Source organism: Hymenobacter yonginensis, assembly GCF_027625995.1.
Taxonomy (GTDB): domain Bacteria; phylum Bacteroidota; class Bacteroidia; order Cytophagales; family Hymenobacteraceae; genus Hymenobacter; species Hymenobacter yonginensis.
The window spans coordinates 2,911,572-2,967,837 of sequence record NZ_CP115396.1; the positions used below are offsets into that span (position 1 = coordinate 2,911,572).

A 56,266-nucleotide genomic window follows, 5' to 3' on the forward strand; every position below is an offset into this window, starting at 1 on the left:
CGCCTCTTTGCTCAGGAAGCCATTCACCTTCGTCAGCGTCGAGTCAACGGTGCCCAGCACCGGCAGGGCCTTGGCCTGGAAGGCGTCAGTGATGCTGGCCACGGTGTAGGATTTCAGCTCTTCGCCGCCGTCGTACACCTTGGAGTTGCGGCCCAGAAACAGGGTAATGGTTTTCGAGCCCAGCAGCGAACCACTCAGGCTGGCCACCGTCGAGTCGCCGACCACCACATCCTTCTGCAGCTCCACGGCCACTTTCACCTTGTTGCCTTCTTCCGGCAGCAGGCGCATTTCCTTCACCTGGCCCACTTTCACGCCGTTCAGAATCACGGGGTTGCCTACTGTGAGGCCGTCCACGTTGTCGTAGCGGGCATAGTAGGTGTGGTCTGAGGAAAGCAGATTGCTGCCCTTCAGGAAATTAAAGCCCAGGTACAGTGCTACCAGGGCCACGATGCCCAACAGGGCTACTTTGATTTCTTTCGACACGGTGGTCAAGGGTTAGTGAGAGGCGAGAGAAGGCCGCGGCAACGCGCGGTCTGGCGGGCTATTCCCCATTCATGGCCTCCAACTCGTTCTTATAGTCGCGGAAGGCCCGGAAGATACCCGAGGCCATATACGACTGATTGGTCTTATCGTTCAGGTAGGCTTCTTCCTGGCGGTTGGTCAGGAAGCCGGATTCAATGAGTACCGACGGCATGGTGGATTTCCAGAGCACCAGAAAACCGGCCTGCTTCACCCCGCGCGAGGTGCGTTTCACAGTCGTGCGGAACTGCTTATCCACTTTTTGGGCAAACCGAATGCTGTTCACGATGTGGGCACTCTGGTAGAGCGAAAACAGAATATGGCTCTGCGGCGAAGTCGGGTCGAAGCCGTTGTAGCGTTCCTTATAATTGTCTTCCTGCAGAATTACGGCGTTTTCGCGCTTGGCCACCGACAGGTTGGCGTCGGTCTTGTGCGGGCCCATGGTCCAGACTTCAGTGCCATAGGCGCCGGGGGCTGCAGCGTTGCAGTGCACCGAGATGAAAAGGTCGGCATTGTGCTTATTGGCAATGCCGGCGCGGTCGGCCAGCTCCACGAACACGTCGGTTTTGCGGGTGTAGACAACCTTTACGCCCGGCATCGAATCCTCTATCTGCCGGCCCAGGGCCAGAATAATTTTCAGGGCCACGTCGGCTTCGCGGGCTTTCACGCCCGCGCAGCCCCGGTCTTTGCCGCCGTGGCCGGCATCGAGCACTACGGTCCGCAGGTGGTAGCCCTGCGGCTTAGTCGAAAGAACAGGACGTGGGGCCGGGCCTTCCGGCGCTACCGCCGCCGGAGCACCAGAAAAACAGAGCAACCCCAGCAAACACAACGTGACAATATTCCGCACAGACTTCGTTAGTGAAGAGCAGCGACGCGCTACCTTTGCAAACCGCCACAAAATAAACGAATAAAACTACGTGGCCGTACCCGAGCCCTTGCCGACCGATACGATTATTTTTATGCGCGGATTTATTCTGCGGGGCCTGCGGGCTACCGGGCCAGCTGTGTTGTGCCTGCTGGCGGCACTCGGACTATTGAATTTCACGGCCCAGGCGCAGGCCCCTACCCCGCGCCGGCAGCAGGCCACCTCGGTGCCCGCCGACGTGCGCCGCCCCGCCCAGATTCTGCGCGCCGACACAACCCGCTCGGGGCTGCAGCGCCCCCGCTCCGGCACCGCCGCCGACACCAGCGGCTTGGTGCGCCGCGGCACCTCCCCCGACTCGCTGAACGTGGCCGCCGGCGCCCGCAGAGGCGGCGTGGAAACCACCGTGAAGTACGCCGCCAAAGATTCCATCCGGTTTGTGGTAGGCGAGAAAAAGGCCATTCTGTATGATGCAGCCAGCGTGAACTACGGCGAGATGGACCTGAAGGCCAACCGCATTACCGTCGACTACAGCAACAACCTGCTCACGGCCGAAGGCACCCAGGACTCCACCGGCAAAACCCGCGGCCGTCCCGTGTTCAAGAACGGCGCCGAAACCTACCAGGCCGGCCGCATCAACTACAACTTCAAGAGCAAGAAAGGCAAGATTGCCGACGCCGTAACCCAGCAGGGCGAAGGATTCGTGCACGCCGAAGTCATCAAGAAAAACCAGTTCAACGAAATCTACGGCCGCAACGGGCGCTACACCACATGCAACCTCGAGCACCCGCACTTCTACATCAACGCCAGCAAGATGAAGGTGATTCCGGGCCAGAAAGTGGTAACCGGCCCCTTCAACCTGGTGATTGGCGGCATCCCCACGCCACTGGGGCTGCCGTTCGGCTATTTCCCCTCGCCCAGTTCCACCCGCGCCTCGGGCCTGATTATCCCTACGTTCGGGCAATCCACGGACCGGGGCTTTTTCCTGCGTAATGGCGGCTACTATTGGGCCGCCAACGACAATATCGGCGTGCGTTTCACCGGCGACGTCTACTCGGGTGCGGGCCAGCAGTTCGGTGGTTGGCGCGGCCAGGCCGAGATGCAGTACATCAAGCGCTACCGCTACAATGGCCTGCTGAGCTTCGAATTTTCGTCGAGGCCCGCCGAGCGGCTGCTGCAGGAAGACGGCGTGACGGCCTCGGGCGCGGTGTTTCGGCAGCCCCGAAGCCCCAAAACACTATGGCTGCGCTGGAGCCACTCGCCTACCCCGCGTCCCGGCGGCGGCCGGTTCTCGGCCAGCGTGAATGCTGGCAGCTCCGACTACAACCAGCAGAACTCGTTTGAGCCGCGCCGCTTCCTGACGCCGGCTTTCTCCTCTACCATCAGCTACAGCAAGCAGCTGCGCAACGCGCCCATCAACTACTCGCTGAACCTGAGCCAGACCCAGAACACGCAAACCGGCGAAATGAGCTTCGTGCTGCCCGACGCCACGGTGCAGGTGGCGCGGCAGTACCCGTACCAGTGGCTGGGCATTTCGCCGAGCGGCAAATTCTACGAGCAGTTGTCCTTCTCCTACTCGCTCACGGGCCAGAACAAGGTCACGAACACCCAGGCGGCGCGGCAGCTCACGGGCGTGCCGCTGCTGGGCGGCACCAACGCCGGTAGCGTCATCCCGATTAAGCTCGAAAATATTGCGACTCTGCTGCGCAACTCCCAGACCGGCCTGCGCCACGACTTCCAGATCCAGCTGGGCAGCTACAACGTGCTCAAACACATCAACGTCAGCCCAGCCATCAGCTACAACGAAGTCTGGTATTTCAAGCGACTGGATTACAGCTATAACCCCGTTGCTCAGGCAATCCGGGTAGATACCACCACCAGCTTCAACCGCCTCTACACGGTATCGGGCGGCGTGAACCTGGGTACCAACTTCTATGGCACACTAAACCGCAAGGGCACGCGCAAAATCCAGGCAATCCGCCACAAGGTTACGCCCAACATCAGCTACCAGTACGCGCCCAACGCCAACCCCGACTACCGCCAGAGCCTCAACCTGCCGCTGGGCACCAGCCTCGATGGGCAGGGCCGCTTGGTGGATTCGCGCATTTTCTCGCGCTACGAAGGATTCCTGTACGGCACGCCCGCCGGGCAGCGCCAGAGCCAGGTGAGCTTCTCGCTGCAGAACGCCGTGGAAATGAAGGTGCGCAACAAGAACGACACCACCGGCACCACGCCGTTCAACAAAGTCAGTTTGATTGACGGACTCGACTTCAGCGCCGGCTACAACTTCCTGGCCGTGGGCCCAAAACTGAGCCCGCTCAGCGCCACGTTCCGCACGCAGATAGCCAAAAAGCTCAGCGTCAACATCACCTCGTCGTTTGACTTCTACCAGCGCGACACCTCGGGCGTGACCATCGACAAGTTCCTGTTCGACCAGGATAACCGCCGCCTGACGCGCCTCACGTCGGCTTCGCTGCAGCTGAACTACCAGTTCAACCCGGCGCAGAACCCGAACAAGAAAAGCAACATACCGCGCGCTGTGGCCCCCGTAAATGACCCCACGCTCGGCAACCCCAACCCTATCAACCCCTACGAGGACTACGTGGACTTCGAGCTGCCCTGGGAAATGACCACCGGCTTCTCCATTCTCTACGTCGATCCGGGCGTGCGGCCTTCGCGCGGCACCTACGTGCGTACCCGTGCCTTTACCACGGCCGCCCTCAACCTGAGCGGCTCCGTGAAGCTGACCAGCAACACCCGTGTCGGCTACACCACCAACTACGACTTCATCAACAAAAACCCGGCTTTCACTTCGCTGGACATCTTCCGCGACCTGCACTGCTGGCAGATTACGGCCAACTGGCGCCCGTTCAGCGGCTACGGCCAGGGCTACTTCGTGACCATTGCCGCCAAGTCGGCGCTGCTGCAGGATCTGAAGCTGAACCGCAACCGCACGTTCCTGAACTATTAGATTCGGAGAGTAGCGCGAACTACCAGGTTCGCGCTACTGCTGTGCCAGCTCTGTGCGTGCGTAGCGGCTGCGTTTGGCCGGCTTATTTCTGAAAAATCCGCAGCTTTGACCTGCGGCTTCAGCCGGCATTTTTCTGTTTGCACCTCCCCACGCTCCTAATACCCTCACCACCATGTCTCAGCACAAAGAAGTCAAGCTCGTGACCACCCATCAGCTGCTGGCTATGAAGCAGCGCGGGGAGAAGATTTCCATGCTCACGGCCTACGATTTCTCCATGGCCACCATTCTCGACGGTGCCGGCATCGATGTGCTGCTCGTCGGCGACTCGGCCTCCAACGTCATGGCCGGCCACGAAACCACGCTGCCCATCACCCTCGACCAGATGATCTACCACGCCCAAAGCGTGGTGCGCGCTGTGAAGCGTGCCTTTGTGGTGGTGGATATGCCGTTTGGCTCCTACCAGGGCAATTCGTCGGTAGCGCTGCAGTCGGCCATTCGCATCATGAAGGAGTCGGGCGGGCACGGCATCAAGCTGGAAGGCGGCGCCGAAATCAAGGACAGCATCACCCGCATCCTCACGGCCGGCATCCCGGTGATGGGCCATCTGGGCCTCACTCCCCAAAGTATTTATAAATTTGGCACCTACACCGTGCGGGCCAAAGAGGAAGCCGAGGCGCAGAAGCTCATCGAAGATGCCCTGCTGCTGGAAGAAATCGGCTGCTTTGCCCTAGTGCTGGAGAAAATCCCTTCCTCACTAGCCAAGCAGGTAGCCGAGAAGCTCACCATTCCGGTTATCGGCATCGGCGCCGGCCCTGATGTGGACGGGCAGGTACTGGTAGTGCATGACATGCTGGGCATCACCAAGGAGTTCAAGCCGCGCTTCCTGCGCCGCTACGCCGACCTGGGCGACATCATGCACGAAGCCGTGCAGCGCTACATCCAGGACGTAAAAAGCCGTGACTTCCCGACCCAGGAAGAAGCATATTAAATCAATTATCCTGTCTGTCATTCCGAGCGAAGCGAGGAATCTGAAGTAGCCTGTTTGCTATAGGAGCCAGATTCCTCGCTCTGCTCGGAATGACAGCCTTACTTTTTCCTCAGAGTGAATCGTCCGAATCTGTGGTCGGAACAGAAGGAAATTCTGTTCGAAGACAACCATCTGCTCGTTATCAACAAGCCCGCCGGCCTGCTTGTGCAGGGCGACGCCACCGGCGACGAGCCCCTTTCGGCCAAGGCCGAGGAATACCTACGCTTCAAGTACAAGAAGCCCGGCGCCGCCTTCGTGGGCGTGGCGCACCGCATCGACAGGCCCGTGAGCGGCATTGTGGTGCTGGCCAAAACCAGCAAAGCCCTGAGCCGCCTCAACGAAATGTTCCGCGACAACAAGATGCACAAGACCTACTGGGCCCTCACCGGTATGTGCCCCAACCCGCTCAGCGGCCACCTCACACACTGGCTGGTCAAGGACCCCATCCGCAACACCACCAAAGCCTACCCCGAGCGCCACGGCCAGGGCTTGAAATCGGAGCTTGACTATCAGGTGCTGGGGCAGGCCGGCAACCGCTGGCTGCTGCAGGTGAACCCCATTACGGGCCGCCCGCACCAGATCCGGGTGCAGCTGAGCACCGGCCTGGGCACGCCCATCGTCGGCGACGTGAAGTACGGCTTTATTGCCCCGCTGCCCGACGTGAGCATCGCCCTGCACGCCCGCCAGCTGGAGTTGCAGCACCCTGTCACGAAGGAAAACATGGTGCTGGTAGCGCCCCTGCCGGATATGCCGCACTGGGAAGCGGCCCAGGCCTACTACTAACGGCCGGAGAGTACAATCAGGAAGAGGTGAGATTTTCGTTGCGGCAGCCCCAGTAAGCTACCACAACGAAAGCCTCACCTCTTCTTCCTTCTGCCCCACGCTCATAATCCAACAACATTTTGGCCTTTTATATAGCAAAATTGCGCTACCGCCGAGTGTGGCCGTAGTTTTGTAAAACGGCTTCTGAACTAAACCGTGTCTTTCGGGCTTTTGCGCTCTGACACCGCAGCCGTTCCTGCACTGTTTCTAATCCATTTTGGCCCATGGCAATTCTCGTTTTCTTCATTGCCCATTACTACCTGTCGCTGTTCACGCAGACATTTTTCCTGCACCGCTACGCGGCGCACAAGATGTTTACGATGAACAAGTTCTGGGAGCGTTTCTTCTTCCTGTTCACCTACATCTGCCAGGGCTCTTCGTTCCTGTCGCCGCGGGCGTACGCGCTGCTGCACCGCATGCACCACGCCTACTCCGACACCGAGATGGACCCCCACTCGCCCCACTTCTCCTCGAATGCTTTTTCGATGATGTGGAAGACCAAGGTGATTTACAGCGAAGTAGTGCTCGACAAGCACGACGCAGCCAAGCGCTTTGAAGGCGACACGCCCGAGTGGAGCTGGCTCGACAAGTTCGGCGGCACCGTGTATTCCCGCTTGGGCTGGGGCACGGTCTACGTGCTGTTCTACATCAACTTCGCCACGGCCTGGTGGCAGTACCTGCTGCTGCCGGTGCACTTTCTGATGGGCCCGATTCACGGCGCTATCGTGAACTGGGGCGGCCACAAATACGGCTACCAGAACTTCGACAACCACGACAAGTCGCGCAACACGCTGCCCTTCGACTTCCTGGCTTTCGGCGAGCTGTTCCAGAACAATCACCACAAGCTGCCGATGCGCGTCAACTTCGGCGTGAAGAAATGGGAGCTGGATCCCACCTACTCGGTTATCTGGCTGCTCGATAAGGCCCGCATCGTGAAGGTGAAGCGCAAGTGGCAGGAATCGGTGCCGATGGCCGCTTAACTCCAGATATTTTGTTTGCCCTGAAAAGGCTGTTGCTGACCGGCAACAGCCTTTTCTGTTGCTAGGCAAGGCTGCCCGGGGCGGGCAGGCACTGGTTGAATCTGCGTAATCCTTTCAATCTGCAAAATCTGTGATTACCTTTGCACCTCATTTTCAACCAGACGCACGAGTTGCGTCGCTTAACCAACCCGGTTTATGGCAGTTAAAATCCGCCTCGCCCGTCGCGGCCGCAAAAAGGCCGCTCAGTTCGACATCGTTGTTGCCGATTCGCGCGCTCCGCGTGATGGCCGTTTCATCGAGAAAATCGGTACCTACGACCCCAACACCAACCCCGCTTCCATCAACTTCGATGGCGAGAAGGCGTTTGACTGGATCATGAAAGGTGCCCAGCCTACCGACACGGTACGTGCTATGCTCTCTTACCGCGGTGTGCTCTACCGCAAACACCTGCAACTGGGTGTTATCAAAGGCGCTATTTCGCAGGACGTAGCCGACCAGCGCTACAACGACTGGAAAGAGCAGAAAGACGCTAAAATCGAAGGCAAGCGCACCAACCTCGGCACCGCCAAGGAGGAAGCTCGCAAAGCTGCCCTGGCTGCTGAGACCAAAGTGAAGGAAGCCCGTGCCGAGGCTATCCGCAAGAAAAACACGCCCGCCCCAACGGAAGCTCCGGCTGCTGAAGGCGAAACCACCGAGGCAGAAGCTACGGCCGAAACCACGGACGAAGCCGGCGCTTAGTTTTCTGGTGAATAAGGTATTAGGTGATTAAGTGATTAGGAGTTCTTCAGCCGGCTTGGCTGGGGTCTTTTACCACTTAATCACCTAATTCCTTACTTGCTTAACCACCTCTCCATGACACTCGACGACTATTATCAGCTGGGCTCCATTGGGAAGCCACACGGCCTGAAAGGGTTTGTGGTAGCCTTCCTCGACGTGGACGACCTGCACGCGTACCGCAAGCTGAAGTCGGTATTGCTGGAGATGCCCACGGCCCCCGGCAAGCTGGTGTCGTATGATGTGGAGAAGCTGCAGCCGCAAGCCAACGAGCGCGCCCTGCTCAAGCTCAAAGGTATCGACCGGATTGAGGAAGCCGAGCCCCTGCGCAACGCCAAGCTCTACCGCCCCCTGCAGGAGCTGCCGGCGCTGGCCGCCGACCAGTTCTACTTTCACGACGTCATCGGTTACACGGTGCTCGACGCGAAGCTGGGCACGCTGGGCATCGTAGAAACCTTCTACGAGCTGCCTCAGCAGGACGTGCTGGCCATGCGCTACCAGGGCCAGGAAGTGCTGATTCCGGTGGTGGACGAGTTGGTGTCGCACGCCGACCAAGCCACCAAGACGCTGCACGTCACGCTGCCCGAAGGGCTGCTGGACGTGTATCTGCTGCCTTCCTCGCGCGAGCAGGACGAGCCCGACGAAACCGAAGAAGCCTAGTTCCGGCCATCATGCGCATCGACATCGTCACGTGCCAGCCGGATTTGCTGATCAGCCCCTTCGCGCACTCCATCGTGAAACGCGCGCAGGACAAAGGGCTGGTGGAAATCCATCTGCACGATCTGCGCCGCTATGCCATCAACAAGCACGGCCAGATTGACGACTATGTGTTTGGCGGCGGCGCCGGCATGGTATTGCGGGTAGAGCCCATTGCGGCCTGCTTCGATGCCCTGCTGGCCGAGCGCAGCTACGACGCCATCATCTACCTCACGCCCGACGGTGAAACCCTACGGCAGCCTCTGGCCAACCGCCTCTCTTTGGCGGGCAACCTGCTGCTGCTGTGCGGGCACTACAAGGGCGTAGATGAGCGGATCCGGCAAGCCTACATCACCCACGAAATCAGCATCGGTGACTACGTACTGAGCGGGGGCGAGATGGGCGCGGCGGTGCTTGTGGATGCGGTGGTGCGGCTGTTGCCGGGCGTGCTGGGCAACGAAGAATCGGCGCTCAGCGACTCGTTTCAGGACAACCTGCTGGCGCCGCCCGTGTACACCCGCCCAGCGGAGTGGCGTGGGCTGCCGGTTCCGGAAATCCTGCTCTCCGGCAATACCCCCAAGATTGATGTCTGGCGGCACGACCAGGCGCTGGAAAGAACCCAGCACCGCCGCCCAGACCTGCTAAATGGCTAGCTGAATTGAATGGTTGACTAGTTACCCGGTTGCCTACCCCTTGAACGGCCAAGCATTCAGGTATTTACCCATTCAATATTTCAGCTTGCAATCCTAAAAACAGAGGGCTATATTTGCACCTCTTTACCCGAAACCCCAGACGGCGCGGCCGTCCTTCACAGTTTTTTCAGCCATGAGCGTACTACTCGATTTTATTCAGCAGGAATCCCAGGAGCGCCGCGCCAGCTTCCCCGCCTTTGCTGCCGGCGACACCGTTAACGTACACGTTAAGATTCGCGAGGGCAACAAGGAGCGCATTCAGCAGTTCCAAGGCGTTGTAATTCAGCGCAAAAACAGCAACTCCAACGGCGAAACCTTCACCGTTCGTAAGATTTCCAACCAGATCGGTACTGAGCGTATCTTCCCCCTGCTGTCGCCTAACATCGACAAAGTGGAAGTAATCCGTCGTGGTAAAGTACGTCGTGCCCGTCTGTTCTACCTGCGTGGCCTGTCGGGCAAAGCAGCTCGTATCAAGGAGAAGCGTCGCACGGTGGTTGCCGCTTAAGTCTTTCGACTTTCCTATACCGGCAAGGGCCGGCTTCTCCCAGGAGAGGCCGGCCCTTGCTTTTTTGTTGCCTGCCGTTGGTGTGCTTACTGCTAGCTAGTAAGCCGTTCAGGAAGCTATATAATAAACTAGCACGTCATGCAGAGCGCAGCGAAGCATCTCGCGTGCTGACACAGGAGTAGTGTTGCAACGTCAGCATGCGAGATGCTCCGCTGCGCTCTGCACGACGTGCTATCTTGTTCTGAAAGCCTTTTGAGGCACAAAAAAAGGCGCTTCCGAAAGGAAGCGCCTTTTTGGCTATCAGGTGGTCATCTTGCGCTTACTCGGCCGACTGGGCGCCCGACATCTGCTTGGCAGCGGCGCTCAGGGCTTCGCCCAGCTTGGTCACGCGCTCAGCGGTGTTGGGGTTCTCGGCGAATACGGCCGATTTGGTGGTGTTGGTGCCGAGGCGGGCCAGCAGCTTGCCTACCAGGTCCTTGTCGATGCCGCCACCGTTGAAGTGGGCCTTCAGGTCCTGCAGGTCTACTACAATCTGGTGCAGCTCAGGGTTATTGACATCCTTCAGATCTTCAATCCAGCGCTGGAAGTGGTTGTCGATACCGGAACGATCCGCTTCTTCCTGCAGGTCGCTGCCGAGGATTTTTACGGCGCCGTCGAGGTGGTTCTGGTGCTGGGTGTCGTCTTTGGGCTGCTTATGGAATGACATGTCGGAGAAATTTGGCTGCCGGCACTAGGCGGCAGGGTGAAACATATGGGCCAACAAACGCAAGGGGTTAAGGAAAGGTTATGCCGCGGCCGGGCCGCAATACGCAGCAGACCCTTACTTTCGTTTCCTGGTTGTCGTTTCGCCTGTTGCTGCTTTGTATGAAAAAATTTCTGGTTGGCTGTAGCCTGTTGCTCCTGTCCCTTTGCGCTGCGGCGCAGCCCTCGGCGCCGGCCCGAAGCGCGGCCCCCTACTGGCAGCAGCAGGTCAGCTACTCCATCGACGTCACGCTCGACGACAAGCAGCACCAGCTGACAGGCCGGGAGGAGCTGGTGTACACCAACAATTCGCCCGACGCGCTGCCCTATATCTGGTTTCATCTGTGGCCGAATGCCTACCGCGACGACAACACGGCCTTCGCCCGGCAGCAGCTGCGCAACGGCAGCCGCAAGTTTCACTTCGCCACCCCAGAGCAGCGCGGCTACATCGACCAGCTCGACTTCCAGGTGAACGGCCAGCCAGCCAAGCTGGAGCTGGACCCTGAGAATCCCGACATGGCCAAGCTGCTGCTGCCGCAGCGGCTGGCGCCCGGAGCCAGCACCACCATCAGCACGCCGTTTCGGGTGAAGATTCCGGATTCCTTCTCGCGCTTCGGCCACGTCGAGCAGAGCTACCAGATTACGCAGTGGTACCCCAAGCCCGCCGTGTACGACCGGCGCGGCTGGCACGCCATGCCCTACCTCGACCAGGGAGAGTTCTATTCGGAGTTCGGCTCGTTTGACGTGCGCATCACGCTGCCGGCCAACTACACGGTAGGCGCCACGGGCGTACTCCAGAACCCCGAGGAGCAGCAGCGCCTGCGCCAGCTGGCAGCAGCGGAACTTCCTATAAACGGAAATTCCAGTACGCCTCCCCAGTCCATGAAAGCCGAGCCTGACCTGACGTTCCCGGTTTCGGTGGCCGAAACCAAAACCCTGCGCTACGTGCAGGACCGGGTCCACGACTTCGCCTGGTTTGCTGACAAGCGCTTCAATGTGCGTAAAAGCGCCGTGACGCTGCCCTCGGGCCGCGTGGTAGATACGTGGGTGATGTTCACCAACAAGGAGGCCGAGAAGTGGGTGAAAGGCCTGCAGGATGTAGATTCGGCGGTGGTATACTACTCGCGCTGGGTGGGCGAGTACCCGTACAGCGCCGCTACGGCCGTAGATGGCGCCCTGAGCGCCGGCTCGGGCATGGAGTACCCGATGGTTACCGTCACGCAGCCCTCGGCCATTGTGCACGAGGTGGGCCACAACTGGTTCTACGGCATCCTGGGCACCAACGAGCGGGATTTTGCCTGGATGGATGAGGGCGTGAACTCCTACGTGGAAAACCGCGTGGCTGCCCGCAACGGCGAGCAGGCCGGCGGCCTGCTGGGCTTGCCCACCAAAGGCGCCGCAGCCACTGCCCTCACCCTCGACGGCCTGCCCGAAGCGGCCCTCAACTACATTCCGTACCAGGCCATGGCCAGCCGCAGCCTCGACCAGCCCGTCACCAACTTCGCCTCCGCCGACTACGGCAAGCTCAACTACGGCATCATCGTGTACGGCAAAACGGCCTCGCTGCTGCAGTATCTGGCGGCCTACCTGGGCCAGGCCAGGTTCGATGAGGCCATGCAGGCCTACTACGCCCGCTGGCAGTTCCGCCACCCCTACCCTGAGGACATGCAGGCCGTGTTTGAGGAAGTGGCAGGCCAGAAGCTGGGCTGGTTTTTCAACGACATGCTCAACGGCCAGAACCGCTACAACGCCGTGCTGTCGAAGTCGAAGCTGGAGAAGGGCCAGCGCAAGGTGCTGGTCCGCAACGACTCGCCGGCGCCGTTTCCGTTTCCGGTAGCCAGCCTTGACGCCAGCGGCCGGGTGCTGGAAACCCAGTGGACCAAACCCTTTGCCCGCACCGACGAGTCGGACGACGCCGTGCTGCGCTTCCGCGACGAGAACGTAGCCAGCCTGGTGGTCGACCCCGACTACCTTACGCCCCAACTCAACCGCCGCGACGACCACCTGAAAACGACCGGCTCCTTCCGGGCGCTGGAGCGCATCCGGCTGCGGCCCATCCTTAGCCCCGAGCGCTGGGATCAGGCCGCCATCAACTGGCTGCCAGTGGTGGGCGCCAACACGTCGGACAAGTTTATGCTGGGCGCGGCTTTTTACAACAGCCCGCTCAACGTCAAGAAGTTCAGCTACCTGGCGATGCCGATGTACAGCTTCAACCAGAAGGAGCTGAACGGCATCGGCATGCTGAACCTCAACATCCTGCCGGAGCGCATCACGCGCCGGGCCGTGGTGGGCGTACAGTTTCAGCGATTTGAGCGCTACCAGAAGGTCGAGCCCAGCCTGACGCTGTCGTTCCCGCACTCGGCCTTCAACGCGCCGCAGCACACCGTCAGGCTGGCCAATACGGCCATTGAAAACCAGGACGCCGGCACCACCAGCAGCATTCAGTCGCTGGAGTACGGTTTCCGGGCCGGCAATGCCCTCTACCGCTGGGATGCCCACGCCGAGTTCAACTATCTCACCCCCGACCTAGCCAACGACAACGTGCGCGCCGATGCGGCCCTGCTGCGGGCCGAGGCCAGCTACCTGCGCTACTACTCGCCCAAGAAGACCTTCTCGGTGCGGGTGTTCGGCGGGGCTTTCCTCAACAAAGCCAACGACACGCCCTTCGTCATCGGGCTGAGCGGCAGCCCCGACTACCGCCGCCAGACCGTGTTCCTGGACCGGCAGCAGATTTCGCCCAGCCTGGCAGCCCAGCAGCACCAGTTTGATGGCCGCGACGGCGCTTTCAAGGCCTATCTGCCCGCCAGCAGCAGCCGCTGGCTCACCACGCTCAACCTGCAGGCTGATCTGCCCGTGACGCCGTTCGGGGTGTTTGCTGACTTCGGCATGACCAAGGAGCAGAACCAGGTAGCCGCCGGCCGCAGCCCGCAGCGGGCCTACTACGATGCCGGCCTGTCGTTGCCGCTGTTCAACAAGCTGCTGAGCTTCTACCTGCCGCTGGCCGGCTCGCAGTACGAAAACGGCCTGCCTGGCAGCCGCCGCGCCCTCACCAACCAGCTCCGCTTTGTGCTGCGCCTCGACCAGCTCAGCCCCTTCCGGCTGCTGGACGAGCAGCTGGCCCAGTAACCGCTAGCGTATGCGCCTTTCCGCTTTGCTGACCCTCACCGCGCTGGCCGCCGCGCCGCTCACCGGCTGCCAGACCCGCCCCGACGACCTGCCGACCTTCTCGCCGGAGCGCAAGCTGCTGCAGGTAGTGGTGGAAATGCCGGCCGGCACCAACCACGCCCAGCGCTACGACGCCACCCAGCACCAGTTCGTGCCCGAGCGCCGCGCCGGCCTCGACCACGTAGTGGAGTTTCTGCCCTGTCCCGGCAACAGCGGCTTCATCCCGGGCACGGCCACCGACGCCCCCTCGGCCCGGCCCCTGGCGGCGCTGGTGCTCTGCGAAGCGCAGCCGGCCGGCACCGTGCTGGAAGTGCTGCCCATCGGCCTCGTCACGCTCGACGACAACGGCCTGATGCGCCCCATCGTGCTGGCCGTGCCGGCCCGGCCCAGCCAGCAGATTCTGCCGGCCGTGGTCAGCTGGCAGGACCTGACTTCGCGCTACCCTGGTGCGCGGGAGGTGCTGCGGCAGTGGTTTCAGCACCAGGGCCGGCCCGGCGAAGTGCGCATCGTGAGCTGGAAAGACGAAAAAGCCGTCGAGCAGCAGGTGCGCCAGGCCATGAACTAGAATCGCTGATTTGCGCTGATTGAGGTGATTTCGCTGATTTTTTTTGACTGGTAAGTACGTAGCGCTGTTACCACGCCCGAAACCTGACCGGATGGTGGTGTTCAGGCAACTCCAGGCGGCACAGTACAACTCCAAGCAGCACAGCACAACTCCTGGCGGCACACTACAACTCCAGGCAGCACGCCACAAAAAAAGCCGCCCTGCAGGGGCGGCTTTTTGTTTTCGTTGGTGATTTCACGAACTAAAAAATCAGCGAAATCAATTCCATCAGCGAGAATCAGCGATTACTCGATTTTGGTCATGCGCTCCTTTACGGCTTCCAGCGCTACGCGCATGTTCACAATGTCGGCGCGGGCAGCTTCCTGCTCTTTCAGGTTCAGGTCGATCAGGTTGTTGTACTGCAGCAACTCAGCGGCGTTCTGGGCCAGCTGCTGCTGAATTTCAGCCTTGCGCAGCTTGTTCTTTTCGATGTCCTTTTTGATGGCATCCGACTTCTGGATAACCGCCATGTGGTTGTTCTGCGACGATACGAGCGAGCGTTCGGCTTCGGCTACCTGCACGGCCAAGTCTTCGCGGTAGAGCATGCGGGCGAAATCCTTGAGGTATTTCTCGGCCGATTTCCACTGCACGGGCGTGGCATCCTTGCCCAGGTAGGCGTTGCCCAGGTCGATAGACCACCATACCGACGTACCGGTTGGGGTGGCATCCACCTTGCTGATCACGCGGATTGGCGTTTTGGAAATGTCTTCAATCACCACACCATCCATGGAGTAAACGCCTTTATCGGCCTTTACTTTGCTGCCGAACTGCGTGTCGAGCTGCTTTTTCCAGGAATCATCAACCCGCTTGCTGTCCAGCTGAATCGTTACCCGTTGGCCTTTGCGCGGAATGCCTTTGATGGCCATATCCGTCTCATCGACGGGGGATTTCTGCGCGTAGCCAGTCACCGACAGCACTAACATCAGCAGAGAGAGGAGTACGCCTTTTTTCATGTGTATGAAGGGGTTAAGAAGAGGGGGATTCTCAATTATGTCCGGTTTTCCTATTCCGGCTCACCAAATTTAACCACTGCCTTTTCATCTGCCTATGGGCTCTGGGCTTTTTTTCGGTTGAAATACACTTTTATTAAATAGATTATACTGAATACTGTTTAACTACTAAAAATACCATTTATAGGCCTTATTTCACGCCTGTCTGATATATTGGCTGGTACGAATGCTGAACAAAAGCAATTTTTCCTGGTTAGCCCAACTATGTCCGTAACCGTCTGCCGCAAAGAACATTTCAATGCTGCCCACCGCCTGCACAACCCGGCCTGGAGCCCGGAACAAAACCAGCAGGTGTTCGGCAAATGCAACAACCCCAGCTACCATGGGCACAATTATGAGTTGATTGTGCGCCTGACCGGCGAAATCGACCCGGACACGGGCTACGTGTACGATATGAAGCGCCTGAGTGACCTCATTAAGCGCGAGATTCTGGATACCTTTGACCACCGGAACCTCAACCTCGACACCGAAGAATTCCGTCACTTAAATCCTACTGCCGAGAACATGGCGGTAGTCATCTGGAACCGGCTGCGGACCCATATTGAATCCCGGCTGGCCCTCTCGGTTACCCTGTATGAAACCGAGCGCAACTTTGTAGAATATCATGGCTAATTCTGTGCCCGCGCCGGACGGCGACCTACGCCTCACCACCGACGCGCACCTGCCCTCCGATTTGCATACCCCCCTCCGCCCCGATGCCTTCGCGCTGAGCGACGACGAAAAGATTGCCGGTATCACGGAGCACTTCCGCGAAATCATGCAGCTGCTGGGCCTCGACCTGACCGACGACAGCCTGGCGGGCACCCCGCGCCGGGTGGCCAAGATGTATGTGCAGGAGTGGTTCCGGGGCCTCAACCCCGAGCACCGCCCCGAGGTGCGGCTGTTTGAGAACCGCTACCAGTACTCGCAGCTGCTGCTGGAGCGCGACATCACACTGTTTTCGTGCTGCGAGCACCACTTCGTGCCCATCATCGGGAAGGCGCACGTGGCCTACCTGCCCGGCGACAACGTGGTGGGGCTTAGCAAGCTCAACCGGGTGGTGCAGTACTATGCCCGCCGCCCGCAGGTGCAGGAGCGCCTCACGCGCCAGATTGCCGAGGAGCTCAAGCAGACCCTGCACACCGACAATGTGGCCGTACTCATTGAGGCCGACCACCTATGCGTGATGAGCCGCGGCGTAAATGACACCAGCAGCTCGACCATCACGGCCGAGTACAGCGGGGCCTTCAAGGAAGACGCCACGCTCCGCGCCGAATTTCTCCGCTTGCTCGGCAAATGAGTTCCGGCTTTCTGCTTACTTGTCTCTAGCTTTGACGAACCCGCCACCGCGGCTGCCACTAGCGGCCCGGTCGGTTTCGCCAACGGCGCGCCCAGCACGCAGAAAAACGGCACACGCACCAGAACCTCCCCACAATGTCCCGAAAAGTTCTCATCAGCGGCGGTACCGGCATGATTGGTACCCGCCTTGCCGAGATGCTCATTGATGCCGGCTACGAAGTAGCGCTGCTCAGCCGGCAGCCCGCCAACAGCCACTACCGCAGCTTCCGCTGGGACCCGCGCGCCGGCACCATCGATGAGGCCGCCATTCCCTACGCCGATTACGTGGTGAACCTGGCCGGTTCCAGCGTGTCGGACGGCAAGTGGACCGATGAGCGCAAGCGCGACATCATGACCAGCCGCCTCGGCGGCACGACGTTGCTGGCCCGCGAGCTGGCCAAGCCCGGCCACCACGTCCGGGCCTTCGTGTCGGCCTCGGCCATCGGCATCTATGGCGACAGCGCCGACCGGGTGGTGAACGAGGAAACGCCCGCCGCGTCTGCCGACGACTTCCTGGCCGACGTGTCGCGACAGTGGGAGCTGGCGGCGCAGGACGTGGAGAAGCTGGGCATCCGCACCGTAATCAGCCGCATCGGCATCGTGCTCAGTCCCGAGGGCGGCGCGCTGGTGCCGCTGGCCCGCACCGTGAAGCTGATGGCCGGCGCCCCGCTGGGCTCGGGCCGGCAGTTTATGTCCTGGATTCACCTCGACGATTTGTGCCGCCTGCTTATCCAGATGCTGGAGGAGCCAAAATGGGAAGGTATCTACAACGCCGTGGCCCCGCACCCAGTCACGAACGAGGAATTCACCAAGACTCTGGCCGACGTGCTGCACCGCCCGCTGGTGCTGCCCAAAGTGCCGGAATTTGCCCTGAACCTGATGATGGGCGAGATGAGCGAAATCGTGCTGGCCTCGCAGCGCGTGAGTGCCGAGAAGGTACTGCGCCAGGGCTTCACGTTTGAGTACCCGAACCTGAAGCCGGCCCTGGAATCGTTCTACGGCGAGTAGAGCCGACTTTACCCCATTCGCCCCATACAGCAGCGCCCGACTTTGGAAAAGGCCGGGCGCTGCTGTATTCAGGGAAATCAGGCAGAAGGCTTACAAGCTGTCCGGCACAGCCAGCGGGGTTTCGGCGTTGTTGAGCTGCTCCAGCAGGTTGTCGGCCACGATGGTATCCACGGATTCTGCGCGGCGGCGGCGCGGCTCCGATTCGCTCACGCAGATATACTTGCGGGAGATTTTGCCGGGGTATTTCGGAAACGGGCCCATGGTGATGCCCAGGTCCTCGTCTTCGTAGACCTTCTCCATGTACTTGCCGAAAATGGGCAGAGCCGTGCGGCCGCCTTCGCCCTGCTGCGAGCCCTGGAAGTGGATGCTACGGTCTTCGCCGCCCACCCACACGCCGGTCACGAGGTCTTTGCTGACGCCCATGTACCAACCGTCGGAGTAGTTGGAGGTGGTACCGGTTTTGCCGCCGATCTGGTTGTCTTTCTTCCACAGCTCGTACTCCCACAGCGCCTGTGAGGTGCCGCCGGGCTCGTCCATGCCGCCGCGCAGCATGTAGAGCATCAGCCACGCCGTTTCTGAGGGTATAGCGCGCCGCTGCTTAGGGTCGAACTGCTTTATCACGTTGCCATTGCGGTCCTCGATGCGTGTCACAATCATCGGCTCGCTCTGGAATCCCTGGTTGACGAAGGTGCTGTAGGCATTTACCATCTCGTACACGCTCACATCACCGCCCGAGCCCAGGCCGATGCTGGGCACCGACAGCAGCGGGCTCTTGATGCCCACTTTGTGTGCGTATTTGGCCACGTTGGCCCAGCCCACGCGCTCCGTAAGCTGCGCCGTGACGGAGTTTACGGAGCGGGCCATGGCGTGGCGCAGCGTCATGTTGATGCCGGTGTACTCGCGGGTCACGTTGTCGGGCTTCCACTCCATCGGCTTGCCATCTTCCACGTAGTTGATGGTCACCCGCTCATCCCGAATTCGGTCGCAGGGGGCGTAGCCGTTGTCGAGGGCCGTGAGATAGACGAAGGGCTTGAAGGTGGATCCGGCCTGACGCTTGCCCTGCTTCACGTGGTCGTACTGGAAGAACTGGTAGTCGAGGCCGCCCACCCAGGCCTTGATCTGCCCGGTGAAGGGGTCCATGCTCATCATGCCGGCGTGCAGGAAGTGCTTGTAGTAAGCCAGCGAGTCGAGGGGCGAGAGCAGCAGCGTGGTGTCGCCGTCGCCTTTCCAGGTGAAGACTTTGGTGGGATGCTTGGCGTTGAGGGCCTGCTCCAGCAGGTCGGGGCGGCCTTTGTAGCGGGCAGCCAGCTCCTTATATTGCTCGGTGCGCTTCATCTGGGTTTCGATGAAGCCTGGAATTTCATTGCCATCCTCGTCCACCCAGGGGTTGGAGTTGCGGTTTTTCCAGAACCGGTCGAACTGCTGCTGCAGCCGCTTCATGCGGTCCTGCACCGACTCCTCGGCATACTGCTGCATCCGCGAGTCGATGGTGGTGTAGATCTTGAGGCCGTCGCGGTACATGTCGTAGCCGTTCTTCTCACACCACTCGTTCACGAACTGGCTCACGGCACCACGGAAGTAAGTAGGCGGGCCGTCGATATGCTTTTCCACCTGGTATTTCAGGGCAATGGGCTGCTGCTGCAGCGCGGCCACCTCGGTGGCGGGCAGCATGCCGGCCTGGCCCATGCGCGTGAGCACCAGGTTGCGGCGCTTGCGGGCGGCCTCGGGGTGGAAGCGCGGGTTGTAGGCGGTGGGGTTGTTGAGCATGCCCACCAGCATGGCGGCCTGGTCGGCGGTGAGGCTATCGGGCGAGGTGCTGTAGAAGGTTTTGGCGGCCACCTTGATGCCATAGGCCTTGGAGCCGTATTCCACGGTGTTGAAGTACATCCGCAGGATTTCCTCCTTGGTGTAGCGCCGCTCCAGCTCCACGGCCGTCAGCCACTCCTTGGTTTTGCTGACCAGCGTGCTTACCACCGGAATGTAGCCCAGGCCGCCCCGGGTTTCGCCGCGGCGGGTGTTGTAGAGGTTTTTGGCCAGCTGCTGGGTGATGGTAGAGCCGCCGCCGCTCTTGTTGCCGGTCACGACGCCCGACGCGGCGCGGGCCAGCGCCGTCAGGTCGATGCCGGAGTGCTCGTAGTAGCGCACGTCTTCGGTGGCTACCAGGGCCTTGATCAGCAGCGGCGACATCTTGCTCAGCGGCACCGGCACGCGGTTTTCGCGGAAGTATTTGCCGATGAGCACGCCGTCGGCAGTGTAGATTTCGGACGGCTGCTCCACCTTGGGGTCTTCCAGCTCTTCCAGGCTCGGCGACTTGCCGAAGAGGAATAGGAAGTTCATGCTGACCAGGATGGGATAGAGCAGGAAAAAGCCCACGCCCATCACAAACACAGCCCAGGCAGCCCGCGACAGGCGGTTCGACCAGGGCCGGCGCGGCCGGGGAGCGGGGTTTGTCTTCGGAGCTTGCGGAGCGGACATGCGGGGTAATTAGGGCGGCAGGCTGGCGGAGCAGCCGCCAAAGGAACCACAAATATACCAGATAGGTGCGGCCCCGGCCGTGCGAAAAGTACCAAACATCATGGCCGCCCCGCGCTTAGCGGGCTGTGCGGCCGGCAGCCAATCTCCTACCGCTCAAGCCAACAGCAGTATCACTACCAACATCAAGGCCAGCCCTGCCATGACCACTGTGGCTACGCCGGACCCAATACACCACACCAGCCGCCAGCCCGGATGCTCTATCAGCAGGGTGATGCGCCACAGCCACAGCATCGTCAGGAAAGGAACCAGCAACAGGCCCATCTTCCAGACTACATGCGCCACTCGCACTGCGGCCGGAGTATTCGGGAAAAGCTCTTTTTCGAGCTTGATACTGAAGATGGCCCCTGCAAACAGGCTCACCACCCACCACAGCGCGGTAGGCAGCTGGCGTAGGGCACGGGCGGCGAAGAGTTGCAGGGAGTTTAGCATACAGGCAACACGCAGAACTTACCCGAACATACTGTCGCCATCAGTGCGGGGCTCAAACTCGAATGGAACCGCCATCAGCAAGAGGAAAAGCGCCAGCACAAGCACCTGCCCGATACCCAGCAACAGCAGCAACACCGATGCTATCCGTTGCAAGTGAGCCGGCCAGCCGGGTTGCGCATGGCGGGCGGCGGCTTGCTTCAGCAGGTAGCTGGCCAGGAACGGAAACAGCAGCATGCACGGACCGCCCACCCACACCAGCAGGCTGGTGAGTACCAGAAAGGCATTGTGCGACGTGGGCAGCAGGCCGCTTAGCACCATAGTTGTAGCGCTGCCCGCCGCTACCACCCGAAACAGCCGCTGTGCCAGCGTCGCATGCTCGGGCCACAGAAGTTGCAGCCAGCTCATACCTGGGCCTCCCCTTCCTGCGCTTCATAAAAGCCGATCTGCCGGCGCAAAGGCTCCAGATCGTGAGCGGCGTACTCAGTGAGGCGCCAGTGGCGAACAGGCTGAGTGCGCCGGCCACGGCGGTAGTGCGCGGCCAGTTGCGGCCACAGTTCCGGTGTGAGCAGGCCCAGCGCCAGAAACCCCACGCTCGTAACCGAAAGGTCGCCGTTGCCGCACATGAAGGCTTTAAGCTTGAGCTCGTCTTCCGGCGTCATGTCGTAGCCGAGCAGCACGTGTTTGAGGTCGTGGTCTTCGTAGTGCGGGATGAGCTGTAGCTGGTGGCGCTGGAGCAAGTCGGCCACGCCGCGTCCCAGTGTACCGGGCGGTAGCGTCTGCAGATACTGCTGCTGCACGGTCACGTTCTGGCAGCCATACAGGCGCTGAAAAATCGGAATCAGAAACGAGGTGCGGGCGTGCTCGATGGTTTTGCGCGCCAGCTGCTGGTAGCGGTTCAGGGGTGCTGTAGTGGGAAGTTGAGGCATGGATTGGAAGTCAAATAGCCAAAAGAAAATCGAATCAACAGGAAGCCGAAGGCAGAAAATCAGCTCAAAACAGAGACCAGCAGCAAAGCCAGAAAGAACCCAGCCACTATCATCACCAAATGGAAAACCAGGCACAATGCCAGCACCAAGCCACGCTTGAACTCTATCTGCATTGGTTCGGCCAACCACATCGGACCGGTGGCCCACCGCCACACGATGTAGCTGCTCCATAAGGGGGCTGCAGCCAAAGCGTAGCATGCTATGCCCAGCAAGTCGTTATAGCTCTGCCAGTCACCGGTACCCGACAGATACCAGCTTGGCAGAATCAGCATCACCCACAGCACGGCGCACACGGCTATCAGAACGCTCAGGGCGCGGCCGGCGGAAGGTGGAGCCGGCGGCCGGAGTTGGTAGCCGGATTTTGGGAAGTCGTCGGGTAGGATCCGCATGGTCGTCATGGCGTTAAAGGCTGGCCAGTGCGGCCGCCCCCTGCGGCGACCAGAGCATCATCAGCGAAAACACCGCGCCCAGCAGCAGGAGCAGCAGCACGCTGGTAACGGGCAGCACGGCCCGCACCAGGCGCAGGCGGCGCGAATCGGGGTCGGCGGCGCGCTCCTGCCAAGCCAGCAGGCCGGCCAGCGCCGCTACGGCGCCGGCACAAATCAGTAGGGCGACGATGGTAAGGGAGAATTGCAGCAGCATGGGATGGTGGGTTTGTGGGGTGATGGATTCGTGGGTTTTAGTGGCTGATGGCCTGGTAGGCCTGCCAGTCGGCGGCGGTGTAGCTGGGCCAGTGGCGGGCTTCCTGCAGGGCGCGGAATTCCTGCAGCCGCTGGCGTAGGCGGCGCTGGGCTTCTTCGGGGCTTAGGCTGGTCCAGGTGCCGTCGTAGGCTTCGTGCACGAGGTGGCGGTGGGTCAGCACGTCTTCGTGGGCGGCCAGCTCGGGCAGCACCCGGTCGGGCATGTCCAGCAGGAAGCCGTAGTCGAGGGTGTGGAGTTGGGGGCGCAGGTTGTAGCGCGCAATCCAGATTTCCCAGTTTCCGACCGCAAAGCCCAGCAGCAGCAGGTAGGCGGCCAGCGCATTGAGGCGCACCAGCGAGTAGGCCGAGCGGCGCTGCCAGATCTTGAACAGCACCGTGGCCAGCCCGAAAAAGGTCAGCAGCAGAAACCCGTACACCCCAATGCGCTTGTATGCCAGGCCCGTGTGCAGGATGTAGTAGTAGTTGCGCAAGCCCACCGACACGGCCAGCACCGCGTTCTGCAGCACCCACACCGTGGCCAGGCTGCGCAGCACCGGCAGGCCGGGCTTATAGAAATTCAGGTTGCGGCGGAAAAACCACAGCACAATGCCCATGGCCACCAGAATGCTCAGGATGAGTACGTAGGTGCCTTCGTGCACAAACTGCGTGAGGTCGAAGCCCGGAGCCGGCTCGAAGCCAAACCACAGCCAGTTGATGTCGATGGCGTTGACGGCCAGCAGCAGCACGTTCACGAGCACCAGCAAACTGAGCGCCACCAAGTATTCCTTGCGCAGGTCGAGGGCCCGGAAGCGCTGCTCCCGGAAATCGGGCTGGCGCACTCCGAACGAAGCCACCCGGTTGCGCTGCCGCCGGATGAACTCGCCGAAGCGTGACTCGGTATCGGCGAAGTAGTGCACTGGCACAAGCACCAGCGCTGCCCCGGTCAGCAGCAAGCCCAGCCCGAAAAACAGCAGGTGCGGCACCGAGAAGTTGGCAAAAAGCGCCGCCAGCCACTCCCCTGCCCAGTCGAGCACCTGGCTGGCCGCCGCCTCGTAGCGCGGATTAGCAATCAGAAACAACACGTGAAACACGCCCAGCGCCAGCAGCGGCACGCCCAACAGCCGCCCGTAGTACCAGCTGCGGCCGAAGCGGCTGCCCAGGTCGCCGGGCAGGCGCAGTAGCGTGAGCAGGCGCGGCACCACCTGCCAAGCGCTGGCCAGCGCCGTCGCCAGCGCATACGCCACCAGCCGCAGGTGGGGCTGGTTCACGAAGCCCAGCCACACTGCCAACGACGCTACGCAGGCCAGCAGTGCCGCCCCCGAGCCGTACCAGGCCACCATGGCTGCACTCAGCAGCGTGCCCGCCAGCGCCAGCCGAAAACCGCCGGAGCGCCACTGCGGCGCGTGCCGGGGCAGGCCGGCCACCGTCGCGCCCACCACCAGCAGCGTGTAGAGCAGCATGTTCAGGCCGGCCCGCTCGTGCCAGAACAGCAGATCGAAGACGATGGCGCCCACCGGCAGCGCCACTTTTTGCAGGGTACTGAGCGTGAGGCGCGGCGCCGGCGCGGGGCCGGTAAAATCGGCAGCAGAAACAGGCAGTGAGGGATTCATGGAAAAATTGCGTGAAGTGAAAAAGTAAACTGGCTGGTGCCGCAACGTCTGATTAGCGCGCAGTCACGGCAGCATATTGATTATTTAAAAGAACTTTGTATTTCAAAGTTTAGAGACAAAAAAAGAGCCGTTACCCCCGCAACAGTTTTTCCAGCGCCGCCAGATGCTCCTGAAAGGCCGTTTTGCCATCGGCAGAGGCGGTGTAGGTGGTGTTGGGCTTCTTGCCCACAAACTGCTTGCTGACCTGCACGTAGCCCGCCTTCTCCAGCGCCGCCACGTGGCTGGCGAGGTTGCCGTCGGTCAGTTCCAGGGTTTCCTTGAGGTCGTTGAAGCTCACCGCGTCGTTGGCCATCAGCACGGCCATCACGCCCAGCCGCACGCGGTGGTCAAAGGCTTTATTGAGCGTGTGGATGACGTGTTTCAAGTTTAGGGATTAGTGAGTAGGGCCTAGTTCTTAGGATGTGGGGACTAGGGAGTAAGAGGTCAGGGAAAAGAGCAACAGGACTTCCGTTTAGGGGTTCGGGTACTCAGCGCGTGTATTGTTGAACGACCTAAGCCCCAGGCCCTATTTCCTAATCCCTAACCAGATTTACCTTTCGTAGCGGTTGTACATGAGCAGGCCGTAGCCGATGTGACCCAGGCCGAAACCCAGCGCAAAGAACAGCAATCCGGCTCCGGGCAGCAACACGGCCAGCAGCCCCAGCGCTATCTGCGTGAGGCCCAGCCACCGAATTTCTTCCAGCGTGTACTTGCTGGCGTTCAGCAAGGCCAGCCCGTAGAACAGCAGCAGCCCCGGCACCACCAGGCTCACGGCGCCGCGCACAAACAGCGCCAGGCAAAACAGCCCGCCCGCCACCAGCGGAATAGCCAGACTGAGGGCCAGCCGCCGCCCCAGCGAGTTCCACAGCGGCAATCCTGCCTGCCGGGCGCGGCGCAAGGTAAAGAACGTGGCCACCAGCAGCGCCGCCCCAATCATGGCGGCGGCCAGGCCTACCAGATACGGCAGCACCAGCAGCCGCTCGGCTTCGGTGCTTTCCAGCAGGCGTAGGTAGCCGGTGGCGCCATACTCACGGCGCAGAAACCAATGCCCGGCACCGGCGCCGGCCAGCGCTACCACGCCGGCCCCCACCCCGCTCAGGCCACTAAGCGAGATAAAGCGCGACGAGCGCTCCATGATGGCGCGAATCTCGGTGAGTTGGGCTAACGGATCTACGGCAGGCTTCATCATAGCTAAAAGCACTTTGTGTTGCAAAGCACAGCAAACAATTGCTTCTTTGCAAGCAGCAACCCTAACTTATTTTTTATGCAGGTAGATTCTCGGGCGCTGGCGCGCCGCCATATGTGGCTTTCCTGGTGGTGGGGTGTGGGGCTGGTATGGGCCGGGGTGGTGGGGTGGCTGCTGTTTTGGGTCGAAAAAAAGATATCCGCTTCTGAGGGCCTGATTTCCATTCTGCGCTACGTTGGCGGGAATCTGGCCTGGGGCGTGCTGGGCACCCTGCTGTTTCTGGGAATACCGGCATTGCTGGGGGCGCTGATACGGCGGCCGTTTATGCGGCGTATCTTCAGCACTACCACTTCCCCGACACGCTTGTTGCTACGCACCGCGTTGGTATTCGAAGGATTCGTGCTGTTATGCTGGCTGCTATGGGAACTGCTCATCTTCTGCACCGAGCCACTTGCCTTTAAAACCCTGCCACCTCAGCATCTGCAAAGCACTGCCCCGGCATTTTTCGGCCTAAGTCTGCCGTGGCTGCTGTCGTCGGGGGCGGCGGCTTGGTGGATGACGCGGCCGGCAGCGGCCAGCCGGCCCAAATAGAGAATGAGCCGAAAATCAGAGTTCAAATTGGGCTTGCAGATTCCCAAACAAGTCCATTTTCAGGGAATCTGGGCATGTTTTTGGGTGCGTAGGTATGCAGCAACCAGGACAACGAGATTCTGGCTATTGCCTACCTTTTTACCCTTTCTGTTATGCGTTCTTTTACTTCCCTGATTTCCTCTACGGTTTTACGCGCACTGATTTTGTGGATTATGAGCAACCTGGGCGGCACGCTGCTGCTGGGTGCTATTCTGGCTTTCGGCCGCTTCGAAGATGCTTCCATTGCCCTGATGACAGGAATACTGGCCCTCATTGTTACGGCACCGCTGGTTCCCCTGGCGGTGCCGTTTCTGGCTTTATTGAGCCGGCTGCAGCCCAACTGGTCGCGCCGCTCGATGGCCGCGCTGGGCGTGACGCTGTTCTTTGTGCTGGCCCACCAGTTGCTGGTGCTGCTGCTGCCGTTCCTGTCGTCGGTGAGCTTGCTGGAAATGACGGCCCCGTATCTGGTGGCCGCGTGGGCTGCCGTTTTCTGGCTGTACAGCCCCGAGGGCCAGCAGCGCACCAGCCGCCAGCTGTGGGTACGCTGGGCGCGGGCCCAGGCTAACGCGGTTCTGCGTATGTTCCGGCGTGAAATTACGCCTTCAGTTATTTGAGTTCGAAGACCTGCCCTGGTTTCCGCGGGTAGTGCGGGCCGGCATGATGGACTACCTGCGCTTCATGATATCCACGCTGGGCACCTACCAGCCCATCGTGCCGCTGCTGCGCGAGGCCCTGCAAGCCACCCACCAGACCCAGCTGCTGGAGCTGTGCGCCGGGGCCGGCGGCGGCACCGAAGGCGTGCTGCGCAGCCTGCAGGCCACCGGCCTGCCCGCCGCCCAGGTCACGCTCACCGACCTGTATCCGCAGCCGGCGGCCTGGCAGCTGCTGGCGGCCCGCACCCCGGGCCTCTCCTACGCCCCCGCCGCCGTCGATGCCACCGCCGTGCCGCCTGGGATGCCGGGGTTTCGCACCGTATTTTCGGCCTTCCACCACTTCCCGCCACCACTGGCCGAGGCACTGCTGGCCGATGCTGTCCGGCAGGGCGCCGGCATTGGCGTTTTTGAAGGTGCCGGCAAGCACTGGCTGGAAATTCTGCTGGCCTGGACGGTGCTGCCCGTGGCGCAGTTGCTGATTACGCCCTTCATCCGGCCGTTCCGGCTGAGCCGGCTGCTGCTCACCTACGTGCTGCCGCTCATCCCGCTGTTCACGCTCTGGGACGGCACCGTGTCCATCCTGCGCATGTACCCGCCCGCCCAGCTGCTGGCCCTGGCCCACCGCGCCGATCCACAGGGCAGGTTCCGGTGGACGGCCGGCAAAGTGCGCCACTGGTGGGGCCCGCAGGTCACGTATCTGATTGGTGTACCGCGGGTCAATTAGTAATTGATAATTAGTAATGAGTAATTGGAGCTTCTTTGGCGCCCAACGATAGCGCAGCAAGTGTAAAAGCTCGTTCAACTGCTTATCGGCTGCTTCCCACTCCAATTCCTAATTACTAATTGCTGATTACTAATTACAAAAAAGCGCTGCCGCTGCTCCGGATTCCGTTTTCGGTGTACCTGATGCCGGTGTTCTGGTTTGGGCTGAGCGCGTTGCGGGAGCCGTTCAGCGCGTGGCGAGCGGCGGGCGTGTTTGTGGTGCTGCACCTGCTGGCCTACCCCGCCTCCAACGGCTACAACTCCTACTACGACCGGGACGAAGGCAGCATCGGCGGCCTGAAGAGCCCACCTAAAGTATCAGAAGAGCTGCTGCATCTGGTGTACGCCTTCGATGCGCTGGCGGTGCTGGGCGGCCTGCTGCTGAGCCCGTGGTTTGGGCTGCTGGTGGTGGTGTATCTGCTGGTTTCGAAGGCCTACAGCTACGAAGGCATCCGGCTGAAAAAGTACCCGCTGCTGAGCACGGCCGTGGTGGTGGTGTTCCAAGGGGCCTATACCTTTCTGATGACGCAGGTGGGCGCCGATGCTGGCTACGCGCAGCTCACCGAGCCTACCAACATGCTGCTAGCGCTGGTGAGCAGCCTGTTTCTGTGTGGCTCCTACCCGCTCACGCAGGTATACCAGCACCAAGAAGACGCCCGCCGCGGCGACCGGACGCTCAGCTTGCGGCTGGGCATCCGGGGCACGTTTGTGTTTGCGGCCGGCGGGCTGCTGGCCGGGGCGGCCGTGCTGGCCTATGCCCTCTGGGTGCGCCAGGAAACGCGCCACCTGCTGGTGTTTCTGGCGGCCACCGGGCCGGTGGTGGTGCTGTTTGGCAACTGGGCCCGGGCCGTGTGGCGCAATCCCGCCGCCGCCGACTTCGAGCATACCATGCGCATGAATCAGGTTTCGTCGCTGTGCATGAGCGCCGCGTTTATTCTGATGCTGCTCTGGTAGCGGTTTTCTAAACGGACAACTCCCGAACCGCGTATGCAACCCTGATTCACCTCAGACTTTCTGCTATGCGAATTGCGCTGTTTTTGCCCGCTCTTGGTTTGCTGGCCGCCTGCTCCACGCCCGACGCCAGCCAGTCGTCCGCAATCACTACCTCCACGGCAGATTCTTCTGCGCGCCTCGAACCCATGGACACGGCCCGGGCCAGCACCGCCGATCCGCAGGCGGACACCCTCAAAACGGTGCGCCGCCGCCACGTCTTTTCCGCCCCAGCCTCCCCCGACGAGTTCAAGCTGACGCTGCGCGGCAAAGACGTGCTGACTGGCCAGATCACCTTCACCATCACCGACGTCAGCGGCCAGGTTATCTTCCGCGAAATGCTCACGCCCGCCGATCTGGAAGCCAGCATGGTGTATGAAATGAAGACGCCCACCGCCAAGCCCGCCGAGCGCGAAGCCTACATCCGCCGCCGCATGGACGAGTTTTTCGCCGATAAAAAATTCCGCCAGCCGGCCCTCACCGCCAAAGACGCCTACCAGGAAGGCGGCGCCGACCGCCCCACCTGGACCGAGCTGCAGAAGCGCCCCGATGCCGTGGGCTTCGTGTACCTGGTAGGCAAGGAAGACCGCCGCCGCATTGCCTATGCGCCCGGCACCAAGCAGGTAGTGCAGCTGCCCGGCCTCGGCAGCTAAGCTGTCATTCCGATTGTCATCAACGCAGTAGCGCGAACTTTGCAGTTCGCGTCCCCGCGCCGTTCGAAACAGTTGAAACGGCGCGGGGACGCGAACTGCAAAGTTCGCGCTACTGCTTGTTTATAGCTCAAAAAAACAGGCTACCCGGCCTGCTCTAGCGCCTGGGTCAGGCCGTCGGCAAACGTCTCGTATGGCTGGTAGCCGCGGGCCAGCACATAGCCCTGGTTGCCAACCCGCAGAATAGTAGTTGGGAAGCCCTGCACCCCGATTTTGGCCACGGCCGCAAACTCCTGTTGGGTGGCCTGCGCCGTTTCCGGCAGGGCCAAGCGGCGCAGGAACTCTGCCCCATCGAGGCCGTAGGCGGTGGCCAGGGGCAGGTAAGTTTTGGGCTCGTTGAGGTCGGCGCCGTCGCGGAAGTAAGCCACCTGCACGTCGTGGGCGAAGCGGGCGGTGTCGGGCTGGTTGAAGTGGCGGAAGGCGCTGATGGCCCAGCTCGGTGGCGCCGAGTCCTGTACGCGGCTACCCTCGGCGCCCACGGCCCGAAACGCCTCGCCAAACTGCACGCCCGTCACGCGCTCCACCTGCGCCAGTGCCCCGCTGATGTAGTCCCAGTCGTCGCGGATGGGGCCTACCTGCTCGCCCGTCACCATGCCGCCGCACAGCACCGACACCTCCACGCGGCTCGCAAACTCCTCCCGCACCCGCTGAATCACGGGGCTCATGCCGTAGCACCAGCCGCACAATGGGTCGAAAAGGTACAGCAGTTCGGGAAGGTCGGGGGTTGATTGGATGGGGGGCATGCGGATGAATTGATTGGGGTAAAGAGAGTTGGAAACACGCAAAACCAGAACGTCATTCCGAGCGGAGCGAGGAATCTCGCCAGTGTAGTACTTCTACCACACTGGCGAGATTCCTCGCTCCGCTCGGAATGACGTTCTACATTTTTAAGCGCCTTCTAGCCGTTCATGGCCAGCAGGAATTCGCTGTTGTCCTTGGTGCCTTTCATGCGGTCCTTCAGGAATTCCATGGCCTCGGCGGGCGTCATGTCGGCCATGAACTTGCGCAGCACCCAGATGCGGCTCAACTCCTCGCGGCTCATGAGCAGGTCTTCGCGGCGGGTGCCGGAAGCCGGCACGTCGATGGCGGGGAAGATGCGCTTGTTGGCCAGTTTGCGGTCCAGCTGCAGCTCCATGTTGCCGGTGCCTTTGAATTCCTCGAAGATTACTTCATCCATCTTCGAGCCGGTTTCAATCAGGGCCGTGGCAATGATGGTGAGCGAGCCGCCGTTTTCCACGTTGCGGGCCGCGCCGAAGAAGCGCTTAGGCTTGTGCAGGGCGTTGGCGTCCACACCACCCGACAGAATCTTGCCGGAAGCGGGCTGCACCGTGTTGTAGGCCCGGGCCAGACGCGTAATCGAGTCGAGCAGAATCACCACGTCGTGGCCGCACTCCACGAGGCGCTTGGCCTTGTCGAGGGCAATGCTGGCGATTTTCACGTGGCGGTCGGCCGTTTCGTCGAAGGTGGAGCTGAGCACCTCGGCTTTCACCGAGCGGGCCATGTCCGTCACTTCTTCCGGGCGCTCGTCAATCAGCAAGATCATCAGGTACACCTCGGGGTGGTTTTCGCTGATGGCGTTGGCAATTTCCTGCAGCAGCACCGTTTTACCGGTTTTAGGCTGGGCCACAATCAAACCGCGCTGGCCTTTGCCGATGGGAGCAAACAGGTCCAGAATACGGGTGCTGTACTGCGTGGACTTAGTGGAGAGCTTGAGGCGTTCCTCGGCAAATAGCGGCGTGAGGCTGCTGAACGGCACCCGGTCGCGGGCGTCTTCCACGGCCCGGCCGTTGATGGTATCCACCCCAACCAGCGCGTAGTACTTCTCGCCTTCGCGCGGAGGCCGGATGGTGCATTTCACCGTGTCGCCGGCTTTCAGGCTGAACAGCTTCACCTGCTGCGGGGCCACATAAATGTCGTCGGGCGACGACAGGTAGTTGTAGAACGGGCTGCGCAGGAAGCCGTAGCCGCCGTCGGGCATCATTTCCAGCGTGCCTTCGCCAGGCACCACAATGTCAAAGTCGTTGCGCTGGCGCTGCTGCTGCTGGGCGCCGGCTGCGCCTTCTTGGCGGCCACCGTCCTGACGGCCCTCCTGGCGGCCTTCCTGGCGCTGCTGGCGCTGCAGCTCGCGGGCGGCGTAGCGCTCCTCACGGCGCTGCTCCCGGTCGGGGCGGCCGGCGCCGTCGGTGCGGGCGGCATCGCCGCGCTCCGAGCGCTGCACGTCACGGTCGAGGCGGTCGGCGCGGCTGGAGTCGCGCAGGGCGCGGCCCGGGTCACGCTGGTCGCGGTCGGGGCGGCCGGCTACGTCGTTGCGAAACTCGCGCGGGGCGTCGGCAATGCGGGCTACGTCGCTGCTGCCGTTGCGCAACTCGCGGCCGTCGCGCACCTGCTCCCGCTCGCGGGGCTGGTCGCGCTGGGGGCGCGCTACGCCATCGGCCCGCTCGGGACGGAAGATGCGCGGCGCCGGGGTCGGTGCTACATCTGAGGTACCCTCGGCAACAGCAGCCGGCGCATCAGCTACTGCTGGCGCGGCAGCTACGGCCGGAACGGCAGCCACTTCACTGAAGGCCACGCCGGGGGCGGCCAGCGCCACTGCGGCTACCGGTGCTACATCCGACTGACCGGCGGCCACTGCCTGACCGTTGCGGCCGGCAGACTCGCGGGAGCGGCGCTCGGGCCGCTGGTACACTTTCACGGGACGCTCGGCGCCTACCTCCGGAGCTGGCGCAGCAGCTACCTCATCGGCAGGCGCGGCGGCAGGCGCGGGAGCTTCCGCAACCGGAGTAACGGCTGGTTCCGGGGCCACAGCGGCGGCAGCGGGGCGGGCAGTTGCCGCGGCGGGTGCTTTGGCGGCGCGGCTGCGTGCGGCGGTCGGCCGGGCAGCGGGGGCGGCCGCGGCCGGCGCGTCAGCCGGGGCTTCGGCTACAGCGGCGGGGGCCGGGGCGGCTTCCGGTGCGGCAGCGCGGGATTTGGCGGCGGGTTTCACTTTTACGGGCAGCTTGTCGGCGGGCAGGATGGCCTGCTGATCGAGAATCTTATAAATCAGATCCTGCTTGCTGAGCTTCTTAAAGTTGCCGACGTTGAGCTCTTCCGCAATTTCCTTCAACTCGGAAAGAAGACGGTCTTTCAACTCTTCAATAGTATACATAGAGGCAATGAGGGGAGAAAATTCTGGCGGGGCCCATCCAACAGCGGAACATTACCTCAGACTCAGGCAATGTCCGGGAGCCGCAGGCGCGGCGTTCAGCACGGGGGGGTGTTCGAAAAGGAACAGAGGGGGATGGTAGTAGGCGGTGGCGCTGGAAATATCCACGGACCGGACGTCAGTAAAAGCAACGACGGGCCCGGCATCAGCAGCCGGCTTGTTAACGCAATGTTAGCGCAAACCCGCCGAACTGCCAAACCCCCGGCTACATTTTGCGGGATTCCTGCGTGCTGCTGCTTTCGGCAGCGCTTTTGGCTGCAGCCTACGCGGTTAGCTCAACGAATAGCGGGGGTGGCGCTGCCTCTGGAACGGGACTTTGCCCGGTTAGGTTCAGGTTGATGCCGCCGCCCGCGCCAGCCTTATAATATAGGCCGGCCGTAGAATCTGCGGAATCATTCGGCTACTTTTGCAGCATCCTCTTCCGCGTTTTCTGCCCTTATGCTACAAGTTTCCGTCCTGAGAGAGCACACCGAGGCCGTACTGGCCGGGCTAACTAAAAAGCACTACAAAACGGCTGAGGCCGACGTGCAAGCAATTCTGACGCTGGACCAGCGCCGCAAGGAGCTCCAGACCACCCGCGACTCGGCCCAGGCCGAGGCCAACGAGCTGGCCCGCCAGATCGGGGGGCTGATGAAAGCCGGCGACAAGGCCGGAGCTGACACCCTGAAGGCCCGCACGGCTGAGCTGAAACAACATACTAAAGCCGCCGACGACGAGCTGACGCAGGTGGAAGACGCCCTCCAGCAGACGCTCTACAAGCTGCCCAACCTGCCCCACAGCAGCGTGCCCGAAGGCCGCGCCGCCCAGGACAACGAGGTGGTGCGCGAAGGTGGCCACAAGCCTGAACTGCCCGCCGATGCCCTCCCCCACTGGGATTTGATCAAGAAGTACGACATCATCGACTTCGAGCTGGGCAACAAGATTTCCGGTGCCGGCTTCCCGGTCTACAAAAAGCAGGGTGCCCGTCTGCAGCGCGCCCTCATCAACTTTTTCCTGGACGAAGCCCGCGACGCCGGCTACGACGAGGTGCAGCCCCCGATTCTGGTGAACGAGGCCAGCGGCTACGGCACCGGCCAGCTCCCCGATAAGGAGGGCCAGATGTACCACGACACCAAGGACAACCTCTACCTGATTCCGACCTCGGAGGTGCCGATTACCAACCTCTACCGCGACGAGATTGTGCCGGTGGAGCAGCTGCCCATCCGCAACACCGGCTACACGCCCTGCTTCCGCCGCGAAGCCGGCAGCTGGGGCGCCGACGTACGTGGCCTCAACCGCCTGCACCAGTTCGACAAGGTGGAAATCGTGCAGATTACGCAGCCCGAGAACAGCTACGCCGCCCTCGACGGCATGGTAGCCCACATCGAAGGGCTGCTGCAGAAGCTGGAGTTGCCCTACCGCATCCTGCGCCTCTGCGGCGGCGACATGGGCTTCACCTCGGCCCTCACCTTCGACCTGGAGGTGTGGAGCGCCGCGCAGGGCCGCTGGCTGGAAGTGTCGTCGGCTTCGAACTTCGAAACCTACCAGGCCAACCGCCTCAAGCTGCGCTACCGCGGCGAGGGCAACAAAACCCAGCTGCTGCACACGCTCAACGGCTCGGCGCTGGCGCTGCCCCGCATCGTGGCCGCCCTGCTCGAAAACAACCAGACGCCCGACGGCATCCAGTTGCCAAAAGTGCTGCACAGCTACTGCGGCTTCGAGAAAATCGGGTAATCAAGCCTTGATTAGATGAAAACGGCCCGGACAACGCAAGTTGTCCGGGCCGTTTTGCGTGGGGCTAGGCCAACAGGTGGCGGTATAGTATTGGGGTTTGCTATACCGTGGCCTAAATCAGCACCGTGACGATGTGCAGGCCGCGCATCAAGGTTTTCTGCACCGGGCACTTTTGCGAGATGGCATGCAGGCGCTGGCGCTGCTCGTCGGAGAGCGGGCCCAGCAGGCGTAGCTCCTTTTCCACCTGCTCCAGCATTTCGCCGGGCTGCTCGCACTTTTCGCAGTCGGCGGCGTGCACGCGCTGGTGGCGCAGACGCACCTCAATGCCTTCGAGCGGCCACTTTTTCTGGGTGGCGTAGAGGCGCAACGTGATGGCCGTGCAGGCGCCCAGCGCCGACAGCAGCAAGTCGTAGGGCGTGGGGCCGCGGTCCTGGCCACCTGCTTCGGCGGGCTCATCCACGAAGTAGGTGTGGCGGCCGGCCTGCACATCGGCCAGTAACGCCTCGGGACCCACGGTTACCAGCACAGATTTATCGGGCGTATCAGACATGGGCAAAATGGGTTAGCGTAGGCAGAAAGTACGCATTTCGCCCGGCTTTCCCGTTAGCGCCCGTCCTGGGTTGGAGGCAGCTCCAGGTTGAACTGGATGTCGCGCATGCAGCGAAAGTGGCCTTGGGGGCATTTTTCGTAGCCGATCTTCGAGCAGGGCCGGCAGCTCAGATTGGGCACTTCCAGCACCCGGAACTCGGTGCGGTAGGGGTACATGCCGAACTCGGGCACGGTGTTGCCCCACACACTGAAAATCTCCTTCCGGAAGGCTGCCGCAATGTGCATCAGGCCGGTGTCGTGGCTGACCACCAGGCTGGCCTGCCGCACCAGCGAGGCCGACTGGTTGAGGCTGAACTTGCCGCAGGCGTTGTAAATAACGGTGGCTTTGGGATGGTTGGCGGGCTGCTTGGGGAAGTAGTACGGGCTGTCGGGGATGAGCGGCGTGGGCGCGGGCGACTCGGCGGCGCCCGCGTCGAAGGCCAGCTCGACCACGTGGCCAGTGGTTTCGTCTTCAGGGCCGCCGAGCAACACCACCGGGCGGCGCAGCAGGCCGCACAGCTCAATGATACGCTCCACGGGCAGCCGCTTGGTGGCGTGCTGCGCCCCGATGGCAAACGCTACGTAGCCGCGCGCGAACACCGGCGGCAGCGCCTGCGCTACGTCCACTTCGTCGGCTTCCGGGATGAAGTAGTCCAGCCCTTTGCCGTCGTTCTTCACGCCGAGCGAGGCGGTGGCGGCCAGGTAACGGTCCACGATGTGCACGCGGGGCATGGTGTGCAGCTTCAGGTTCACGAGCAGCCACTTGCGCCAGTTCAGCTTGTCGAAGCTGGCCGAGCGCACGCCCAGCCGGGCCTTGAGCAGCGTGGTGCGCAGGTTGTGGTGCAGGTCTACCACGAAATCAAACTGCTCGGCTTTCAGCTCGGCCACCAGCTCCGAGAGCGAGCCGGTGAGGCAGTGCACCTTGTCCACGTAGGGGTTGTGGGCTACGATGCCGCGGTAGCCGGGCTTGGTGCAGAAGTGCACCACGGCCCCCGGCACCTGCTGCTTCACGGCCCGGATAACGGGCGTGGTCAGCACAATGTCGCCGATGGAAGAAAAGCGCAGAATCAGGATTTTCATGGGAGAGTAATGAGGTGATGAAGTAACTGGTGATGAGGTAAAGCGCAAAGAGGTTTCAGCCGCTTCATCACTCCCTTATCTCATCCCATCATCACTTTCTCACCCAAACAACGAATCCTTGAACTCCAGCGGGGGCTTGATGCCGGCTTTGCGCTTGGCGAAGTACTCGGCCACTTCCGCCGCTGATTTGGCGTTGAAGGTCATGTCCTTCGTAAGCCCGCCTTTGCGGCCCATGAACACGCCGTAGCGCATATCGGCGTAGCCGTTGGTGTGGTGCGCGTCGGGGTTGATGCTGAGCTGCACGCCCTGGTCCAGCGCGTAGCGCACCCAGCGCCAGTCCAGGTCGAGGCGGTAGGGGTTGGCGTTAATTTCGATGATGACGTTGTGCTTGGCGCAGGCGTCGATGACGGCTTTGTGGTCGAGCGGGTAGCCTTCGCGGCGCAGCAGCAGCCGGCCCGTGGGGTGGCCCAGCATGGTGGTGTAGGGGTTTTCGATGGCCCGCAACACCCGCGTGGTGGCCTTGCGCTCGTCCATCTTGAGGTTGGAGTGCACCGAGGCCACAATGAAATCAAAGGTTTCCAGCACCGTGGGCGGGTAGTCCAGAGAGCCATCCGACAGAATATCCGACTCGATGCCCTTGAAAATGCGGAACGGCGCCAGCTCCTGGTTGAGCTCGTCGATTTCGCGGTGCTGCTGGCGCACGCGCTCCGGCGGCAGGCCGTTGGCGTAGTGCGCCGCCTGCGAATGGTCGCAGATGCCGAGGTACTCGTAGCCCTGGTCGCGCAGGAAGGTGGCCATTTCGCGCAGGCTGTGGCTGCCGTCGGAGTAGGTGCTGTGGTTGTGCAGCGAGCCGCGCAGGTCGGCGTCTTCGAGCAGCGTGGGCAGCTTGTTTTCGCGGGCCAGCGCCAGCTCGCCGAGGCCTTCGCGCAGCTCGGGCTCCACGTACTGCAGGCCGGCGCGCTCGTAGAGGGCAGGTTCGGTGGCGAATTGCTCGCGCTTCAGCCACTGCCGCAGCGTGGCAGGCTGGCCGGGCTGCGGCGCCTCCAGCAGCGCTTCGGACAGGTGGTTTTCGGCGGCCGTGCTCAGCAGCAGCTGGTTGGTGAAGGCGGCCGGCGCCACCAGCAGCACTTCCACCTTCACGCCTGAGGCCGTGGCCGTGCCGCGCCAGGCAAACGGACCGCTGCGGAGCGGATCCGGCGTGAGGCCGTCGAGGGAATTGAGGGTGGCGTGGGCGGCGGCCGGATCAGCGGTGGCCGCCACCAGCCCCACGGTTTCCACGGTTTCGAGGCGGCGGCGCACCTCGCCGGCCACGGCGGCTTCGGTTATGCCGGCGGTGGCCTGCAGGCGGGCCAGCAGCTCGTGGGCCAGCTCTTCGGCCTGCGGATAGAGCAGCTTACCGCGGCTCTGGTCGGTGAAGTCGAGGGCTTCGAGGATGCCCTGCTGGGTTTTCTGCCCGAAGCCCTTGAGCTTGCTCACCTCGTCGTTCTGGGCGGCTTCACGGAGCTGCTCGGCACCTTCAATGCCCAGCTCCTTCCACAGGCTGCGGATTTTCTTGGGCCCGATTCCTTTAATCTTCAGCAGCTCTACCACGCCGGGCGGGGTGGCGGCCAGCAGGCGGGTCAGCTCTTCAAACGAGCCGGTATCGAGCATTTCGGCCACTTTGGCGGCGGCGGTTTTGCTCAGGCCGGTGCGGTCGGGCAGGCCCGTGCGGTCGAGGTCGGCCACGGGCACCGTCAGCTGCTCCAGGGCGTTGGCGGTGCCTTCGTAGGCCCGTATCTTGAACGGATTTTCCTCGTGCAGCTCCATGAGCTGGGCGGTCAGGCGAAAAGCACGAATCAGGGCGCGGTTATCCATAGCAAACAAAGGTAGTTTGTGCGGGGTAGTTTACGGTATGCCGCCCCACGGCCGCCCGATTTCTTTACATTCGCTGTTGCGCCGTGCCGTATAGCGGGGCGGCGGCTTTCTTCACCCGCACTACCTGTCATCCCCAACCTCTCTGCCTTTTATGCGTCTGTTCACTGTTCTGGCCGCGCTGAGCATCCTGCTCCTGGCCGCCACCTGCCAGCCCGGCACCTCGGCCTCTTCCCCGCTTCGCAAACTGGAGCACACTTGGCTGCACGCCCACGAAGAAGACCAGGGCGACGTACGCGTGTACCGGCCCAACACCTACGCCTTTCCGCCGTCACGCGGCCGTACAGGCTTTGCCTTCGAGCAAAATGGCCTGTTCACGCAGTTTGACATTGCCCCCACCGACGGTCTGGAAGGCCGCAAGGGCACCTGGAAAGCCGAAAATGACCAGACCCTGCTCATCTCCCTCGACGACAAGAAAGACCCAGACTACCGGCTGGAAATCGTGTCGCTGGAAAACGACGTGCTGAAGGTGCGGCGGCTGGAGAAATAGCCTTCCGGCACGATTCTGGCCCCCTGCCCCACTGAGTTCCGCATCTCTACCTTTCACTTACTTTCTCCCTCTATGCGCCGTTTATTGTTTGCCCCGCTCGTTTTACTGTTGCTGCTGGTTCTGGGCGGCTGCCAGGACCGCGCCGATGCCGGGGTGCCGGCCGGTATTGCCGGTAAAGACTGGTTTTATGCCCACCTGCCCGAAGAAAAAGGTTTGCTGACCTACAAGCTCGCGGGCACCTTCGAGCCGAAGGGCGGCATGGGCATCGATGGCTTCCGCCTGGAAACCGACGGCTCGTTTGTGCGCCACACCCAAGGCCCCGACGATGCCGCGCTGGACGTGCCCGGCACCTGGAAATCAGAAGGCCCGGGCAAGTACCGCATCAGCCTCCGCAACGGCCAGCCGGCCTTCCTGCTCACGCTGGAGCTGCTGGACGCCGAAACGCTGCGCGCCCGGGAAAACTAGCCGCGCTGTCTACCGGGCCTGGCAAAACAACCGGATAAAAAATGGTGAGGTTACTGTTGCGGCTGCCCAACTTGCGGCCCGAAACAGCAACCTCACCTTTTTCTTTTTCTGCCACTTGAACTACTGGCTCGTAAAATCGGAACCCGAAGCTTACTCCTGGGATACGTTTGTGCGCGACGGCGGCACCGACTGGACCGGCGTGCGCAACTACCAGGCCCGCAACTTCCTGCAGCAGATGCAGCCCGGCGACCTGGTGCTTTACTATCACAGCGTGAGCGACAAGCAGGTGGTAGGCGTGGCCCAGGTAGCCGCTCCGGCCGCCCCCGACGCCACGGCCGAAGCCGGCAGCCCCTGGGTGGCCGTGCATCTGCAGCCGCAGCAGCCGCTGGCCCGCCCGGTGTCATTGGCCCGCATCAAGCAGGACGAGCGCCTCAGCCAGATCGGGCTGCTGCGCCAGTCGCGCCTGTCGGTGATGCCGCTCAAGGCCGCCGAATTTGATACGATTCTGGAGTTGGGGGCCTGATACCGGGGTCCGGCCGCATTTTTGCGGGGCCGGACGTGACTTTGCGGCGTCTGTCGCGTATCTTCCCTATTCCCCGGCTCCGCTCAGGCAGCCGGCCCCGGCCATGAAGCACCTGTTCCCGTTTCTGCTTAGTATCTGGTTGGTTGCGGCGGGCTCCGCCGGGGCGCAGCCCGCCCCGGCGGAGCCCTATACGCCCGCCCAAAACGGCCGCCTGGAGCTGGATCTGCAGGAATATTCTGCCGAGGTGGAAGTGCAGCCCATGCTGCAGGACAGCAGTGTGCTGCTGCTGGTAAAGCAGGACGAGCCCGGCATCCGCAACGACACATATACGCTCCAGAAGTACGACCACCGCCTGCAGCCCGGCTGGAACAGCAAGCTGGATCTGGCAGGCGAGTTTCAGTTTCAGCGGTTCTGTGCCGAAGGCGCTATGGCCTACGCGCTGTTTCAGTCGGGCTACGTGGAGCACCGCCTGATGGTGGCGGCCGTGGATGGCAGCACCGGCCGGGTGCGCACCGTGCAGTTCGACACCAAGCTCACGCGCGACGTCTACGACCTGAAAGCACTGGCCGGCAACCTCTTCGTGACGGTGCTGGTGGATAACCACCTCACCATTCTGCTGCTGGACCTGGCCACGGGCAAGCACCAGTTTCTGCCCTCGGTATATGAGCCGCTGCCGGCCCAGCTGTCGTTTCTGGCCGATTCGGCGGCGCAGCGGGCCGATTTTGTGCTTAGCCAGAGCAACGGCTTCAAGAACCGGCTGCAGCTCAAGCACCTCTCGGCGGGCGGCACGCTGCTTACCTCGGAGTTTGTGCAGGCCGAGAGTGAGCGGGGCCTGATTTCGGCCCAAATCAGCCCGGCCACCGACTCAGCCGAGGGCCGCCTGCTGGCCGGCACCTACACCCTGCGCGACCCGCGCTACTCGCAGGGCCTGTTCGCGGCCGACCTTACGGCAGGCGTCACGCCGTCGGGCTCGCGCCGCTCGCTGCGGTTTTATGACTTTGCCAATCTTAAGCACTTCTTCGACTTCATGAGCCCCAACCGGGCCAGCCGGCTGCGGCAGAAAAGCGAGAAGATGCGCGCCGCCGACCGGGTGCTGCGCCTGCGCTACCGCACCCTCATGCACGACCTGATACCGTTCGAGGATGGCTATGTGATGGTGGCCGAAGTGTATTTCCCGCACTACCGCTACAACTCCTACGGCCCGAGCCTGGTGTACAACCCCTACTACTCGGCCTACGATCGGGCCAGCTGGGCCAACGGCAACCGCAACTTCGATGGCTACCGCGTCACGCACGCCCTGATTTGCGGCTTCGACAAGCGCGGCAACCTGCTCTGGGATAACACGCTGGTGATGAAAAACGTGGAGCTCCGCACGCTCACCGAAACCGTACGTCTGCGCCAGCTCCCCGATGGCCGCTTAGCTGCGTCGTATCTGCAGAACGATAAGCTGTACTACAAGGTGATTGACCGGGCCTCGCCCTCGCCCAACGATCTGAGCGTCAACCTAACCACCTCAGCCCTGCCCTCCGCCCGCGAAAAAGCCACCAACACCACGCAAGAAGGCCTGGTAACCTGGTACGGCAACCGGCTGCTGGCCTACGGCTTCCAGCACGTGCGCGCCGAGCGTGGCCCCGACCGGGACGTATTCTTTCTGAATACAATCAGCTTCGAGTAGACGCTGCACCTGGGATATCGGATAGCCTTATTGAACTGGCGAGAGAAGATAATAGTGGGAAATGGTCCAGCCGTAGGGCTGGAATCGTCGTTTAAGACGCAGCAGGCCACCGAACCGGGTAGTTGGGCCGTAAGCTACTGATTATAAAAAACGCTTGCTTTTCGCTGGCGAATCGGTTGGCAGCAGCTCAGTTGAAACCTGCATCTTGCGTTCCTCTTTCTCCCACTTTCTCTCCTTTTTTATGAACAAACGCACATTTCTGTGGCTGCCGCTGGTGGTCTTGTTGCTGCTGGCAGGCTGCCGCGCCGCCGGGCCCGAGCGTCCGGCCCGTACGGTAGCCGAATTCTTCAACAAGTACGAAAACCGCTCCGGCTTCAAAGCCACCGACTGGTCGGCGGGCCTGACTACCCGGCTGCTGCTGGGCCGCCTGGGCAGCCTCGGCGGCGGCTCCGACCTGACGCAGGCGCTGTCGTCGGTACGCAGTTTCAAAGTGCTCACCTTCGCCCCCACCAGCAACAGCGCGCAGAAACTGGTAGCCGACGGCTTGGTGCAGGAAGTGAACGGCCTACTGGCCAACGAGCGGTATACGCCCCTCACCACCACTGGCGGCAACATGCGCTACTCCACCCGCATGCAAGGCGACCGGGTGACGGAACTGGTGACCACCAGCAGCGTTTCGGGCGCGCCCGATTCGTTCCTGCTGATGTCTATCGGCGGCAACTTCACGCGGGAACAGCTCGACCAGCTGCTCAAGATTCTGCCCAACGTGGCCGACATGAGTAAATAAGCACTGACTTCCTGTATACCTGAAAAGGCTGCTTCTCACGAGGCAGCCTTTTTTTGGGGGCTTTACACAGGCCCTAAGTGCATTTCAGGTGGCGGCGTTTGCGTTGGTAAATGTTACCCCACTACACAGACGTCCGCCAGAGAGAGACTCCTGGCTAGTCTAAGTCGCAGAGGAGCCGCGTAGCGGCGACAGGTCTGTAGCATCCTGGATAACACATGAAACAAGCCGCGTAGCGGCGACATGTTTACAGGCGAAGGTGTCGCCGCTATGCGGCTTGAATTTCCCTGTCAGGCAGTGGCTACGCACTTGCCGCCGCTACGGGGCTTCTTTTTAGCTTGGGTTATTTGCAGCGCCTTTCAGGTTGGTGTACCGGAAAATGCCACCGCAAATCAGCTCAATTGGTAACTAACTCGCTCCGCCTGCAGCCGAAGGCTGCGCATAAAAAAAGCGGCCAGCTCAGAGAGCTGGCCGCTTTTGGCAGTTGGTTGGGGTATGAGCCGGCTGACTATTTGCGGCGCGGCGCTGGCTTACGGGCCGGAGCCTTTTTCACCGGGGCTTTAGGCGCAGCCTTTGGAGCGGCAGCTGGAATCTCAGGAGCTACACCGTACTTGGTTTCAGCAGGGTTCGGGTCACCGGGCAGGTACACGTCGAACTCTACGCGGCGGTTGATAGCGCGGCCAGATTCGGTAGCGTTGTCGGCAATCGGCTTAGTTTCGCCATAGCCATGCGACACGATACGGTCGGCAGCAATGCCTTTGCTCAGCATGTAAGCACGGGCCGAAGCAGCGCGCTCATCCGACAGACGCAGGTTGTAGGCGTCGTCGCCTTTGTTGTCGGCGTGGGCCGAGATACCGAGGCTATAGTCTGGGTAGTCGTTGAGGATCTGCACCAGGCCGTTGAGCGTTGGGAAGGAGATGGGCTTCAGCGTAGCCTTGTCGAAGTCGAACTGGATGAACTTCGTGGCTTCCTGCAGCTTCTTCTTCTCTTCTACCTTCATTTCTGGGCAGCCTTTGTTGGAAGCCGGACCTGGACGGTTCGGGCAGCGGTCCTGGTAATCCGGAACACCGTCGCCGTCTTTATCGAGAGGGCAACCGGTAGCATCTACTGCTACGCCGGCTGGCGTGTTGGGGCACTTGTCGCTGGCATCGGTTACACCGTCGCCGTCAGCGTCGGGGCAGCCCTGCAGCTCGGCTTTGCCGGGGGTATCGGGGCACTTGTCTTCCGAGTCACGCACGCCGTCACCGTCACGGTCGGGGCAGCCTTCGAGGGCCGCCAGGCCTTTTTCGGTGGGGCACTTGTCCTGGTAATCCGGAACGCCGTCGCCGTCGCCGTCAAGCGGGCAGCCGTTGGCGTCTACGGCTACGCCGGCTGGCGTGCCAGGGCACTTGTCTTTGCGGTCCGAAACGCCGTCGTTGTCTTCGTCAGCCTTTTTGCCGAGAGCAATGGTGAGGCCAGCCGAGTGCTGCAGATACCGGTCGTCGATTTTGTTGTCGTCGCGCACCGGGTCCATGTCGATGTTGGCATTCAGCGGGAAGTGCTGGCCGGTCTGTACAAACAGGCCCACCGACTCGCTCACGCGGAACGTGATACCAGCGGCGCCATGCACGTCGAAATAGGTGTCGCTACCGTCGAAGGCGCGGGTGGTGCCGTTGCGGTTGATAACGCCGTCGGAGCTAACGAAAGCCGCGCCGGGCGCAATCAGCAGGTAGGGCTGGATGAAGGCGTTTTCCTTCAGCGCCCAGCCGTTGTTGAGCTTCAGCTTGAGGCCCAGATTGGCATTCACGATGTTGGCCTCGAAGAAGCTGCCGAACTGGGGCGCGCCCTGTACGGCATCGTAGTTTACCTTACCATAGTTGAGGTGCAGACCCAGATCGAGGCCGGAAGTGAGGTAGCGGCTGAAGGAGATGCCGCCGCCGAGCTTCCAGTTGTTTTCGTTGTTCCAGTACTGCGAGCCAAAGTTGCCTTTATACTGGAGCGTGTTGGCCGACAGACTGATAGCCGTTCGCTGGTCTGCGGTTTGAGCAAACACGCTTGGAGCCGCCGCCAACAGCGTCAGGCCCAGCGCGGCGCTGGTGGTAAGGAGTTTTTTCATGGTGAAAAAAGTGTGGTGGAAATACAGAACAATAGGGCCCTGCCCTATCAGTTGCCCGCAATTTACCGTCCTATACTTTCCTCTTTGCCCCAAGGTTGTGCTTAATCAAGATTCTATTTAGCAACCAAGCATTTTACCCGCTGTCAGACAGGCTTTTATTGATATATACTTTCTCTATTATGCCTTGCTGCATGGCCCGGCAGCAGGCTGCAAAAACAGAAAAGCGGCGAACCCAGAGGGTCCGCCGCTTTTGGCTGGCTGCAAGCTCGCAGGCCTTACGGCTGCGGCGTGCCGGGCACGAAGAACTCAAAGTTGAATTCTACGCGACGGTTCTGGCTCATATTCTTCGACGACGTGTTGGGCGCCGCTGGCTGGCTTTCGCCACGGCCTTCCGTCACGATGCGGGCCGGATCGAGCTGCTTGCCGGTGAAGTAGCGCTTCACCGAGCCGGCACGACGCTCCGACAGGCCCTGGTTGTACTCGTCGGTACCACGGCTATCGGCGTGGCCGATAACGCGCAGGCTGTACTCGGGGTGGTCTTTGAGGGCCTGCACCATCTTGTTCAGCGTCGGATACGACGACGTGGTGATAACCGTGCTGTTGGTGTTGAAGCGAACCGGCTTCTCCAGCGCCTTCACGGCCGGGTCGATGCTCATGGGGCAGCCATTGGCGTCTACCCGCGAACCGGCAGGCGTGTTGGGGCACTTGTCCATATCGTCCTTCACGCCGTCGTTGTCGGAGTCAAGCACGAGTGGGCAGCCGTTGGCGTCTACCTGAGTGCCGGCGGGCGTGCCGGGGCACTTGTCGTTTTTGTCGGCTACACCGTCGCCGTCAGCATCGGGGCAACCGCGCAGGGCAGCTGTACCGGCCTCATCGGGGCAGTCGTCTTCGGAGTCGCGCACGCCGTCGTTGTCACGGTCGGGGCAGCCTTCGAGGGCGGCGGTGCCTTTCTCGGTGGGGCACTTGTCCTGATAATCCGGAACACCGTCGCCGTCGCCGTCAAGCGGGCAGCCGTTGGCGTCTACGGCTACGCCCGAGGGAGTAGCGGGGCATTTGTCTTTGCGGTCGGGCACGCCGTCCATGTCCTCGTCCTTGGCTTTGCCCAAGGCCACCGTCAGGCCTGCGGTATGCTGCAGGTAGCGGTCATCCCAGGCGTCGTTGTCGCGCACCGGGTCGCCATCGAGGTTGGCTTTCAGCGGTACGTGCTGGCCAGTCTGCACAAACAGACCTACTGCTTCAGAGAGGCGGAAGTTGATACCAGCAGCCCCGAACAGGTCGAAGTAACTCTTGTCTTCATCCGTCCGCTGCCCATTGAAGGTACCTTCGCGGCTGGTGAAGGCCCAACCGGGCGCAGCCAGCAGGTAGGGCTGAATCACGGCATCTTCCTTCAGCGCCCAGCCGTTGTTCAGCTTCAGCTTGAGGGCTAGATTCACGTTCACCACGTTGGTATTGAAATTGGAACCGAAGCGGGCGGCGCTTTGCTCAGGCGTGCTTTTCAGCTCCACGTAAGCACCGCTCAGGCCCAGGTCGAGGCCGGGGGTGAGGTAGCGGCTGAAGGTGATGCCGGGGCCGTAGTTGTTGTCAGACCACTTCCAGAAGTTGGAGCCGAAATTGCCCTTGTACTGGTAAGCGCTGCCATACAGGCTGATGGCTGTTTTGCGGTCGGCGGTTTGGGCCTGCGTGCGGGGTGCGGCCGCCAGCAGGGTAATTCCCAGCGCCAGGCAGGGAGTTAGCAGGTTTCTCATAGCCAAAGCTTTTGGTGAACGGAATCTCCCCGAAAAAGCCCCGGCTTTACAGCTCGGCACCCCTCAGGAATAGAGTTCTATACCTACAGCCGGCTCGGAAAGTTGCTGTATTTGCTGCCCTGGCTGGTACCCGGCCCGGCACAATACCGGTTTAGCAGAACGACTTTCGGCCGGGTTACCGCCTGATTTCCACCACTCCCTGTTTCGAATACTGGTTGCGGCGCGCCCGTTTGCTCTCGGAAGCAACTTCCTGCCTGAGTGCAAAAAAAAGCCGCCTGGGTTCAGCAGGCGGCTTTTCAGCAGGTGGCGAGCTTAGCGGTAGCCCTAGCGGGCGGCGGCCATCAGGCGCTCGATGTCGGCCACTTCTAGCGGAATGTTCTTCATCAGGTCGTCGTTGCCGGTTTTGGTGATGAGGATGTCGTTTTCGAGGCGGATGCCAAGGCCTTCCTCGCGGATGTAGATGCCCGGCTCGCAGGTGTACACCATGCCCGGCTCGAAGGTGCGGTACTTGAAGCCCACATCGTGCACGTCGAGGCCGAGGTAGTGGCTGGTGCCGTGCATGAAGTACTTCTTGTAGAGCGGTGCGGCGGGGTCCTGGTTCTTCACGTCGGAAGCATTGAGCAGGTCCAGCCCGATCAACTGCTCTTCCATGAACTGGCCCACGGCGGCGTGGTATTCCTCGATGTTGCCGCCCGGCACCAGGCGGCTGGTGGCAAACTTCATTACCCGCAGCACGGCTTCGTACACGTCGCGCTGGCGCTTGGTGAAGGTGCCGTTGATGGGGATGCTGCGCGAAAGGTCGGCGGCGTAGTTGGCATACTCGGCCCCGAAGTCGAGCAGCATCACGTCGCCGTCTTTGCATTCCCGGTCGTTGCTGACGTAGTGCAGGATGCAGGCGTTGGCGCCCGAGGCGATGATGCTGCCATAGGCCGGCCCGCGCGAGCCCTGGCGCAGGAACTCGTGGAAGATTTCGGCCTCAATCTCATATTCCATCACGCCGGGCTTCACGAAGCCGAGCAGGCGGCGGAAGGCGTCGCCGGTGATGTCGGCGGCCTTTTGCATCAGCCGGATTTCCTCGGGGCTCTTGATGGCGCGCAGCTGGTGCAGCAGGCGGGCGGCGCGGCGGTACTGGTGCAGCGGGTAGGCCTCGCGCAGCTCCTTGATGAAGCGGGCGTCGCGGGTCTGCACTTCCACCGTGGCCCGGATGTGCTCGTTGGAGTTGAGGTACACGTTTTCGGCCTCGTTCATGAGGGCCGGCAGCACGCTCTTAAAGGAGTCGAGCCACATGATAGTGCGCACGCCGGTTTGCTCGCGGGCCTGCTCCTTGGTCAGCTTGTAGCCTTCCCACACCAAAATGTGCTCAGATGTTTCCTTCAGGAACAGGATTTCGCGGTACTGCGGCAGCACCGCATCGGGGAAGATAACGAGGATGCTTTCCTCCTGATCGACACCGGCCAGATAGAACAGGTCGTTGTTCTGGCGGAAAGCCATGGTGCCGTCGGCGTTGGTCGGCATCACGTCGTTGGAGTGGAAGATGGCCAGCGAGGCCGGCGGCAGCAGCTCGCGGAAACGACGGCGGTTTTCGATGAACAGCTCGGGGGCAATGGAACCGTAGCGCATGGGGCGGGGCTTGGGTGGTAAGGAAGGAAGGACGCGGCCGGGGCGCGCCGGCTGCAAGTTAGGAGAATGCCGGGAGCTGGCTCGGGCCGTGCGGCCAGGACTTTTCAGATCCAGACCACCGGGCAGTTGCGTATCATTGCAACCCGCTTTTCCCAATTGCCTGCCTGCTGCCCTGATGCCCGAAGCCCTGCCCCGGCCCCTGCTGCTCATCCAAACCGCCTTCATTGGCGACGTTATTCTGGCCACGGCGCTGCTGGACCACCTGCACCGTACGGAGCCCGGCACACCCGTGGACTTTCTGGTGCGCAAGGGCAACGAGGGCATGGTGCAGCACCATCCACACGTGCGGCAGGTATTGGTCTGGGACAAAAAGCAGGACAAGTATCGCGGCCTGTGGCGCCTGTTGCAGCAGATTCGGGCGAGCGACTATGGCCGCGTCATTACGCTGCAGCGCTTCGCCTCCACCGGCTTCCTGACGGCCTTCTCCGGCGCGCCGGAACGCATCGGCTTCGACAAAAACCCGCTGGCCCGGGGTTTCACGCGGGCCGTGCCGCACATTATCGGGGCCGGGGTGCACGAGGTGTCGCGCAACTTGCACCTGCTCGACCCCGCCTACGACGGCCCCATCCCGGCGCCCCGCCTCTACCCCACCGCCACCGATGAAGCTGCCGCCGCGCCGTATGCCGCCGCGGGCCCGTATCTGTGCATTGCGCCTACGTCGGTGTGGTTTACCAAGCAGTTTCCGCAGGAGCAGTGGCTGAAGCTGCTGGCGGCCCTGCCGGCCCACTACACGGTGTACCTGCTCGGCGGCCCGCCCGACGTGGCCGCCTGCGAGGCCCTATTGGCAGCCAGCAGCCGCGAAAAAACGCTGAACCTGGCCGGAAATCTGAGCTTGCTGGCCTCGGCGGCCCTCATGCGCGGGGCCGTGCTCAACTACGTCAACGACTCGGCGCCCATGCACCTGTGCTCGGCGGTGGGCGCGCCTACCTGCGCCGTGTATTGCTCTACGGTGCCGTTTTTCGGGTTCGGGCCGCTCAGCCCGTTTTCGCGGGTGGTAGAAATCAAAGGCGACCTGGACTGCAGGCCCTGCGGCCTGCACGGCTACGCCAAATGCCCCCTAGGCCACTTCCAATGCGCCTACGGCATCGAAACACGGCAAATGCTGGCCGCTCTGGCCGAGGCGGAGCTTTTGGTGATGAAGTGATGGGGTGATGAGGTGAATGGTACGTCATGCAGAGGCGCAGCCGAAGCATCTCACGTGCTGATGCCGGAGTGGTGATTCCAGCAGCGCGCCAAACGTGTCAGCGGGCTATTCCCATGGCGGTCCTGCCTGTTGCCTGTCGTACCTTTGCAACCAGCTACGCTCTGGCGTGGTTATACAGGGCCGGGGCACACTATTTCAGTTCCGGCGCCCCCTACCCCAAGCCCCTACGCAATGTCTGATTACGACCTGTACGAGTTGCCGAACGGCATCCGGGTTCTGCATAAACAAGTAGTACACACCAAAATAGCGCACCTGGGCTTTCTGCTCGACATTGGCTCCCGCGACGAAAAACCAGCCCAGCAGGGCCTGGCGCACTTCTGGGAGCATATGGCCTTCAAAGGCACCGAGAAACGCAAAAGCTTCCACATCCTCAACCGCCTCGAAACCGTGGGCGGCGAGCTGAACGCCTACACCACCAAGGAGAAAATCTGCTTCTACGCCTCCCTGCTCAGCACCCACTTCGAGCGGGCCTTCGAACTGCTGACTGACCTAACATTCAACTCGGTATTTCCGGAAAAGGAGATTGAGAAGGAGCGCGGCGTGATTCTGGAGGAAATGAGCATGTACCAGGACGCTCCCGAAGACGCCATCATCGACGACTTCGACGACGTGGTATTTGCCAAGCATGCGCTGGGCCACAACATCCTGGGTACCCGCGAGAGTGTCAGCAGCTTCCAGCAGGCCGATTTCCGGCAGTTTCTGAAAGAGAACGTGCGCACCGACCGGCTGGTGTTCAGCACTGTTAGCAACCTGCCGTTTTCGGAAGTTAAGCGCCTGGCCGACAAGTATCTGGCGCCGCTGCCGGCGCAGCTGGGCGCCCGACCCCGCACGTCGTTCAGTGGCTACCAGCGCGTCAACCAGCTGGAGCGCAAGCCCATCACGCAGGCCCACTGCCTGATCGGGGGGCCCGCCTACGCCATCGAAGACCCACGCCGGATTCCGTTTTTCCTGCTCAACAACCTGCTGGGCGGCCCCGGCATGAACTCCCGCCTCAATCTGGCGGTGCGCGAAAAGTACGGCCTGGTCTACACCATCGACTCCACCTACTCGCCCTACACCGATACGGGCCTGTTCGGCATCTACTTCGGCACCGAGAAGAAGCAGGTGAACCGCACCGTATCGTTGGTGCAGAAAGAGCTGAAGCGGCTGCGTGAGCAGGCGCTGGGCACGGCGCAGCTGCACACCACCAAAGAGCAGCTGATGGGCCAGATGGCCATGGCCGAGGAAAGCAACGGCGGCATGATGCAGCTACTGGCCAAGAGCACCCTAGACCTGGGCCGCGTGGAGTCCATCAACGAAATCTTCGACCGGATACGCGCCATCACGTCCTCCGAACTGCTGGAAATGGCCAACGAGGTGCTCACGGATGATAATCTGAGCGTGCTGCAGTACGTGCCGGAGTAAGCAGATGGCGCAGCAACCAACTCCGGTCAGGCTTGGGGAAGTGCCGGAAATTTCGGCGGGTCACGAGTTTCTGAACCGCGCTGAGGTAAAGGCAGCCGGCCTGCATCGGGACTTGTACAAAGGAATTTCCCGGCTGAAAGGGCACCCGGCCGAAGCAATTGTACTGTCTGGCGGCTACGAGGATGATCTGGATTTGGGCAGCTCCATATTATATACCGGCGAGGGCGGCAACCAAGACGGCCGCCAGGTGGCTGATCAACAGTTGACGGGCGGCAATCTGGCGTTGAGCCTGAGCTTCGAGCGGCAGACTCCGGTGCGCGTGATTCGCAAAGTGCAGGAAGGCAGCCTGGCGTTTTATCAATACGCCGGGCTGTACTATGTCACGCGGTTCAGCCAGGAAGTAGGCCGGTCGGGGCACCGTATCTGGCGGTTTCGGCTGGAGCAGTTGCCACAATCAACCCCTCCAGCACCAATTGATGCCCAAGAACCAGAAGCTGCCTATGCTCTGCCCCGGCGGCGCCCGACACTGGTGCAGCAGCTTGTGCGCGACACAGGCGTGATGCACGCCATTAAGCAGCTTTATGATTTCCGGTGCCAGGTATGCAGCACGCGGCTGCCCGTACCCGGGGGTGCTTACTCCGAAGCCGCCCACATCCGGCCGCTGGGTGGTGTCCACCACGGCCCCGACAAAATCAGCAACCTGCTCTGCCTTTGCCCAAACCACCACGTTACCTTCGACCGGGGAGCTTGGGCCATTCAGGACGATTTTCGCCTGCTGGGCCAGTCTGGGCAGCTAACGGTAGCACCCAACCATCATCCCCATCCGGAGCATTTGCTCTACCACCGGCGGCGCATCTACCAGCCCCTGCCGCCGGCTTCGCTTTTTGCCTGATTGCCGCATGAATTCCGAAGACTTTTTCCGCTACGCCGACCAGCATACCACCCCCGAGCCGCCGCTGCTGGCGCGCCTCAACCGCGAAACCCACGTCCAGACGCTGATGCCGCGCATGCTCAGCGGGCACGCCCAGGGCCGGCTGCTGAGCATGATCAGCCACATGGTGCAGCCCCGGCGGGTGCTGGAGCTGGGCACCTTCACGGGCTACGCGGCGCTGTGTCTGGCGGAAGGGCTGGCCCCCGATGGCGAGCTGCACACCGTGGAATTCAACCCCGAGCTGGAAAGCCGCATCCGGCGCTACGTGGCCGAGGCCGGCCTTACTGAGCGGCTGCACCTACACATTGGGCGGGCGGCCGACGTGGTGCCGACGCTGGCCGAAACCTGGGATTTGGTGTTCATTGACGCCGACAAAATCAACAACGACGCCTACTACGAGCTGGTGTTGCCGCAGGTGCGCCCCGGGGGCTTTTTGCTGATCGACAACGTGCTGTGGGGCGGCAAGGTACTGGACTCCTACGTGGTGAAGCCGTCGGATAAGGACACCCACGCCGTGCGGGCTTTCAACGATAAAGTGCAGGCCGATGAGCGGGTGGAAAACGTGTTTCTGCCCCTGCGCGACGGGCTGCTGCTGGTGCGAAAACGGTAGCGGCGGGCATGCTTTTTTCGGGGAAGAGTAAACGCGGGGGCCGCAATTGCGTCTATTGCTCCTGGTGACGTATCTATCCGCCGACTTTTCGCTAATGCTCAGACACTTCCTTACGGTTATCCTACTACTGGCTGCCACGCTGGCGGCCCACGCCCAATCCTCGCTCAGTGGCCGCATTGTGGACGGCACCGACCAATCGCCGCTGATTGGGGCCAACGTGCTGGTGCGGGGCCTGTCGGCCGACTCGGTGAAGAACGGCGCAGCGGCCGACGCCGACGGCAACTTCACGATAACCGGCTTGCCCAACGGCCGCTACCAACTCACGATTTCGTTTCTGGGCTACCAGACGCTGCAGCGGCAGCTGACGCTGAACGGGCAACCGCTGGCGCTCGGCAACCTCACGCTGGCCACCGGTGGCGTGGCCCTGAAAGGCGTGGAAGTGGTGGGAAAAGCAGCGGCCGCCATCCAGAAAGGCGACACCGCCCAGTTCAACGCCGGCTCGTTCAAAACCAACCCCGACGCCAACGCCCAGGACCTCATCACCAAGATGCCCGGCGTGACCGTGGACCCCACCAGCGGCAAGGTGCAGGCCCAGGGCGAGCAGGTGCAGCGCGTGCTGGTGGATGGCAAGGAGTTTTTCGGCAACGACCCCGACGCGGTGCTCAAGAACATTCCGGCCGAGGTCATCGACAAGATTCAGGTGTATGACCGCGCTTCCGACCAGAACCAGTTTACGGGCTTCGACGACGGCAACCAGCAGAAAACCATCAACATCGTAACCAAGCCACAGTTCCGCAACGGCAAGTTTGGGCGGGTGCTGGCTGGCTACGGCCCCCAGGATGACCGGTACCGCCTCAGCGGCAACATCAACCAGTTCAAGGGCAAGCAGCGGCTGAGCGTGGTGGCGCAGAGCAACAACGTGAACGAGCAGAACTTCGGCACCGAAGACTTGCTGGGCGTGGTGGGCACCTCGTCGGGCGGAGGCGGAGGCGCGCGGGGCGGCCGCGGCGGCGGCCAGGGTGGCCGGCCCGGCGGCGGGGGCCAGGGCGGCGGCGGCAATAACTCCGGCGACTTCCTGGTGAACCAGCAGGGCGGCATCAGCAAAACGCACGCCCTGGGCCTCAACTACTCCGACACTTGGGGCACCAAAACCGACGTGCAGGGCAGCTATTTCTTCAACCTCTCCGACAATACGGCCCGCACCAACCTGTTGCGCCGCTACGTGGCGCCGCAGGGCTCCACCGATGATCTGCGCTATAATGAACTGTCGCAGAACGCAAGCCGCAACATCAACAACCGCTTCAATCTGCGGCTGGAGCACAAGTTCGATTCGGTGAACTCGCTGATCTGGCGGCCCAGCCTCTCGGTGCAGCGCAACACCGGCAACAGCGGCCTCGACGGACGCACGTTCCTGAACACTGGCGACGTGGCCGGCGAAACGCAGGGTGCCAACACCAGCACCTACCGCTCGGCCCTGACGGGCATCACGGCGGCCAACCAGCTGCAGTACCGGTATCGTTTTGCCAAGCGCGGCCGCACGGTTTCGGTGGGGCTGAACACGACGTATAACGACAAGGAGGGCGACAACAACTTGCTCTCGTCGACCTCGGCGGTAGGCGGGCGCACCACGCTGCTCAACCAGTTTTCGGAGCTCACGCAGCAAGGCTGGGCCTGGACCGGCAACCTCAACTACACCGAGCCCATCAGCCAGTTCAGCCAGCTACAGGCCGAGTACCGCGTGTCGTACACGCCCAACCAGTCAGACAAGCGCACCTTCGACTTCTCGCCGGGTGAGCAGGCGTACTCTATTCTCAACGACACGCTCAGCAGCGTGTTCCAGAGCCGCTACCTCACGAACTCGGGCGAGCTAACCTACCGCTACCAGAACAAAGATTTCCAGTGGACCGTGGGCACGGCCGTACAGAACGCCCAGCTGCGCTCCGACCAGGAGTTTCCGCGCGCAGCCCTCACCGAGCGCAGCTTCCTGAACGTGCTGCCCAACGCCACGGTACGCTACAACTTCTCGAAGCAGCAGAACCTGCGGCTCAACTACCGCACCAACACCAACGCCCCCAGCATCAGCCAGCTGCAGGAAGTGGTGAACAACGCCAACCCGCTGCAACTGACCACCGGCAACCCCAACCTGCGCCAGGAGTACCGCCACAATCTGTTTCTGCGGTATTCGTCGGCGGTGCCCGAGAAGTCCACCTCGTTTTTTGCGCTGATTGGCGGCTCCTACACTAATAACTACATCACCAACAACACCATCTACGCCGGCACCTCGCCCGTGACGGAAGGCGGCATCGTCATTCCGGTGGGCGGCCAGCTCACGCGGCCCGTCAACCTCAACCAGCAGTACACACTGCGCTCCTTCCTGAACTACAGCTTGCCGCTGAGCTTCGTGAAGTCCAACCTCAACCTGAACGCCAACGCCACCTACTCGCAGACGCCGGGCCTGGTGTTCAGCGAGCTGAACTACAGCCGCACGCCATCGTTTGGGCTGGGCGCGGTGCTGAGCAGCAACATTAGCCCCGAACTGGATTTTACGCTGTCCTCGAATTCCAGCCAGAGCTACGTGCGCAACTCGTTGCCCGGCCAGGTGGACCGGCAGTACTTCCGGCAGAACACCAGCCTGCGCTTTTCCTGGATTATTGCGAAGGGCGTCACGGTGCAGTCCGATGTGACGCACCAGCTCAACCAAGGCTTGTCGGCGGGCTTCAACCAGAACTTTGTGCTCTGGAACGGCTCGGTGGGCAAGAAGCTGGGCCAGAAGCAGCAGGCCGAAATCAAGCTCTACGCCTTCGATTTGCTGGGCCAGAACAACAGCATCCAGGTCAACAACACGGCCGCCTACACCGAGGACGTGCAAACCAACATTCTGCAGCGCTACTTCATGCTGATGTTCACCTACAACATTCGCAGCTTTGCCGGCGCCGGCCCCGCCGATGCCCTGCCCGGCTCCGGCGCCCCCGGCGGCCGGCGCGGCCCGGGCGGCTTCGGGCGCCCCGACGGCCCGCCGCCCGGTGGCGGTATGTAGTCTGATTCAAGAGCAAAAGCGTCGGCCGGGCCGGCGCTTTTTGCATTTCCGGGAGGTCAGCAGATAGGCTGGCCGCGGCTTGGTTGAAGCGAGGCTGGGCCGGAATTGAATTCCGGGCAGTGTGCAACCCAATCTTTTCAGAGGTAAAAGCGCCTGCGTGCTTTGCGGATATTGTCGGGGCTGATGCCACATGACCGGGCTAATTATGTCAATTCCCGCGTTTTTTTCCTCTACTTTGTAAGCGTCGGAGTCTGGTGAGCACAAGTCGCGAAGCCAGAGCTGCGCTTGTTGCCTGTCATGAAAAGAATTGTACTCGTACTGCTTTGCTGGCTGCCGCTGCTGGCCGCCGCCCAGAGCGTATCCGTTCCGGCCACCTTCGATTTTGCCGGCCTGCACTTGCGCCTTACCGAGGGCGGCCGCCGCGCCGTGCAGCAGAAAGTAGACGCGCTACGCAGCCACCCGGCCTCGTTTCAGGCCCGCGTGAACCTGGCCGACGCCTACTTTCCCCTTATCGAGCGGGTGTTTCAGGAAGAAGCGCTGCCGCTGGACTTCCGCTTTCTGGTGATTCAGGAAAGCGGCCTGCAGGGCGACGCGCAAAGCATCCACGACGCCGTGGGTTACTGGCAGTTCAAACGCGAAACCGCCGCCGACTTTGGCGTGGTGATGAACGACGTGGTGGATGAGCGCAAGCACATCGTGGCCTCCAGCAAAGCCGCTGCCAAGTACCTCAAGCGCAACAACCAAGCCTTGCACAACTGGCTGAACACCCTGCTCAGCTACAACCTGGGCTCGGGCGGCGTGAAGCCTTACACCCTGCCCACCGACTACAACGCCACGGAAATGCCGATTTCCGAGCAAACCCACGCGTATATCCTCACGATGCTGGCCCACAAGCTGGCCTACGAGCCCGCCGTGGGCCACAACCCCAAGCCGCTGCTGCAGCTGCAGGAGTTTCCGGCGCCGCCCGGCCTTTCCATGGCCGGCATTGCCCAGAGCCTGCAGACCGACCCCGCCGAAACCGCCCGCCACAACCGCTGGCTGCTCACGCCCACCGTGCCCACCGACCGCATCTACACGATGCTGGTGCCCATCACCGACCCGATTCAGCAGACGGCCCTGGCCGCTCAGCAGAAAAGCGCCACCGCCGGCCAGCTACTCAACCAGCCCAAACCCGACCCGCAGAACGCCGACTACGTGCGCGTGAACGGCATCCGGGCGCTGGTGGCGCTGCCCGGCGAAACCAAGGAAAGCATGGCCAAGCGCGCCAACCTGAAGGTGCGCAAGTTCATGCAGTACAACGACCTGTTTGCCTTCGACAACATCGTGGTGGGCCAGCCTTACTTCGTACAGAAGAAGCGCGACAAGAGCGAGGTGGAATACCACGTGGCGCAGCCCGGCGAGAGCGTGGCTACGGTATCGCAGAAGTACGGCATCCGGGCCAAGGCCATCTGGGCCAAGAACCGCATGCCGCGCAACGAAGAACTGCGCCCCGGCCGCATTCTGTGGCTGAAGCACACCCGCCCCAAAGACGTCGCCATCGAGTACGCCGATAGCAAAAACGAAAAGGCGCTGGCGGCTTTCGAGCTGCCTTCGGTGGCCCCGGCCCCCAAAGCTGCCCCGGCTGCCGCAGCCACGGCACCCGCCCCGGCCGCCCCAGCCGCGAAGAAGCGCCGCATCGATGAAACCGAGCCGTACCGCGGCAACACGGCCAGCACCATCCGGGAGTTGGAAGACGCCGTTGAAACCGACGATGCCCCCGCCCCTTCCGGCACGGTCACCCAGCCCGATTCCGCCACCGACGCCACCACCGAAAACCTGAACGAGCTGGGCTCGGAGCCCGCCCCGCCCGTAGCAGCGCCGGCCCCGAAGCCGGCTGCTCCCGTCGTGGCACCGGCGTCCAAGCCAGCCGCCACCCCGGCGCCGGTAGTTGCGCCGGCTGCTCCAGCCACGCCGCGCCCGACAGCTGCCACGCCGCCGGCCCGCAAGCCCCTGCCCGCCTCCACGCCCGTCGGCGACGAGCCCACCACTGACGACGAGCCGGCCGCGCCAGTAGCCACACCCCGGCCAGCCCCCAAACCCGTAGCGGCTGCCGCACCGACGGCAGTGCCGGCTGCCAAACCGGCGGCGGCGCCCGTTGCCACGCCAGTAGCCGCGCCGCGGCCCCTGCCCCCTACCCTGCCGGCCGCGAGTGGCCCGGTGGAGCCCGTGCCGGCTAACGGCCTGCAC

The 56,266-nt window shown here is 62.1% G+C and carries 51 protein-coding genes (2 of these 51 only partly in view); 30 read left to right on the forward strand and 21 right to left on the reverse strand.

The features are described 5' to 3' along the window. Together O9Z63_RS12575 and O9Z63_RS12580 are read right to left on the reverse strand one after the other, a co-directional pair. Positions 1–483: the 5' end (the start) of an MlaD family protein gene (locus O9Z63_RS12575; RefSeq protein ID WP_270125576.1), read on the reverse strand. The gene continues 522 nt to the left of window position 1, outside the view; only the first 483 of its 1,005 coding nucleotides appear in the window; it begins with the start codon at positions 481–483; the stop codon falls past the left edge of the window. 58 nt (positions 484–541) lie between these two features. Further along, positions 542–1,333, reverse strand: coding sequence for an N-acetylmuramoyl-L-alanine amidase family protein (locus O9Z63_RS12580; protein WP_408613544.1), 792 nt, complete (start codon positions 1,331–1,333; stop codon positions 542–544). 145 nt (positions 1,334–1,478) lie between these two features. On the opposite strand from O9Z63_RS12580, the gene O9Z63_RS12585 reads away from it, so the two are divergent. The 8 genes from O9Z63_RS12585 (at position 1,479) to rplS (ending at position 9,848) form a co-directional block, all read left to right on the forward strand. Beyond that, positions 1,479–4,352 carry a putative LPS assembly protein LptD gene (locus O9Z63_RS12585; protein ID WP_270125577.1) on the forward strand — a complete coding sequence of 958 codons (2,874 nt, stop codon included), beginning with the start codon at positions 1,479–1,481 and terminating at the stop codon, positions 4,350–4,352. Positions 4,353–4,524: 172 nt separating this feature from the next. Continuing rightward, positions 4,525–5,340: a 3-methyl-2-oxobutanoate hydroxymethyltransferase gene (gene panB / locus O9Z63_RS12590; protein WP_044016464.1), complete on the forward strand. Its 816-nt coding sequence runs from the start codon at positions 4,525–4,527 to the stop codon at positions 5,338–5,340. A gap of 114 nt (positions 5,341–5,454) precedes the next feature. Next, the gene (locus O9Z63_RS12595; protein ID WP_270125578.1) at positions 5,455–6,162 is read left to right on the forward strand and encodes an RluA family pseudouridine synthase; all 708 of its coding nucleotides are present in this window, start codon (positions 5,455–5,457) and stop codon (positions 6,160–6,162) included. Between the two features lie 263 nt (positions 6,163–6,425). Beyond that, the gene (locus O9Z63_RS12600) at positions 6,426–7,181 is read left to right on the forward strand and encodes an acyl-CoA desaturase (RefSeq protein WP_270125579.1); all 756 of its coding nucleotides are present in this window, start codon (positions 6,426–6,428) and stop codon (positions 7,179–7,181) included. A gap of 195 nt (positions 7,182–7,376) precedes the next feature. Continuing rightward, complete coding sequence (locus O9Z63_RS12605) at positions 7,377–7,919, forward strand: 30S ribosomal protein S16 (protein WP_270125580.1); 543 nt, start codon at positions 7,377–7,379, stop codon at positions 7,917–7,919. A gap of 114 nt (positions 7,920–8,033) precedes the next feature. Continuing rightward, positions 8,034–8,615 carry a ribosome maturation factor RimM gene (rimM, locus tag O9Z63_RS12610; protein WP_270125581.1) on the forward strand — a complete coding sequence of 194 codons (582 nt, stop codon included), beginning with the start codon at positions 8,034–8,036 and terminating at the stop codon, positions 8,613–8,615. A gap of 11 nt (positions 8,616–8,626) precedes the next feature. Further along, entirely contained in the window at positions 8,627–9,304 is a 678-nt protein-coding gene (gene trmD / locus O9Z63_RS12615) for a tRNA (guanosine(37)-N1)-methyltransferase TrmD (RefSeq protein ID WP_044016457.1), read from the forward strand. Between the two features lie 172 nt (positions 9,305–9,476). Then, positions 9,477–9,848 carry a 50S ribosomal protein L19 gene (gene rplS / locus O9Z63_RS12620; protein ID WP_044016455.1) on the forward strand — a complete coding sequence of 124 codons (372 nt, stop codon included), beginning with the start codon at positions 9,477–9,479 and terminating at the stop codon, positions 9,846–9,848. A gap of 319 nt (positions 9,849–10,167) precedes the next feature. Here rplS and O9Z63_RS12625 read toward each other — a convergent pair whose 3' ends face one another. Next, on the reverse strand, positions 10,168–10,554 hold the full coding sequence (locus O9Z63_RS12625) for a hypothetical protein (RefSeq protein ID WP_270125585.1): 387 nt from the start codon (positions 10,552–10,554) through the stop codon (positions 10,168–10,170). Positions 10,555–10,712: 158 nt separating this feature from the next. Between O9Z63_RS12625 and O9Z63_RS12630 the strand changes: the two genes are divergently transcribed. Together O9Z63_RS12630 and O9Z63_RS12635 are read left to right on the forward strand one after the other, a co-directional pair. Continuing rightward, positions 10,713–13,715 (forward strand): M1 family metallopeptidase, encoded by a 3,003-nt coding sequence (locus tag O9Z63_RS12630; RefSeq protein WP_270125586.1) that lies wholly within the window; start codon positions 10,713–10,715, stop codon positions 13,713–13,715. Positions 13,716–13,725: 10 nt separating this feature from the next. Beyond that, positions 13,726–14,319 (forward strand): inorganic diphosphatase, encoded by a 594-nt coding sequence (locus tag O9Z63_RS12635; protein ID WP_270125587.1) that lies wholly within the window; start codon positions 13,726–13,728, stop codon positions 14,317–14,319. Positions 14,320–14,603: 284 nt separating this feature from the next. Here the strand turns inward: O9Z63_RS12635 and O9Z63_RS12640 are convergent, their stop codons facing one another. Next, entirely contained in the window at positions 14,604–15,311 is a 708-nt protein-coding gene (locus O9Z63_RS12640; protein ID WP_270125588.1) for a DNA repair ATPase, read from the reverse strand. A gap of 261 nt (positions 15,312–15,572) precedes the next feature. On the opposite strand from O9Z63_RS12640, the gene O9Z63_RS12645 reads away from it, so the two are divergent. The 3 genes from O9Z63_RS12645 (at position 15,573) to O9Z63_RS12655 (ending at position 17,693) form a co-directional block, all read left to right on the forward strand. Continuing rightward, the gene (locus tag O9Z63_RS12645; protein WP_044016451.1) at positions 15,573–15,980 is read left to right on the forward strand and encodes a 6-pyruvoyl trahydropterin synthase family protein; all 408 of its coding nucleotides are present in this window, start codon (positions 15,573–15,575) and stop codon (positions 15,978–15,980) included. Continuing rightward, positions 15,973–16,647 carry a GTP cyclohydrolase I FolE gene (gene folE, locus O9Z63_RS12650; RefSeq protein ID WP_270125589.1) on the forward strand — a complete coding sequence of 225 codons (675 nt, stop codon included), beginning with the start codon at positions 15,973–15,975 and terminating at the stop codon, positions 16,645–16,647. The genes O9Z63_RS12645 and folE overlap by 8 nt, the downstream gene beginning before the upstream one ends. A 134-nt stretch (positions 16,648–16,781) precedes the next feature. Then, positions 16,782–17,693 (forward strand): TIGR01777 family oxidoreductase, encoded by a 912-nt coding sequence (locus O9Z63_RS12655; protein WP_270125591.1) that lies wholly within the window; start codon positions 16,782–16,784, stop codon positions 17,691–17,693. A 90-nt stretch (positions 17,694–17,783) separates the two neighbouring features. On the opposite strand, the gene O9Z63_RS12660 is transcribed toward O9Z63_RS12655, so the two are convergent. The 9 genes from O9Z63_RS12660 to O9Z63_RS12700 all read right to left on the reverse strand — a co-directional run bounded on the left by O9Z63_RS12660 (position 17,784) and on the right by O9Z63_RS12700 (position 25,161). Continuing rightward, positions 17,784–20,168, reverse strand: a complete 2,385-nt coding sequence (locus O9Z63_RS12660; RefSeq protein ID WP_270125592.1) for a transglycosylase domain-containing protein — start codon at positions 20,166–20,168, stop codon at positions 17,784–17,786. A gap of 153 nt (positions 20,169–20,321) precedes the next feature. Continuing rightward, positions 20,322–20,657, reverse strand: coding sequence for a hypothetical protein (locus O9Z63_RS12665; RefSeq protein WP_270125593.1), 336 nt, complete (start codon positions 20,655–20,657; stop codon positions 20,322–20,324). An 18-nt stretch (positions 20,658–20,675) separates the two neighbouring features. Beyond that, complete coding sequence (locus tag O9Z63_RS12670; protein ID WP_270125594.1) at positions 20,676–21,062, reverse strand: hypothetical protein; 387 nt, start codon at positions 21,060–21,062, stop codon at positions 20,676–20,678. Next, complete coding sequence (locus O9Z63_RS12675) at positions 21,059–21,583, reverse strand: hypothetical protein (protein WP_270125596.1); 525 nt, start codon at positions 21,581–21,583, stop codon at positions 21,059–21,061. The genes O9Z63_RS12670 and O9Z63_RS12675 overlap by 4 nt, the downstream gene beginning before the upstream one ends. A gap of 59 nt (positions 21,584–21,642) precedes the next feature. Continuing rightward, the gene (locus tag O9Z63_RS12680) at positions 21,643–22,041 is read right to left on the reverse strand and encodes a hypothetical protein (protein ID WP_270125597.1); all 399 of its coding nucleotides are present in this window, start codon (positions 22,039–22,041) and stop codon (positions 21,643–21,645) included. Between the two features lie 4 nt (positions 22,042–22,045). Continuing rightward, complete coding sequence (locus O9Z63_RS12685) at positions 22,046–22,285, reverse strand: hypothetical protein (RefSeq protein ID WP_270125598.1); 240 nt, start codon at positions 22,283–22,285, stop codon at positions 22,046–22,048. Between the two features lie 37 nt (positions 22,286–22,322). Next, positions 22,323–23,933: a DUF4153 domain-containing protein gene (locus O9Z63_RS12690; RefSeq protein ID WP_270125600.1), complete on the reverse strand. Its 1,611-nt coding sequence runs from the start codon at positions 23,931–23,933 to the stop codon at positions 22,323–22,325. Between the two features lie 130 nt (positions 23,934–24,063). After that, complete coding sequence (locus tag O9Z63_RS12695; RefSeq protein ID WP_044016437.1) at positions 24,064–24,357, reverse strand: winged helix-turn-helix domain-containing protein; 294 nt, start codon at positions 24,355–24,357, stop codon at positions 24,064–24,066. Positions 24,358–24,522: 165 nt separating this feature from the next. Continuing rightward, positions 24,523–25,161 (reverse strand): hypothetical protein, encoded by a 639-nt coding sequence (locus O9Z63_RS12700; protein ID WP_270125602.1) that lies wholly within the window; start codon positions 25,159–25,161, stop codon positions 24,523–24,525. A 75-nt stretch (positions 25,162–25,236) separates the two neighbouring features. Here O9Z63_RS12700 and O9Z63_RS12705 point away from each other — a divergent pair, with 75 nt between their 5' ends. The 5 genes from O9Z63_RS12705 (at position 25,237) to O9Z63_RS12725 (ending at position 28,846) form a co-directional block, all read left to right on the forward strand. Further along, on the forward strand, positions 25,237–25,749 hold the full coding sequence (locus O9Z63_RS12705; protein WP_270125604.1) for a hypothetical protein: 513 nt from the start codon (positions 25,237–25,239) through the stop codon (positions 25,747–25,749). Positions 25,750–25,901: 152 nt separating this feature from the next. Further along, a complete protein-coding gene (locus tag O9Z63_RS12710) occupies positions 25,902–26,402 on the forward strand; it encodes a hypothetical protein (protein ID WP_270125605.1) in 501 nt (166 codons plus the stop codon). Continuing rightward, on the forward strand, positions 26,377–27,165 hold the full coding sequence (locus O9Z63_RS12715; RefSeq protein WP_270125606.1) for a class I SAM-dependent methyltransferase: 789 nt from the start codon (positions 26,377–26,379) through the stop codon (positions 27,163–27,165). The genes O9Z63_RS12710 and O9Z63_RS12715 overlap by 26 nt, the downstream gene beginning before the upstream one ends. Before the next feature lie 119 nt (positions 27,166–27,284). Continuing rightward, complete coding sequence (locus O9Z63_RS12720; RefSeq protein ID WP_270125607.1) at positions 27,285–28,157, forward strand: UbiA family prenyltransferase; 873 nt, start codon at positions 27,285–27,287, stop codon at positions 28,155–28,157. Between the two features lie 65 nt (positions 28,158–28,222). Further along, positions 28,223–28,846 (forward strand): hypothetical protein, encoded by a 624-nt coding sequence (locus O9Z63_RS12725; RefSeq protein ID WP_270125608.1) that lies wholly within the window; start codon positions 28,223–28,225, stop codon positions 28,844–28,846. A gap of 140 nt (positions 28,847–28,986) precedes the next feature. Here the strand turns inward: O9Z63_RS12725 and O9Z63_RS12730 are convergent, their stop codons facing one another. Both O9Z63_RS12730 and rho read right to left on the reverse strand, forming a co-directional pair. Further along, entirely contained in the window at positions 28,987–29,646 is a 660-nt protein-coding gene (locus tag O9Z63_RS12730) for a DsbA family protein (protein WP_270125611.1), read from the reverse strand. Between the two features lie 155 nt (positions 29,647–29,801). Next, positions 29,802–32,048 (reverse strand): transcription termination factor Rho, encoded by a 2,247-nt coding sequence (gene rho, locus O9Z63_RS12735; RefSeq protein ID WP_270125613.1) that lies wholly within the window; start codon positions 32,046–32,048, stop codon positions 29,802–29,804. A gap of 495 nt (positions 32,049–32,543) precedes the next feature. Between rho and serS the strand changes: the two genes are divergently transcribed. Next, positions 32,544–33,818, forward strand: a complete 1,275-nt coding sequence (gene serS / locus O9Z63_RS12740; RefSeq protein WP_270125614.1) for a serine--tRNA ligase — start codon at positions 32,544–32,546, stop codon at positions 33,816–33,818. Between the two features lie 112 nt (positions 33,819–33,930). Here serS and O9Z63_RS12745 read toward each other — a convergent pair whose 3' ends face one another. From O9Z63_RS12745 to O9Z63_RS12755, 3 genes are all read right to left on the reverse strand, one after another. Beyond that, positions 33,931–34,368, reverse strand: a complete 438-nt coding sequence (locus tag O9Z63_RS12745; RefSeq protein WP_270125615.1) for an OsmC family protein — start codon at positions 34,366–34,368, stop codon at positions 33,931–33,933. 53 nt (positions 34,369–34,421) lie between these two features. Beyond that, positions 34,422–35,486: a glycosyltransferase family 9 protein gene (locus tag O9Z63_RS12750; RefSeq protein WP_270125617.1), complete on the reverse strand. Its 1,065-nt coding sequence runs from the start codon at positions 35,484–35,486 to the stop codon at positions 34,422–34,424. 99 nt (positions 35,487–35,585) lie between these two features. Further along, the gene (locus O9Z63_RS12755) at positions 35,586–37,340 is read right to left on the reverse strand and encodes a helix-hairpin-helix domain-containing protein (protein WP_270125619.1); all 1,755 of its coding nucleotides are present in this window, start codon (positions 37,338–37,340) and stop codon (positions 35,586–35,588) included. Between the two features lie 151 nt (positions 37,341–37,491). Here O9Z63_RS12755 and O9Z63_RS12760 point away from each other — a divergent pair, with 151 nt between their 5' ends. From O9Z63_RS12760 to O9Z63_RS12780, 5 genes are all read left to right on the forward strand, one after another. After that, positions 37,492–37,887: a hypothetical protein gene (locus O9Z63_RS12760; RefSeq protein ID WP_270125621.1), complete on the forward strand. Its 396-nt coding sequence runs from the start codon at positions 37,492–37,494 to the stop codon at positions 37,885–37,887. A gap of 72 nt (positions 37,888–37,959) precedes the next feature. Further along, complete coding sequence (locus O9Z63_RS12765) at positions 37,960–38,352, forward strand: hypothetical protein (protein WP_156109286.1); 393 nt, start codon at positions 37,960–37,962, stop codon at positions 38,350–38,352. A gap of 115 nt (positions 38,353–38,467) precedes the next feature. Beyond that, positions 38,468–38,875 carry an EVE domain-containing protein gene (locus O9Z63_RS12770; protein ID WP_270125622.1) on the forward strand — a complete coding sequence of 136 codons (408 nt, stop codon included), beginning with the start codon at positions 38,468–38,470 and terminating at the stop codon, positions 38,873–38,875. A 103-nt stretch (positions 38,876–38,978) separates the two neighbouring features. Further along, positions 38,979–40,550 (forward strand): hypothetical protein, encoded by a 1,572-nt coding sequence (locus O9Z63_RS12775; RefSeq protein ID WP_270125623.1) that lies wholly within the window; start codon positions 38,979–38,981, stop codon positions 40,548–40,550. Between the two features lie 241 nt (positions 40,551–40,791). Next, complete coding sequence (locus tag O9Z63_RS12780; RefSeq protein ID WP_270125624.1) at positions 40,792–41,337, forward strand: DUF4252 domain-containing protein; 546 nt, start codon at positions 40,792–40,794, stop codon at positions 41,335–41,337. 505 nt (positions 41,338–41,842) lie between these two features. Here the strand turns inward: O9Z63_RS12780 and O9Z63_RS12785 are convergent. The 3 genes from O9Z63_RS12785 to O9Z63_RS12795 form a co-directional block, all read right to left on the reverse strand. After that, positions 41,843–43,429 (reverse strand): OmpA family protein, encoded by a 1,587-nt coding sequence (locus O9Z63_RS12785; protein ID WP_270125625.1) that lies wholly within the window; start codon positions 43,427–43,429, stop codon positions 41,843–41,845. A gap of 275 nt (positions 43,430–43,704) precedes the next feature. Further along, the gene (locus O9Z63_RS12790) at positions 43,705–45,174 is read right to left on the reverse strand and encodes an OmpA family protein (protein WP_270125626.1); all 1,470 of its coding nucleotides are present in this window, start codon (positions 45,172–45,174) and stop codon (positions 43,705–43,707) included. A 324-nt stretch (positions 45,175–45,498) separates the two neighbouring features. Next, positions 45,499–46,794 carry an aminopeptidase P N-terminal domain-containing protein gene (locus O9Z63_RS12795; RefSeq protein WP_270125627.1) on the reverse strand — a complete coding sequence of 432 codons (1,296 nt, stop codon included), beginning with the start codon at positions 46,792–46,794 and terminating at the stop codon, positions 45,499–45,501. Positions 46,795–46,969: 175 nt separating this feature from the next. On the opposite strand from O9Z63_RS12795, the gene O9Z63_RS12800 reads away from it, so the two are divergent. The 6 genes from O9Z63_RS12800 to O9Z63_RS12825 form a co-directional block, all read left to right on the forward strand. Next, on the forward strand, positions 46,970–47,998 hold the full coding sequence (locus tag O9Z63_RS12800; RefSeq protein ID WP_270125628.1) for a glycosyltransferase family 9 protein: 1,029 nt from the start codon (positions 46,970–46,972) through the stop codon (positions 47,996–47,998). A 231-nt stretch (positions 47,999–48,229) separates the two neighbouring features. Next, positions 48,230–49,462 carry a M16 family metallopeptidase gene (locus tag O9Z63_RS12805; RefSeq protein WP_270125629.1) on the forward strand — a complete coding sequence of 411 codons (1,233 nt, stop codon included), beginning with the start codon at positions 48,230–48,232 and terminating at the stop codon, positions 49,460–49,462. Positions 49,463–49,466: 4 nt separating this feature from the next. After that, positions 49,467–50,354 carry a YDG/SRA domain-containing protein gene (locus O9Z63_RS12810; protein ID WP_270125630.1) on the forward strand — a complete coding sequence of 296 codons (888 nt, stop codon included), beginning with the start codon at positions 49,467–49,469 and terminating at the stop codon, positions 50,352–50,354. Between the two features lie 7 nt (positions 50,355–50,361). Continuing rightward, positions 50,362–51,003 (forward strand): O-methyltransferase, encoded by a 642-nt coding sequence (locus tag O9Z63_RS12815; protein ID WP_270125631.1) that lies wholly within the window; start codon positions 50,362–50,364, stop codon positions 51,001–51,003. Positions 51,004–51,097: 94 nt separating this feature from the next. Then, the gene (locus O9Z63_RS12820) at positions 51,098–54,040 is read left to right on the forward strand and encodes a TonB-dependent receptor (RefSeq protein ID WP_270125632.1); all 2,943 of its coding nucleotides are present in this window, start codon (positions 51,098–51,100) and stop codon (positions 54,038–54,040) included. A gap of 297 nt (positions 54,041–54,337) precedes the next feature. Then, positions 54,338–56,266, forward strand: partial view of a LysM peptidoglycan-binding domain-containing protein gene (locus O9Z63_RS12825; RefSeq protein WP_270125633.1) — the 5' portion only. 357 nt of this gene lie beyond the right edge of the window; only the first 1,929 of its 2,286 coding nucleotides appear in the window; it begins with the start codon at positions 54,338–54,340; its stop codon lies beyond the right edge, outside the window.

What these genes read in the sequence shown, in the direction of transcription:
- O9Z63_RS12585 (WP_270125577.1), top strand. Translation starts at nt 1,479, where the DNA reads ATGCGCGGATTTATTCTGCGGGGCCTGCGGGCTACCGGGCCAGCTGTG.
- panB (WP_044016464.1), top strand. Translation starts at nt 4,525, where the DNA reads ATGTCTCAGCACAAAGAAGTCAAGCTCGTGACCACCCATCAGCTGCTG.
- O9Z63_RS12600 (WP_270125579.1), top strand. Translation starts at nt 6,426, where the DNA reads ATGGCAATTCTCGTTTTCTTCATTGCCCATTACTACCTGTCGCTGTTC.
- O9Z63_RS12605 (WP_270125580.1), top strand. Translation starts at nt 7,377, where the DNA reads ATGGCAGTTAAAATCCGCCTCGCCCGTCGCGGCCGCAAAAAGGCCGCT.
- rimM (WP_270125581.1), top strand. Translation starts at nt 8,034, where the DNA reads ATGACACTCGACGACTATTATCAGCTGGGCTCCATTGGGAAGCCACAC.
- trmD (WP_044016457.1), top strand. Translation starts at nt 8,627, where the DNA reads ATGCGCATCGACATCGTCACGTGCCAGCCGGATTTGCTGATCAGCCCC.
- rplS (WP_044016455.1), top strand. Translation starts at nt 9,477, where the DNA reads ATGAGCGTACTACTCGATTTTATTCAGCAGGAATCCCAGGAGCGCCGC.
- O9Z63_RS12625 (WP_270125585.1), bottom strand. Translation starts at nt 10,554, where the DNA reads ATGTCATTCCATAAGCAGCCCAAAGACGACACCCAGCACCAGAACCAC.
- O9Z63_RS12630 (WP_270125586.1), top strand. Translation starts at nt 10,713, where the DNA reads ATGAAAAAATTTCTGGTTGGCTGTAGCCTGTTGCTCCTGTCCCTTTGC.
- O9Z63_RS12635 (WP_270125587.1), top strand. Translation starts at nt 13,726, where the DNA reads ATGCGCCTTTCCGCTTTGCTGACCCTCACCGCGCTGGCCGCCGCGCCG.
- O9Z63_RS12640 (WP_270125588.1), bottom strand. Translation starts at nt 15,311, where the DNA reads ATGAAAAAAGGCGTACTCCTCTCTCTGCTGATGTTAGTGCTGTCGGTG.
- O9Z63_RS12645 (WP_044016451.1), top strand. Translation starts at nt 15,573, where the DNA reads ATGTCCGTAACCGTCTGCCGCAAAGAACATTTCAATGCTGCCCACCGC.
- folE (WP_270125589.1), top strand. Translation starts at nt 15,973, where the DNA reads ATGGCTAATTCTGTGCCCGCGCCGGACGGCGACCTACGCCTCACCACC.
- O9Z63_RS12655 (WP_270125591.1), top strand. Translation starts at nt 16,782, where the DNA reads ATGTCCCGAAAAGTTCTCATCAGCGGCGGTACCGGCATGATTGGTACC.
- O9Z63_RS12660 (WP_270125592.1), bottom strand. Translation starts at nt 20,168, where the DNA reads ATGTCCGCTCCGCAAGCTCCGAAGACAAACCCCGCTCCCCGGCCGCGC.
- O9Z63_RS12665 (WP_270125593.1), bottom strand. Translation starts at nt 20,657, where the DNA reads ATGCTAAACTCCCTGCAACTCTTCGCCGCCCGTGCCCTACGCCAGCTG.
- O9Z63_RS12670 (WP_270125594.1), bottom strand. Translation starts at nt 21,062, where the DNA reads ATGAGCTGGCTGCAACTTCTGTGGCCCGAGCATGCGACGCTGGCACAG.
- O9Z63_RS12675 (WP_270125596.1), bottom strand. Translation starts at nt 21,583, where the DNA reads ATGCCTCAACTTCCCACTACAGCACCCCTGAACCGCTACCAGCAGCTG.
- O9Z63_RS12680 (WP_270125597.1), bottom strand. Translation starts at nt 22,041, where the DNA reads ATGACGACCATGCGGATCCTACCCGACGACTTCCCAAAATCCGGCTAC.
- O9Z63_RS12685 (WP_270125598.1), bottom strand. Translation starts at nt 22,285, where the DNA reads ATGCTGCTGCAATTCTCCCTTACCATCGTCGCCCTACTGATTTGTGCC.
- O9Z63_RS12690 (WP_270125600.1), bottom strand. Translation starts at nt 23,933, where the DNA reads ATGAATCCCTCACTGCCTGTTTCTGCTGCCGATTTTACCGGCCCCGCG.
- O9Z63_RS12700 (WP_270125602.1), bottom strand. Translation starts at nt 25,161, where the DNA reads ATGATGAAGCCTGCCGTAGATCCGTTAGCCCAACTCACCGAGATTCGC.
- O9Z63_RS12705 (WP_270125604.1), top strand. Translation starts at nt 25,237, where the DNA reads ATGCAGGTAGATTCTCGGGCGCTGGCGCGCCGCCATATGTGGCTTTCC.
- O9Z63_RS12710 (WP_270125605.1), top strand. Translation starts at nt 25,902, where the DNA reads ATGCGTTCTTTTACTTCCCTGATTTCCTCTACGGTTTTACGCGCACTG.
- O9Z63_RS12725 (WP_270125608.1), top strand. Translation starts at nt 28,223, where the DNA reads ATGCGAATTGCGCTGTTTTTGCCCGCTCTTGGTTTGCTGGCCGCCTGC.
- O9Z63_RS12730 (WP_270125611.1), bottom strand. Translation starts at nt 29,646, where the DNA reads ATGCCCCCCATCCAATCAACCCCCGACCTTCCCGAACTGCTGTACCTT.
- rho (WP_270125613.1), bottom strand. Translation starts at nt 32,048, where the DNA reads ATGTATACTATTGAAGAGTTGAAAGACCGTCTTCTTTCCGAGTTGAAG.
- serS (WP_270125614.1), top strand. Translation starts at nt 32,544, where the DNA reads ATGCTACAAGTTTCCGTCCTGAGAGAGCACACCGAGGCCGTACTGGCC.
- O9Z63_RS12745 (WP_270125615.1), bottom strand. Translation starts at nt 34,368, where the DNA reads ATGTCTGATACGCCCGATAAATCTGTGCTGGTAACCGTGGGTCCCGAG.
- O9Z63_RS12750 (WP_270125617.1), bottom strand. Translation starts at nt 35,486, where the DNA reads ATGAAAATCCTGATTCTGCGCTTTTCTTCCATCGGCGACATTGTGCTG.
- O9Z63_RS12755 (WP_270125619.1), bottom strand. Translation starts at nt 37,340, where the DNA reads ATGGATAACCGCGCCCTGATTCGTGCTTTTCGCCTGACCGCCCAGCTC.
- O9Z63_RS12760 (WP_270125621.1), top strand. Translation starts at nt 37,492, where the DNA reads ATGCGTCTGTTCACTGTTCTGGCCGCGCTGAGCATCCTGCTCCTGGCC.
- O9Z63_RS12765 (WP_156109286.1), top strand. Translation starts at nt 37,960, where the DNA reads ATGCGCCGTTTATTGTTTGCCCCGCTCGTTTTACTGTTGCTGCTGGTT.
- O9Z63_RS12775 (WP_270125623.1), top strand. Translation starts at nt 38,979, where the DNA reads ATGAAGCACCTGTTCCCGTTTCTGCTTAGTATCTGGTTGGTTGCGGCG.
- O9Z63_RS12780 (WP_270125624.1), top strand. Translation starts at nt 40,792, where the DNA reads ATGAACAAACGCACATTTCTGTGGCTGCCGCTGGTGGTCTTGTTGCTG.
- O9Z63_RS12785 (WP_270125625.1), bottom strand. Translation starts at nt 43,429, where the DNA reads ATGAAAAAACTCCTTACCACCAGCGCCGCGCTGGGCCTGACGCTGTTG.
- O9Z63_RS12790 (WP_270125626.1), bottom strand. Translation starts at nt 45,174, where the DNA reads ATGAGAAACCTGCTAACTCCCTGCCTGGCGCTGGGAATTACCCTGCTG.
- O9Z63_RS12795 (WP_270125627.1), bottom strand. Translation starts at nt 46,794, where the DNA reads ATGCGCTACGGTTCCATTGCCCCCGAGCTGTTCATCGAAAACCGCCGT.
- O9Z63_RS12800 (WP_270125628.1), top strand. Translation starts at nt 46,970, where the DNA reads ATGCCCGAAGCCCTGCCCCGGCCCCTGCTGCTCATCCAAACCGCCTTC.
- O9Z63_RS12805 (WP_270125629.1), top strand. Translation starts at nt 48,230, where the DNA reads ATGTCTGATTACGACCTGTACGAGTTGCCGAACGGCATCCGGGTTCTG.
- O9Z63_RS12810 (WP_270125630.1), top strand. Translation starts at nt 49,467, where the DNA reads ATGGCGCAGCAACCAACTCCGGTCAGGCTTGGGGAAGTGCCGGAAATT.
- O9Z63_RS12815 (WP_270125631.1), top strand. Translation starts at nt 50,362, where the DNA reads ATGAATTCCGAAGACTTTTTCCGCTACGCCGACCAGCATACCACCCCC.
- O9Z63_RS12820 (WP_270125632.1), top strand. Translation starts at nt 51,098, where the DNA reads ATGCTCAGACACTTCCTTACGGTTATCCTACTACTGGCTGCCACGCTG.